Here is a 44,770-nt window from a genome sequence, read left to right as displayed (position 1 = left end):
CGGCCAACTCCCCACCCATCACACCCGGTCAACGGCACACCCGATCAAACGGACACGCCACCGGCGAGTGAACCTGACCAAGCCCTACTAGCCGCAGTGGTCCGTCCCACGAACGAGAGCGGTAGCCAGGCACAAGATCGGTGTGCGTGACGGCGCCTAAAGCGCGACGATGAAAGCAAAGACGTCCGTCTCCATCAGTTAACTATGCAACTTCCCTTCGCAGCGTGTCGGAGATGGTTAGTGTGCCTGCCGATACCCCGGTCTTGCTGCTCGCTCATTCAGACCCATGGGTGCGCCATCAACTCGCCAAAGACATAGAACGATCAGCCAGCAATTTGGAAGTCGTTCCTGTTGCGAGCAAGTACGACGCTTACGCCACAATAGGAGCTATAGCCGAACACGGTGGATATTTGGCTGCCGCTATTGCTGACGAAACACTAGTGGACGACACTGGCGAGAATCTTCTGCGCGGGCTGCACGAACGGTACCCTACGGCAGCAAGTGCGATCCTGGCGCCCCCGCATAGTGGCCATGACCCCAGCGTCTATGTTATGTCCGGCAAGCCCGAGCGCCTCCGTACCGATGTGAATAAGTTGCAATCCAAGTCTCGTCCGCCGCATCCTCGTGTCGCTGTGATCGGACCTGAAGGGTCACAGCTGGCGGACGAAATATTGGCCATCCTGCATCGGACTTTGACACCGTCTAAGCGGGTGATAAGAAACGAGGAGCACATCACCGTCAAAATCGACGGAACGAATGAAGAATTGATAGATCCCCACCCCGGAGAGATCTTCAAGGCCTTGAGGCTAGTGAGGGATCCGAAACGCCCACTTGACCACCCGTACGATCTCATCATCGTAGGCGCTGGACCTGCAGGACTCTCCGCTGCCCTTAATGCCAGTGTCAACGTTGGCCTTAGCACTCTGATAATAGAGAATCAAATACCAGGCGGTATCGCCACTACATCTATCAACCCGATAGATAACTATCTCGGGTTTCCCCAAGGCGTTTCAGGACCCGCACTCGCTCAACTCGCCCTTGAGCAGGTGGCGAACCTTGATTTGGTCGATTTCCTTCCCACCCTAGAAGCGCAAGGTATCAAGAAGGCCGCCCATGGTCGTTACCTTGTCGAAGCCTTGGATCAGATGAGGGGCGAAAAAATAGATCTTAATGCCGGGATGATACTTCTGGCATGCGGATCAAGGCCGCATGAATTGAAACTAGCAAAAGGAAAGGAACACTACCCCGACCGCGGCGTCTACTATTCTGCCCTCCCCTGCGACCAAGAGCGGGAAAAGGATAAGATCGTTGTGATCATAGGAGGTGGCGATTCGGCAGGGCAAGCGGCGCTACAGTTCGCAAAAAAGAGTCGCAAAGTTGTCATGGTCGCCCAAGACGGTTTCGATCGGATGTCTCAAGCCCTACAGAATTCAATAAGGGAGAATTCCAAGATAGACACCGAGGGGTATTTCGGTTACAAAGTGGTTGAATTTATGGGCGCCCGGCAATTGGAGGCTATTAAGGTAAGGAAAGCGAACGGCAGTAGGTCACTCAAGACCAGGGAGATCAGAGCCGCGTCTGCCTATGTTCTCATTGGTGGTGACCCTGACACCGCATGGGTAGGAAAGAAGGCGGCTCCGCACTGCGAGAGAGTGGCGCAAACTCAGAAAAAGTATATCAAAACTGACGTTTATTTGAAGCCGCATGGAACGAAACTTCCGTTTGAGACGAGCCTGGATGGCGTGTTTGCTGCTGGTGATGTGCGAGTGAACTCTCTTAGGCGCGTAGGCCAGGCCGTAGGACAAGGCGCAGCGGCTGTAGCATCTATGGAACGATACGCTTCGAATAATCCTAGGATATTGGTGGACCGAGACAGCCCGGCGTACACGCGGTTCAACGTTCTGGGGCTCACGAAACCTTAGATCCAGCCTCCGTCGTCCTGCTTCTCTAGTCTCTGCAGCCGCCTTGACGCTTCAACCTCTCTGAATCAAAGGGAAAATCGCTTTCCTCTACATTCCAGCCACGGCTCATTGGAGCCGGGCGGGACAAGAGCGCAGGCCCGGCTGGAGACCGGGCCTGCGCGCGGTGAGCGGAGCAAGCCGCCTTGATGAACAGAGCAAGTTGTAACCCGGTTCAGCACCCGCTCGGCGACAGAGGGAGCGTGCCATCGTCAGAGGCGACACTCGGGCCGTCGGACACCGCCTAGGCACCCCCCGTTAAGGGGTCCTCCCATCCCATCGCCTTTTCGATCTTCTTGTTGTTCTCCGTCTCGCTGTCGTCGATCACGCCCGCGTATCGGCGGTGGATAACCTCCGGCGAGTTGCCGGCGCGTCTGGCCACTTCCGCTACTGGGAGGCCCGCCCGTAGCCAGTTCGTGATACACGTAGCTCGCAGGTGGTACGGCTTCCGAGCCAAGGGCGAGGCCACCTTCACCGGCGGGAGTGCCAGCGGTCTTGCTTCCTGCCACACCCGCCAGTAGCTGGACGTACCGAGCAACTCCCCCCGTTCGTTGGGGAAGAGCCGCCCGTCCTTGGCAGTGCCGAACTCCTTCACGTGCGCTCGGAGCATCGCCACCAGAACAGGCGGAATCGGCACCGGCCGGTCCGTGCCCGGCTCCCGTGACTTCAGTCCCCGCTTGTCGTGCCGCTCGCCCGAATCGGTCCACTTCTTGCCCGAGATGGGACGCGTCTCCCAGAGAGTGAGTGTCCCCCATCCTTTTGTAGGGAGATGGCAGTCAGACAACCGGAGTCCGACCACTTCGGCCGGACGCATCGCCGCGTACAGGATGCAACCGAAGAAGGCGACAAGGCGCCTCCCCCGGTTACGGTGCACAGAGCCGACATACGAGACGGCTGTAAGGAGCTGCCTTCCCTGCACCTCGTTGACCAGGACCCGCGGATCCACAGCATCGCTCCCACTGGAAGTGGGCCGCTTCACTCCTGCCAGCGGATTCTCTTCTAGGTATCCCTCCTGCCTCGCGTAGTCCATGGCTGTGTTGAATCCGCGGCGGCGACGCTTGTAGGTATCCGCTGCCGCCGGTTTGCCGTCCAGCTTGAACGACAGCCGATAGTGGACGTCCCGCACGACCTTGGCGTCCGTGAGAGCCGACAGGGGAAGCGAATGGCTCGCCAGCCACGCACAGACATTCTCCAGGTCCGACGGGGGCTCTTCATCCTTGTGGGCCGGTACGACGGCCCACCGTACGGCGCGCCGCACGTCTTCCAGGGCCGGCGCTCTTGAGCTTTCCCCCATCATGCCGAGAGCTGCGGTAGCGAGGCTGTCCGCCAGACCCTCGCGCGTCTTCGCCGCGGCAGTGCGCCAGCGCACTGCCATGTACTCGCGAGAGAAGTCCCACCATGACGGGTCCGGCTTGGCACTCGTCTTCTCTGCCGCTGCCCGGAGCTCCGATTCGGGCAGCCCTGTTTCTACGTCGAAGGCTTCGCCCTTGCGCATGGCCCGCCAGAGCTCCGAGCGGCGGCTCTCGGCGAGCGCCGACGTCGTGAAAGTCGCATGACGTACTTTCCCAGCAACCACCCAACGGAGTTGGTAGGGCGCTGTCTTGCTGGAAATCTTGCTGACTTTCCAGACTCGGACGTCGGTGGAGAGAGTGGGCTCCTCAGGCCCGGCCGGGCGCTCGCTGCCACGAGCGCCCGGCGTCGCGCTGGTCTTGCGATTGGTCACGCGGCTTCCTCCAGGGCTGCAATCCAGCGCTCCAGTTCCGAACGGCGGATGCGTACGGCGCCGTTCGGGAGCTTGATTGCTTTCGGACCTTTCCTCTGCTGTCGCCAGCGGTAGAAGGTCGACAGCGGTACGCCGATTTCCTCGATGACCTGAGAGATTGTGAGCATCTCGTCACGCGCCACGGTCAGTTCCCTCCGAGTTCTCGCCGGCGGAACGGGAGTCGGACAGCTGGGACAGTCCCGATTCCGGCTGTCCCAGCTGTTCGTACAGGTCAGATGGGGTACTGGGACAGTCGGACAGCTGGGACACCCCCGGCGTGCCCTGTGTCCGGGTCTCGGTGTCCGGGTAGTACCGACCCCCGGCGTCCTTGGTCAGCTGTCCGTCCGCGGCCATGCGCGAGCAGGTGCGGCGGACGTTCTCGGCATCGAGCTGCGGCAGCGCGGCGACGATGTCCCGCGGTCGCGCGCCGGGGTGCTCCCGGACGTGGCGGAGGATGGCCGCGCGGGTATCGCCGATGGTGTGGTCCGTGACCGGGCCGTCGAGCATCTGCCAGGCGCCGGAGGCGGCTTGGAAGCTGAGCGCGTACTCGGCTTCATCGACGTCGCGTCCGGTCACGTGCAGGATGCCGTCCGCCTGCCCGCGGGCCCGCTTCAGCACGAGCGTGGCGTCCGCGGCTCCGGCGATGCCGTTGGTGCCGGACACCTCGGTCAGGAAGTCGTCCGAGCCTGCCTTGCGGACGTGGTGGACGAGCACCACGGCGATGCCGTAGTGGTCGGCGATCCGCTTGGCGTAGCCGACGGCGACGTAGTCCGCGTCGTACTGCGAGACACCCTGTGGCGCGGGGCCGCGCATCTTGGCGAACACGTCGATGACGACCATGCGGGCGTCCGGGTTGCGGTCCAGCCACCCGGCGATGGCGTCGCTGCCGCCCTGGGGGAAGGGCGGGCATTCGGTGACCAGGGTCAGCCCGGCCGGGGCGGCCTGCCCGCCCAGGATCTTGCCCATGCGGGTCTGGAGACGGCGCGGGGTGTCCTCCAGGGCGAGGTACAGCACGGGGCCGCCCTGGACAGGTACGGAGTCGAAGGCGTGGCCGCCGGCCGCGACCGCGAGGGCCAGACCGAGGGACAGCCACGACTTGCCCACCTTCGGGGGCCCGGCGAGCAGGTTCACGCCCTCGGCGAGGATGCCAGGCACGGCCCACCTCGGCTCCGGGAAGTCCGCGGCCATGAGCTGATCCGCGGTCCACGCCGTGCGCGGGCGCTCCCGCTTCGGCGGTGTCTGGGGGGCCGTCTGCGGGTCGGTGGGCACGGAGTACAGGTGCAGCGGGGGGATGGCGTTACTGGTCATGCCGCGACCTGCCGGGGGCGGTTGGCTCCGGCGCGCAGGCCGGAGGCGATGGTGCGGCGTGCCTCGCGCTCGCCCTGGCCGACGCTGAGCGCCGCTTCGGTGAGCTTCTCGGTCACCTCGTGCGCGTCCAGTTCTCCCCCGGCGACCAGTTGTCCGAGGGCCACGGAGGCGTAGTAGAGCGCGTTGTTGTGCTCGTGCGGGCCGGAGCCGGTGACGCGGGCCAACTCGCCGTTGAGCGCGGCAGTCAGGAACTTGCCGCGCCGATTGCGGGTGGTCAGCGGGACCGTGACCGGACGCTGCGGCGGCAGCGGCGCCGGACGCAGCAGCGTGGCGAGCCAGCCGGGCAGGGGCACGACGGGGGCGTCGTGAACGGTGGTGTACGGGTGTCCGGCCGCCGTGCTGCCCGCAGCAACGACGTAACCGCCCGCCGCGCGGGTGTCGACCTTCCAGCCGAGCCCGTTGCCTTTGTCGCCTGCGGTGTTGCGCAGCGGTTCGCCGTCGGTGGGGGCGGTGAAGTACAGGTGCAGGCCGCCGCGTCCGGTGCGCACGGTGTGGGTGCGACCGGGGAAAGGCTGGCCGTGGCGCTCGCACAATACTGCGAGCACGTCCGCGCCGTCGGTCACGCCGGGCAGGGCCCAGGCTGCCGGCGGGGTGTCGTCGGGGGTCTTGGGGGTGTCCAGGTCGATGACGACCAGCCGCGAGGGGCCGGTGGCGATTCCGATGTTGTAGGCGCCGTGCGCCCAGCAGCGGGTGATGCGGTCTGGGTCGGTGGTGGCGCGGTTCTCCCAGTCGCGGACGGCGGGCCGCTTGTCGCCGGGGATGAGGGGGAAGACGTGCCAGCCACGCGAGGCAGCGTCGAGCGCAGAGGTGAGCTGGTCGTGGGGGCGCGGTTGCGTCATGCTGGGGGTTCTCCTGTTCTGTCGAAGGGCAAGAGAGCCGGGGCGGGCGCGGTCTTGTGGTGAGAGGCGCCCGCCCCGGGCGCCTCTAGAACGGCGGTTCGTCGCCGGTGGGCGGCGTGCCCCATCCGCTCGTGGCCGACGTGGTCCGGGCGGGCGCGGGGGTGTTCCACGCGTCGGCGGCCGGGCTGGGCGCGGAGCCGTTGCGCTGGATGCCGTTGACCTTGGCCGTGGCGAAGCGCAGCGAGGGGCCGATGTCGTCGACCTCCAGGGCGAGCATCGAGCGGTTCTCGCCCTGGTCCGTCTGCCAGTTGTGCTGGCGCAGGCGGCCGGTGACGACCACGCGGGCGCCCTTGGTCAGGCTGTCGGCGATGTGCTGAGCAAGGTCGCGCCAGGCGGTACAGCGCAGGAACATCGCGGTGCCGTCCTGCCACTGGCCGGAGGTCTTGTCGTAGCTGCGCGGGGTAGAGGCGACGAAGAACTTCGCCATGGCCACGCCGCTGGGGGTGAAGCGGAGTTCGGGGTCGTCGGTGAGGTTGCCGACGATGGTCAGCGGGGTCTCTCCCACGGACATGTGGATCACTCGCTTTCGGTGTGGGTGGGGTTGGTACTGGAGTCGCGGTGGTCGGCGGTGACGTACAGGCGCAGCCGCTTGCCGTCGCGGGTGGGGTATCGGCGCACGGCGCCGGTCTCGAACGCAGCGGCCAGGGCAGTGCCGACGCGGTCGGCGTCGTCCGGGGTGCAGATGACGCGGATCTCGAACGTCACCGGTCGTCCCCTGCGGCAGGGAGTTCGGGCAGCCCGGCGGATTCCAGAGCGGTGAGGTCAAAGCCGGGCAGCGTGGCGCGGGTGACGAGCGCCTGGGCGAGCTGTTCGGCGTAGACAGCGCTGGCGCGGGCCACCTCGATCTGAGCGGTGGCGCGCAGGGTCTCGACGCGCTCGACGTGGGCGTGTTCCTCGCGCCGCTCGCTCATGTGCCGCTCGTGGTCGAGGGCGTCGCGTCGGTCCTGGCGCCAGTGGCGGGCGGCGAAGCAGTAGGCGAGCACGGTGGACAGCGCCCACAGCAGCACCGGCAGGGACAGGCCGTCGGAGTATCCGGCGACGCCCGCGAGGGCGAGGCTGCCGGAGACGGCGTATCCAGTGGCGGCGAGCACGGGCTCTCCCGCGCGAGCCAGGGAGGCGCCGCCGGACGCGGCTCCGGCCGCGAGGACCGCCATGAGGGCGGCGTTGCCGACGGAGTGTTCGGCACCGTTGGCGTTCCATATCCGGGCGAGCGCGAGCACGGTCGTGGTGGCGACGCCGGGCGCGGCCTTGGGTGCGGCGGCGGTGAACCAGTGCCGCACGACGATGGGTTCGTTCACGGGATGCCTCCGGTCAGTGGCCGAGCTGGGACAGGAACCGGGCGAAGGACGCCACCAGGTCGTGAATCGGGCCGTAGGCGCCGGTCCCGGCGGTGAAGAACCCGAACAGGAACAGCAGCACCGCGGCGCCCCCGCCGGTGGCCCTGGTCTTGAGGGCGAAGAACGAGGCGATGCCGAACAGCAGCACGGCCGAGATGGTGAGGGTCATGAAGGAATCTCGCTTTCAGGCGAGGGAGACGGATCGGTAGGCTCTGCGGGCCCCGAGTGCTGGCAAGTTCGGGGCGCTGACCGGCGACCGCGCTGGCCTAGCTCCAGCTAGGAGCGGGGTCCGTCTCATGGCGGGCGGTCGCCGGTCGTCTGTTCAGTCGGTGCCCGCGCGGTAGATGCGGGCCCAGCGGTTGTAGAGCCAGCGGCCGGCACGGATGCGCTTGCCGGTGGCGTGGCAGCGGCGGCAGTCCTTGCCGCGCTTGAGCCGTCCCTTGCGGTCCGTCTTCAGCCGGTGGCCCATGCCGCGGCACTTGTGGCAGTTGCCGAACGGCGAGACCGCACACAGCCCGCCGTAACCGACAGTGATGGCGAGCAGGCAGGCGATAGCAAGCAGGAGAGGGGTCACGTGGGGCCCTTCCAGGCGGCTTTCAGGGGTTTCCGCAGGTGGGCCGCTACACACTAGCGGCCTGATCAGTCCGGGTTTGGGCCGCTAAGGGGGCCGCTAACGATAGCGGGGCGCACTGCTATCGATAGCGGCCCCGGGCGTCAGCTCGCGTCCCGCTTTCCGTCACGCTCCGCAATCGCGGTGACGATGTGGGAGCGGTCCACGCCGCGCCGGTTGACGACCTTGCCGTCGATGCGGCGCCCCACCTGGATCGTGGAGATCCCCAGCGGCTTGAGGGCGGCGGCGAGGGTCTCCGGCTCCCAGCCCGTGTAGACCTCCGGGCGCAGTTCGGCGAGCCGGGCAACGACCGTCTCGGACCATTCCTTGGCCTGCGCTGCGGGCACGACGGCGAGGATGTCGGCGAGCAGGTCGTAGGCCGGCCCCGTGACCTCCTCGGGGGCCTCCCCGAGCGCGTAGCCGGACAGCAAACCGGCCTTCTCACGGGCCTTGCGGGCGCGGGCGCCGATGGCGTCGGCACCGGGTGCGTCCACGTAGACGGAGGAGACGATCCGGGCGTCGGCGCCCTCGCCGACGAAGTAGTGAATGCCCTTGTCTCCCCAGGCGAACATGGTGGCGCGCACGCCGCGCTTGTACGCGGACGTGCCCAGCACCATGTCGTTCTCGGTCTGGCCCATGACCTTCAGGCACCAGCGGGCGGACGCGTTCGCGGAGATGCCGGTCGGCAGCGATTTGGCGTCCGGGCGCTGGGTGGCCAGCAGCACCACGATGCCGGTGGCCGGACCCCGCTTGACCAGGTCCGTGATGATCTCCTCGAACTCCTTGCCGTGGTCGGGGTGCTCGAACAGCACCTGGCACTCATCGACCCCGACCACGATCGGGTGCAGCCCGAGCGACCGTTTGTCGGCGAGGTGGCTGGTCACCTTGTTCTCGGGGCAGATGTCCCGGGGCAGGGAGCGGATCACCTTCACGCGGCGACGCAGTTCCTCGCGCAGGGCGCGGAAGTCGGCGAGCGCGTACAGGATCGCCTCGTCGTCGTCGCCGGCGGCGTGCCGGTGGGAGACGTTGTTGCCGACCGGGTCCAGGTCGCCGGTGCCCTTCATGTCGTAGCTGTGCACCTCCGCGCGCGGGTCGAGGGCGGCGATGAGCAGCAGCAAACGCAGCAGGAACGTCTTGCCCATGCGAGGGATGGCGCCGATGACGCCCGCGATGTACATGAGGGTGATCTCGACCCAGCGTCCGCGCTGGTCGGTGCCGAACGCGACCGGCTTGAACAGGTCGACCGTGCCGGACTTGGCCAGCGGCCACGCGGGCTTCTTGGCCTTGTTCATGTCCTGGTCGCCCACCCACAGCACCAGGTGCCCGGTGTGCTCGTCGGGCACGGCTTCGGGCCACACGCAGCCCAGCGGGCGGCGCAGGCCGGAGGCGAGCCGGTCGCGGCGCTCGATGACGTCGGTCACGGTGACGCCGTATGGGAGGTTGCCCTCCGCCCGCCAGCCGGGGCCGTCGCGGGTGATGGGGGCGGTGAACTCGAACCCGTCCCGGCCCTTGGCCTGCGCCTGGTTGATCGCCGGGATACCCAGCGCCCCGAGCGCGCGCAGCACGATGTCGCTGGTGAGCTTGGTCGCCTTGGGCACCTCCACAGCCCTGTGGATGACCGGGGCGTCCGGGCGGCGGCCGGCGAACCCGAGCGCCATCACGACCGCGCTCACCGACACCGCCTGAAGCCAGCCCGGCGCGAGCACGTACATAGCGAGCGCGGCACCGGTGCCGACGAACAGAGCGAGCACGGTGACGAGGGTGCGCAGCCGGACCCGGCCGTCACGCTGCCGCGACAGCTTCAGGTACTCGGCTGCGTCCTCGCGGCGTACGGCGGCGAGGCGGACCGGCTCGCCCTCGCGGTCGGCCACCCACCGCATGGTGCCGCCGATGAACCGGGCCGCGCCGGTCGGGGCCTGGAAGGTGAGGCGGGCGGCGTAGACCGGGGCCCGCAGCGCGTGGTACCCGGCGGCGTGCGCGTAGTGCCGGGCCACCCACGTCGCGGCGGTCTTGAGTTCCGCCACCGACCGCAGCCACTCCGGGACGACCGCCCGGCGCCGGGCTCCGGCGAGCCGACCGAGGTAGCCCGGACCGGTCGCGGTCGGCGTCGGCTGGTCGACCATCACGGTCGTGGTCGGGTCGGCCGACTCAGAACCCGACCGACCGCGCCCCGAGTCGGGCGACCGGTCGGCGGCGGGTCGGGCGTTCGGGTCGGCCGACTCGGCGCGGGCCGACCGGGCCTTGTCGAGGTCGACCACCTCTCCGCCGGAGTCGGCGGCCATCTCGACTTCGAGTCGGTTGAAGAGTTCGTTGTCGTCGGGGTGGTTCACTGAGGTTCCTTCCACTTTCGGGTGTGAGGGAGAGCGGGCCCGGCCGACGCTGTAGGAGGTGGGCGGCCGGGCCCGTCCGGTTACATGCCGGGCGGCAGCGCGCTGCCGACGGGGAACTCGAAGACCGTGACCAGCGCCTCAAGGCCGGGGTCGTCGGCGTAGGCAACGCGGGTGTAGATGACCGTGAACGGGGTGCCGTCGCGGCCGGTGGTCGGATAAGCGCGGACGTCGTGTCCCCACGCCCGACGTCGGCTGACCGTGAAGCGGGCCCGGGACGCCGGGATCACGCCGTGGACGCCGAAGTTACTGCCGGACAGGCAGACGAACCGGGCCGAGTCGGCGGGGAGCGGCTGACCAAGCGAGCCGTCCGAGCCGCGGAACAGACGGCTGATCCATTTCAGGCTCACGCCCAAACTCCCTTCAGAGGGGCACGGGTTACAGATCGAACAGGCCCGGCTCGTCGTCCACCGGCGCGCTGACACGCACATGCCGGACGGCGGCGGTGTGGCACTCGGGACACCAGGCCCGCAGCTCGCTGGGCGGCAGCGTGACCGCCTTCACCGGCGGGACGCACGGGTCGGCGGGTGCGGCCATCAGGCGGATGCGGTGGCCGTGCTTGCTGGTGTAGCCGTCGTGCTCGCGCGGGCAGCGGCTCTCGGTCTTGGCGTGCGGGTTGCCGCACTCCCCCGCGCACTGGCAGCGGTAGCCGGCCGACTCCATCACGGGCAGCCAGACGTCAACCGCAGCGAGCGGTGCCGACTTCATGCCGCCACCCCCACCACGGGCGCGTCCGTACGGGCACCGGTACGGCCGGCGCGGCGTCCGGCGAGGGTGGCGAACAGCCGTCCCAGCCCGGCGCGGCGCGTTCCCGCGCGGGCCTGTTTGGCGGCGTACATCGCTTCGTCCGCCCGTCGCAGCAGGGCGGACAGGTCCTCGCCGGGGAAGTCCGCCGTGCGCACCCAGCCCAAAGAGACCGTGGTGCGCACGTGCGGGTTCTGCCCGTTGATCGGATGGGCGAGCACGCCGTGCAGCGCGGCGAGCCGGTCGCCGGCGGTGCCGTGGGCGTCGATGAGGACGGCGGCGAACTCATCGCCCCCGAGCCGCCCCGCCACCCCGGCGGGGCCGACGTGGTGGGCGAGCCGGGCGGCGGTGGCCTTCAGCAGGGCGTCTCCGGCCGCGTGCCCGTAGGTGTCGTTGATCTGCTTGAACTTGTCGACGTCGGCGAGCACGACGATCGCGCGCGGGTCCTTCAGCAGGGCCGTGGCGCGGCGGGTGAAGCCGTCCCGGGTGTGCAGGCCGGTCAGCGGGTCACGGCGGGCCGTGTCCAGGCTGGAGCGCAGCCGCCACGCGTGGACGGCCCACCCGCAGACGAGGGGCAGCGTGGACGATAAGACCGTGGTCAGGGTGTTCACGCGGCTACCTCCTCGCAGGCGGCACCGTTCACGCCGGGGTCCTCGGTGTCGACGGGGTGCAGGGCCCGGCGGTCGGCCCGCTCGGCGAGCAGGGCGTCACGCACCTGCCGGGCGGGGGCGGAGCCGCAGTGCAGCGCCTTGCGCAGCGCTTCGGCGTTGATCCCGGCATCCGGCCAGTCGGCCGTGACCTCGCGGGCCTCGGCGAGCAGATCCGGCAGAGCGCGCGGCGCCGGCTTGGCCTTGCTGCGGGCTGGTCGCCTGCGCGGCGTCCTGGGTGCTTCGGGCTTGGGCTCCGCGGGGGCCTGTTCCGGCTCAGGGTCCGGCGTCGGGTCGGGCTTGGTGTCGATCGCGACCGGGGCCAGTTCCCCCAGCCGCAGCAGGACGCGTTCGCGGCGCGGGGTGTGGCGGCGCCAGGAACGGCCGTAGCGTTCGCGCAGATCGGCGCGGGCCAGCAGCCGTTCCTTCTCCAGGGCGAGCGCGTCGGTGTATGAGGTGACCTCCCACAGCGTCATGCGCCGCCACAGCAGGAAGGTGGACGCCGGAGCGAGCAGCCAGCGGGAGACGCGGATCTTCTCCATGCGGCGGCCGGTGACGGCTCCGATGCGGACGGCGTAGACGTGCGCACCGATCTCGGAGAAGACCACCCACAGCAACGGCATCGTGCCGTGCGCCACCTTCGCCGACAGCTGGTGGCCGGCCGCGATGTTCAGCCAGCACGTGACCAGCGTGAGCACCCAGGGCACGAACCTGACCCACGCCAGCGCCATGTCCAGCCGGACCAGCAGCAGGTTGGCCAGGGTGAACACCGGGATAGCGATGTCGATCGCGATCGGAAGCGTGTGCGGGTTGCTGAACCCCCACCGGGCGGCGGCCAGGGACACCGCGTCGAAAGAGGCGTACAGGCCCAATGCCCCGACCGCGGCGGCGGCCAGCGCCCCCACCCCGGCCAGACCCACTTCCGGGCGGGTGAGGGGCGGCACCGAATACGGGCGCAGGGCGGGCGTGCTGTCGTCCTGCGGCAGCGTCTCGGCGGTGTGAGTCATGCTCACCACCACCCCGAGGACTTCTTGCCCGCCTTGTCCTTGGCGGCGTCGGCGATGATGCGGTCGCGCTCCTTCTCCAGCGCGCTGACCTCCGCGCTGAGCCGCCTCTCGGCCCCTTCCCACGCCCTTTCGAAGTTCCGCTCAGCGCGCGTCGGGTTCTTGCCCCGGACAATCTTGATCGCGCCACCGGCAGCGGCGGAGAGGACAGCCCGCTTCTCGGAGCCGGCCAGGGGCCACAGCTCACGCTTGCGGGCCGCTTCGAGCTTGCGGGTCGCATCCTGGATCGCGCGGTCGAGACGGCGGGTGTTCGGCTTGCTCATCGTCCACCACCGCCCCGGCCCTGCTCGGAGCGCTTGTTGGCGTCCTTGTCCTTCTGCGACAAGGTCTTGTGCTCGTCCTCGGTCAACTGCGTGATCATGCCGCTGCTCCCTTCCGGGTCGGCCGATGGCGCCCGGCCGCGCGGGTGAGCGGGACGACGTTGAACAGCTCCGGGGCGTGGGCCTCGATCACCTCGGCGACGACGCGGGACACGTCGTCCGGGAGGTCAGGGTTCTCGGCGAGGATGTCGCGGGCCGCGTCCAGCCGGGCCGCGCGCTCCTCGTCGGTCTCGCCATCCACCCCGAGCCACAGCTCAGCCGGTGTGCCCAGGGCCAGTTCGATGAAGTCGTTCACGGAGACGGCCTGGTGACCGCCGATGTAGGCACGCATGACAGCGCTCCTGGTGTCGAAGGGACAGAGAGATGCCGGGCGGTCGTGGCCTGGTGGTGAGAGGCGACCGCTCGGGATGCGCGTCCCCAAGCCGCTTCTGCGGCGGGGACAGTGCCCCGGGCCGAATTCGATCCGGCGCCCTCACGGCGGGATGCCGGGGCCGTAGTGCTACTGCTTGTTGACCTCACGGATCTTGACGTTCTTGCCGAACCCGTCACGGAGCCGGACCAGCGTGAAGTAGCTGCCGCCGACATCCGTGATCCGGTGCAACTCGCCCTCGTACTCGACGTCCGTACCGACCTGGTTCACACTCGGGTGCTTGGGGTTGGTGATCCTGCGCATGAAGGCGTCCTCTCGCATCGAGGGATGTTCCGGCTCCCCTCGGCGCTGCTCGTTCGAGACGAGCAACGGAGGCAACCGGCCGCAGCGCATACGCCGGACGCTGCGGAGGGGTTGGAGTCGCGCGGTCTTGCATCCGCGCGGCCGTCACTTCGGGGGAGACGGCTCCGAGACCCACTTATGTGCGCCTGTGACCAGGCGTTTCTCAAAGGTCAGCCGCTTCCTTCGGGACCCGTTTCACGGGGCCCTCCGGGCGTGAGTTCAGATTGACTTATGTCAATCTGCCTGACTTAGTCCGGCTACTCTCGAACCCATGGAGCACAGCTCAGAAGCGCCCAGGTCGGCGCCCACGGCCAAGGACATCGCTGCGGACTTCCGAGCGAAGATCACAGGCCCGAAGCGTGAGTACGAACCGGGAGATCGACTCCCAGCGGCTCGCACGCTTGCCAAGCAACTTGGCGTGCAGCTCCTGACCGTTCAGAGCGCGTACGGCCAGCTCCGCGACGAAGGGTTGGTTCTCACCCAGCAAGGCCGCGGGACGTTCGTCCGTGACCCCTCGATGCCGCTCGGCACCGAGCCGGGCAGTAGCCCTGCCTTCACCGCACTGGCCGCAGAGCTCAGCTCGATTCATGACGCTCTTCGTCTGCTCGGTGAGCGACTGGATCGCCTTGAACAGCTTGTCGGCGACGGGACTCCACCTGCGTAGTGAGTTCGTCTGCACGCCGCAGCAGTCGTTCAACCGTAGCGCGCGCCTCACTCAAACTCGCTTCGATCAAGGCAAGTTCCGTAGGAGTCAGACCTTCCAACTCGCTGCTTCGCTCATTGATCCTTGACATGGCAATGAGCATGAGGCCGGAAACGGAAGAGGACCCGGACAGACTGTCCGGGTCCTCTTTCCTTGCAGGTCATGCAGCTTGACGACTCGTCACCGGGTAGCTTCCTCGACGGTGTCCAGCACTGCGGCCCACGGAAGTTCGCGCCCCGCCGGCGTGTCCCTCGGCTCGTACAGCGGCCAGACGTCGGGGCCGTAGACGACGTGCACTCCCCCAGCCCGAAGGGCGTCGATGTGCCCTTGCCACGCGGGGTGACGAGCGTGCGCCGCGTTCACCCGCGGGAAGACGACGACTGGCAGACCGATGGTGCCGATAGCCTCGCCAACCTGAGTCAACGCCTGGTTGTCCATCAGGCCAGTCGCGAGCTTGGCGACCATGTTGGCGGACGCGGGAGCGACCACGTAGCAATCAACCGGCGGATGCGGCCGAGCCTCACCAGGCAGCCGCGGTTCGTCGCGTACGGGTAGGCCGGTGAGCTTCTGCAGCCGCTCAACCTCCCCGCTCATCCGCAGCCACTGACCTGCGGTCGGCGTCAGCGTGACGGCCACCTGCCATCCACGGGCCATCGCGGGTTCGACGAGACCAGTACGCAATGCCTCTACGCCACCGGCCGCCGACCCGACGACGCCGAGCACCCCGCGCTTACCTGAACTCACTGCACCGCCCTGCACCGTTGCGCCATCACGAACACCTCGGACGAACGCGAGCCACCCGTCACGGGGGACTGTTTGATCAGGTCCCGGAGCGTCTCGCGCACCCTCGGATTGTTGCGTACGAGCTGCGGCGACGTGCGCTCGGCCGTACGCAGCTCCGCGAATGCCTCGTCTCCCTGGCCGGCGAGCGACAGAGCCCGTGCGTAGTCGATGCGGTGGGAGACGCTGCGTTCCTGCGGCATGTGGTCGACGTTGATCCGGCCGTGTTCCACCACGTAGGAGACATTGTCGAGGTCCAGCTCAACAGACAGACGGTGGAGCAGGACGTTCGTCGGCCCGAATCCGGTCTGCCAGTAGTTCTCATCCGACCCGAGGTCGTCCGCGAGCTCTTCGGCACGATCCAACAGCCCCGTGGCGGTGGGCCGGTCCTGATGCCGCGCTGCCGCCACTGCGGCACGCAGGTGGATCATCCCGAGCAAGCTGAGCGCGGCCGGGTCGTTCTCTGTCACCTGGGACGACAGCCACCTTGCCGCCGTGTTGCCCAGTTCGAGAGCGTCGTCGTAGCGCCCGTTGGCAAGCAGGGCATGCGTGCCGGACCGGGCCGCGGAGGCCAACACGAGCGGGTCGTCCGACTCGTCAGCGGCTCGCATCGCGCGCTCCGCAGCGAGCCATGAGATGTCGGACTCACCGATCTTCGCAAGCGTCGTAGCGGCGAGATGGTGCGTACGGGCCGACACTGCCCAGCAATCGCTACGGTCGTCGCCGCGACGCGCCGCGCGATCCTCCAACTCCTGCGCGGTCTGAAGCAGCGCGGGGAGAGCGGCAATGACGCTGCCGAGCCGTCCGCCCTGGTAGTCGTTCCATGCCTGTTCCACCCGTACGGCCACCGGTGCGGGTGTCGGCAACTGGGTCTCAGCCTCGGGACCGAAGAGCAGACGCGAGAGGCGACGCGGGGTCATCAGGGCGTCGCGTACGGCGGGGACGTCGTCCTGTTGACGCTCGTCTTCCATGAGGACCGTCTGTCCGAGCAGGTCCCCGAGGGGCACGCGCAGGATGCGCGACAGCTCCGCGAGCATGTCGATACGGGGCGGCTTCCGCCGCCCGGTCTCGATCTTCGCGAGCCAGTCAGTGCTACGACCGACCAGACCGGCCAACACCTCTTGCGTGTAGCCACGGCGCTTCCGGTAGAACGCGATGCGCTCGCCGATGCTGAGGTGATCTCCAAGACCACGCATTGCGTGTTGCCTCCTGGTTGTAGGGGCCCGCTTCACGGTACCGAGCCGGTCGTCACGCTGGACAGATGGTCTTTCCTGTCCTCCCGAACGAGCGTGAGGCACCCAACGGCAAAGGACCCGGACGAAGTGTCCGGGCCCTGTTCGTACGATCGAGAATCGCGGTGGTGGACAGGACGTGTCTCACCTGTCCGACTGTCCCAACAGTAGGGGTGACCTGCGAAAACAGGTGGGACAGCGAGAAACCGAGCTGCCCCACCTGTCCGATCTATCAAGTGCGTGGCATCACGACTCAGCAGAACCATCTCGGGATGGTGGCAACGCGCTTCGGACGACGTCCATATCAGCCCTTTCAAGAGCCTCATCCAGCGTCATGGTTGACGGGTCGGGACCAAAGGCGCTCACATCCATCGTGGCTTGGCGACCGCTAGGCATATGTAGAATCCCTCGGACAAAGACAGGGCGTCGCTCAGCCATATAGCGCGAAGCGAGCGCGAAGCTCTGCCAATCCAGGTCGAAGCGCACTGTCCTAGCCCGTCCCCCGATCGCTGCCTGAATCGTGACCCTACCGTTTCCTTCATGCAAGGGCGCGGCACAGTTTGTGATGATCCCATAGATAACTTGCTCTTCGACTCGCTCGGAGGACTTCAGCGTATCCGCGATTTCAGCGACAACGCGTGCCGATTCCTTCGGAAAGTCGACCTTTCCTGTAAGCAGCCTCGGAGGAGTCGCGGCAGGAGCCCACTGGAAGTCGATGTCATAGCTATCCACCTGCCCCGTGGAAAGCACCTGGAAAACCGCATCGCAAAGTTCCCGCGACACGCCTTCCGCCACAGCATCGTGCACTTCGGCAGGGCTCGGGGCACTATCGCGAGTAACCGCGATTTCTTCCAGTACCTCAAGGGCATGAGCCATGGTCGTCGTGACCCTTCGATCAAAGCGGGCCTCTTCGACCTGTAGGTCAAGACTCGGCTGCCGATCCAAGCCCTCATCAAGGGTGTAGACGTCCGGTACCCGAACTTCATTGATGATTGGAATGATGTACGAACCCTGAAGGGTATGCCCCAGGCGTACGTGCTTGGCGTGGTTAATTGCCCTCTTCGGCATGTTTCGCCCAAAGTTCCCCTGCCTCAGCAGAGTTGAGGCCGCCGACGCAGTGACAAGGCGCTTAGCCGATTCAAACAAGGCGATACCCGCACTCAGGGGAATTGAGTCATCAATCAGTTCTGCACTCGCGGCGCGAAGCTTGGTGATATCTAGGAACTGGCGAGCAATATCTTCCCTCACTTGCTCCGGGCTCCGACCCTCGAACTTGGCGAGCTCCTGAGTCAGATTCTGCACCATATTCTGATAGTCGGGAGCTGACTCTTGCTTGGGTACCATTAACCGGAGGGAGTCGCTAGACTCCGCTTCCCAAATTTCAGCCAACGGACCTTGCATTACCGGACGCCACGACGCCCGAGTCAGATAGCTGGCAGTGTCCTCGAACCCCACACGCATTCGAATCATGCCGCTGTCACCGCCTGTGCGCCGTACATCAACCTATGCAGCGCGTGTGAGAACATTTCCTCAAAACCAGGCAGATCGATTCTCTGGCTCATCGGAAGATGTATTGCCTTGGTGCTGGTGTTGTCCACTGGCGGCGCATCTTGCAGTTTCGCCCAATACCCCGAGCATCGCATCGTCAACTCATGCTCATCATGCACCATCCACTCTTCGAGGTCGCGCGGCACAACTACGAGCCCAAGGAATCCAACTGAAGTCCTGGTGGACGCCCTAAGTTTATCGTAGGTCGGAATGTCGAGATCGTAAGAGTAGGCCGTTCCTTGCGCCACCGTCGTAGGGCTGTAAGTGCACTTCATCTGCAACTCAAAAGTCAGCCCGTCGGAACGCTTCACGGAAAGGTCAACACCATCCTTGTCGACTTCCCACTTTCCCAACGTGTAGCCACCCCGGGTGGCTAACGCAGCAACGTAGGCCAGGCTGACCTGCTCTTGCTGCCAACTGTCAGCGACTCCCACAGTCCCCCCTCGCACACGGGAAACGTAAAGCTACTACCGCGGTTTGACTCCCGGTAGACCGCGTGTGGCGCTCAGTGCGGACCAGCGCGAGACGGAATTCGAACTGACTGACGAAATCTGGCCGGAGTAACTGGTGGCCCACGATGCGCGCCTTGCACGCCCCACGTGTCCGACTGTCCGGTTAGAGCCCTGACCTGCACAGACAGGTGGGACAGCAAGATGCGCCAGCGTCCCACCTGTCTGACCGAGTACAGGGCTGCAACACCCCGGGGTGTTGCAGCCCTACTGCCACCCCACCCGTCTCGGATTCAGCGCCGGCGGTTGGTGGCGTCCCTACCGCCCAGGAAGACCAGGGTTGCTGGGGTCGACGGAGTTGGGGCCTAGGTGCGCAGCCGCATAGGACAGGAAAGCACGACGGGACTGGTCGACCTCACTTACCGCGATGGCGGCTCGCTCTGTTGCCATATCGGCCTGGGAATTTGCCTGAGCTGCAAACACCCGGGCGACGTTAAGGAGGTCGTTACCGGAATCGTTCTCCTCGATACGCGAAAGGAAGTCGCGTAAAGTTCCCCCGGTGTCGACGAGCGACTCAACATGCTGGCACACCTCTCTGGTGATACTTTCGTGCGCTCGGTCAAGGAGGGCGCTGCGGAGTGCGAGAGCAATGCGATCGAGCAGGCTGTGCCACCCATCAGGAAGAAAGAACGTGTCGGCTCGGGGTTCGATATTCCCGAGTTCACGCTCGAACTGTTCCGTGGCGGCATAGTCGTACTCGTACAGCCAATCCAGTACCTCTAGACCATTTTCGTCCAGACTGCGCCAAAAGCTGTCAGGATTCGGCCACGCTGCGACTCCAAGAAGAAGACCAAACCCGTTAGAGGCGTATCTGTCTGCCGCTGTTAATGTGCGCGGGTGCCTACCGTCGACCAGTTCAATGGTTTGCATCCTGATCTTTTCGGCATAGGCGGCACCGACGGGATACAAGGGATTTTGGTTTCCTATATGTTGCGAGTACGGACAGAGGGGCTGCAAATGATCGAATAGACCCTCCGCATCAGGGGATATGATTGCCGCGCGCAGCACCCCGATCATATCGGTCACTGCAGTTGCGAACGCTTCGTTCATGTCGGATAGCCCAGTCCGACGCTCGTTGTGGGCCTCTTCCAGTCGTTCAGCTAGTTCACCAGCGAGGATGCCCAGTGGAGCAGCCGCAGGATCGGCCGCTATGGCTTCACACAGAGCGCGGGCAGCGTGGTGGCTCCATTGATGGGCAAGGACGGTCGCGCGGGCGCGGACAAGGGATTTCACGGCGTAGGCGACCGCGATGGGGGCTTCATCAGGGTCGATCGCGGAAGCAGCTTGGCGACGGCCGCGAGCTGCGGCAAAGCTGTCGGGCTCTCCTGGATAGGGATCGGGGGGCGGAGTGTTGGCAAGCTCGGCCACCTGCGCTTGGGTCATGCGGGTGTCGCTTACTGAAATGGTTGCCGAGTTGTGAGTTGCTAACAGAATCGGCGCGGTGACCGCTCGCGCCACCTCTGTAGAGAGCTGTTCCGCGACACTATAGAGTTCATGAGGGTCAGGGGGGCCACCAGCACTACGTATAGCCTCAAATGCCGTCCGCACGGCATCCATAGGACCGTTCAACTCGATCGGGTTGCCATGCAGACGAACCCAAGCCTCACTAACAGCGGTTACGATCGCACGACGCAGGGCATTACAGGTCGCGGCTGCGGCATATTTGACGGCAGCTTCGGCGTCGTCCAAGGCTTCGCCTGATTCCGTGGCGGCCGCAATGGCGGCACGGCTGGTGTTTCGAACAGCAGAAACAGCAACCGTAGCGGAACGCAGCAGACCTCTGGTTACGGCGTCCTCATCGATGAGGCCTAGAGCGTATGCAGCGTCGATGCGCTCATGCGTCTCGCCAAGGCGGCCGAGAGTGAGTTCGGCAAGCTCCGTAAGCTCAGCACGGTGATCGGCGTAGTCAGAAACAGCGGCAATTACTCGGTGCAGAGCCTCCGCCGCCTGGGCATGCGCACGGCTAGCGTCCTGTCGGAGCAAAGCGGTGAAGCCTTGTGTTGCCCGCGTGTACACATCGCGCGCAGCGCGAGCAACATCGGCCGGCCCTGGCACAGCGACGGCGGTTGCATGCCGTTCCAACGCGTCGAGTGCTTCGGCCACAGGGGCATAGACATCGCGGGAAGCCGTGCCGTCGGCGGCGACAGCCTGCTTGGCGGCTCGGGCAGCGGACAGAAACGTATGCGCCGCTTCCGCGAGGGCGCGGGAGGCAGCGAGGCGCTGTTCGCGCTCCCATTGAGCATGTTGCGCACCGCTCGTGATATGGGCAACATCACGGGATCCGTCGGCTTGGTCGCGTGCAGCACGCCGCGTGGCATAGGCCGCAAGGTAGCCGACCAGCCCGCCCACTGGGGTACTGATGAGCGCGGCAACCACTCCCGAGTCCATGAAGCATGATCCTGCCTCACGCGCTTCGCCACGTCTGCCTTTCCCAGATACTGAGGCAGGAATCTGCCCCCAGCTCTAAGGGGCTAGTACACGGCTGCAACGCTCCGCACTGGTGCCGTCGGCCCGTGTGACGGGCGTGTGAACGGAACAAGATCGGTTCGGCTTGGACGGCTTTAGCGCAGGTCAGGGCCGCAGCAGCAGCCGATCGGCGTACGCTCTCCGGAGCCATGTGCGCAGGTTCGAATCCTGCCGGGGGGCACTCGCCGGTCAGCCGGCGAGGATCAGGCTCTGGCCCAGGGCGAATGCCGACAGCGGAGGGCGGGAGTCGGTCTGGCGCTCAGCCGGGTCCGCATCCCTTGCCCCGCGTGTCCGCATGCCACATCAACGCCCGGCGTGCATAGGTGACACCGAGCCGGACCACCTGTTCGACCGTCAGGTCCGGCGCCGGGATGCTCCGGTAGACGAAGTCGGGCGCGAACCCGTTGAAGGCCAACGGAGCGTTCGGGGCGGTTACAGGTCGCTCGGGACCGATGTCGCCCAGCAGGGTGCGCGCCTGGTCGAAGCAGAAGTAGTCGCCGTAGGCGCGGGCCTCCTGTTCGCGGGCAGCCCGCCGTGTCTGGCCGGGGCCGTGTCCAGCTCCCGGGCCGGTCAGGTAGACCAGACGGAACTGACCTTCCTGTATTTGCCAGCCGAAGCACGGGGTCGTCTCCGCGGTGAACATCTCCACGATGCCCTGGCCCCGGCTCATCGCCGTCCGCACGATAACCCCGTCCTGTGCGATCTCCCGCACCAGCTCTGCCCGGACGAGGCTCGAGACATGCAGGCAACGCATCTTCTGCACGGTCGCGTCCAGTCGAGCGCTCTTGAGGATCGCGACCGCTTCCTCCGGCAGCAGCAACGGTTCCGCCCCCGCCGGACTGCCGACTTCCGCGACCAGCCGCACAAGCTTGTCGATCAAGTCGAGCCAGCGCTCGAACACGTCAGCGCCGAACCCATCCGTTCGCCGGAGATCGGGCAGACAGGGCCGCAGCCCAGCACACAGCTCCTCGTAGCTGCGGTAGCGCCATGTCAGACCGTTCGGGGCCGTCCATGAGCCGTCCGGCCAGCCGGGAGCGACCAGGCTGAGCAGTACGAGGACGGGATGGTCCAGGCCGTGGAGCTTGCCCGCTGCGTACGCGTTCAACTGGACGGTGTCCGGAAGCGAGAACACTTTGTTCTCGATCACCAGCGGGCTACGCCCAGGATGCTCCACGACCAGATCGAGGTTGCGCCACTCCCGGCGCACCCGCGCCTCGCGTGCATGGCCGGTGCGGGGCACCTGCCAGGCGTCCAGCAATGCCTCGCCGACGACTGGACATCGGTCGATGTACCAGGCGAGGGTGTCGCTGTGGAACAGCTCCTTGCTGCCTCGGGACATCGCGAACACCACATCGTCGGTCAGCGATTCCACCAACGTCGCGAGCCGGGCGAACGAGTCGTCCAGCACCTTGCCTCCTCAGCGCCTCGCGAACTCGTTCGATATGTAATGGATTGATCAGTATCGAATCTCGACGAGGCGCCCTTCCGTGTCCGGCTCGGGCACCTGAGGAACCCGGTCCGCCGTCCCGAGCGCGATCCGGTGCGCCGACCAGGCAGCGACAGCGGCGTCCAGCACGTCGTCCACAGGGATGCGATCCGCCTCGCCGAGCTCGTCCGGGAGCAGCAGCCCTGCCTCGGCCAGCAGGGAGCGGCGCAGGTTCTGGCCACGCCAGGTCTTCTTCGCGTAAGCCAGCGGCACTCCACCGGCCAAGGCGTAGAAGGACACCTCGGGGTGCACCTCGTGGACCCGCTCGTCGGCGAGCCAACACGCCCGCGCCTCGAGCAGCTTCGGTCTCAGCGCCCACGCCTGCTGGCTCAGCCGATTACCGGTGAGCTCCTTGCATCGGTCCGCGGCCGCCATGTAGTCCGGCTCCTGCCACGCCGACCTCGGCGCTATGGGGAAAACGCTGCTGCGCCGCACGCCGAGCAGCGCCCTGGCCGCGAGATCTGCGGCGCGCCAGCCCTTCTCGACAAGGCCCAACGGCATGTCCACCGCGATCGCATCCACCTCGGCGGCGCGCTCGATCAGCCTCTCGAGCCGGAGATCCACCAGGCTGCCCGCGTAGGCGCCGTCCGTGAGCCTGATCCCCACCCACCCCTGCTTACCGCAGGCATCGACCCCCAGGACGTCCATCCCACCCCACCCCTCGCGCACAAGCCCGAGCCGCAAAATAGCAGCACCCACGATCCCAGAGACCGCTCCCCGCGCCTTCCCATCCGTCTATGCCCTGCCGGGGGTATGCCCTGCCGGGTGGATCGCACCTGCGGCCGCTGCCAACGCTCCACCGGCTCAGCCGGACGACCGTCTGAATCACCAGCAGCCACCCGACCGGCGATTTTCCCTGTTCCCATGCCCCGCGTCCCCCGCCGGGGGCTCTCGCCGAGGATCAGCCGGGATGAAGCGCTGACCAGGGCGGATGCCGACACGAAAGAGCGGGAGACAGAAAGAGCGGGAGACAGTCTCACGGTCTCCCGCTCTTTCTCGCTGTTGTGCACTGACCAGGCGTGAGGCACGGAAAGCTTCCCATCCGTAGCTCTATGTGGATCGGTCATTGAAGGTCATACAGGCTGCCGTGAAGCCCATGAGGGCCGGCGTGGGACGCGGCCAGTTGCTGGCAGTTGCTGTACCCCGCCGCTGCACCCGTACCGAGTTCCATCGAGACCTGTTCACGGCCGGCCGTCCCCTGCTTCCAGCGAGTTCCTTGCCGTCATCACTCAACGCAGCGATCAAACACACCCCTCATGAAGACATCACGGCAGATTACGCGAATATGGTTGAAGAGGTCGTTATGCACGTCCCAAGGAGTCACGGATGGACGCCTCGGACGAACTCCTTCGAAGGGATGCCCCTTCGGCTCTCTTGACCCTGGACGGTTCTGTTCGCAGCCTCAATGCGGCGATGGCCAGGGCACTGGGCAGGTCAGCGGAGCAGTGCGTGGGTCGCAGCTTGGTTGATGTGGTGCCCGCAAACCAGCGGACTGCGGTCGAGAGCCTCGTGGCCCACGCCGCCACGACGAAGACGATCGTGATGCGGGTGCTGGAGTTCCCCGGGGCGGGTGCAACCCCCGTGGTCTGCCTTGTCGAGGCGCGACCCGTGAATGATCCTGCAGGTGGCGAACCGCTGGTGCGCGTGCACTCGTTGGACGCGGGAAACGACCTGGGCGGTCTGGTGATCCCGTTCCGGTTGGCGGCCGAGGCCGCCAACCTCGGTCTGTGCATGTATGCACCCCAGGAGCACCAGTTGGAGTGGCTGGGCGGCGCACCCGCCTTGGCGACGTTGTTCCCGGAGGGCTCCCTGTCGTTGTCCAGGGTGGTTCGGCGAGTCCACCCTGACGACCGCGGGGCTCTGCGACGGCTCATGCGTTCGACCGCCGCCCAGTCCCCCTGGATCACGTTGCGGTTCCTCACCGAGCGCGACGGCTGGCACCTTCTGGCCTGCCGGGCCCGCCGCGTCCAGCTGGGGTACGGCGGCCCTGAGCGGGTCTTCGGAGTGATCCGCGACGACACCAAGGGGGAAGCGCGCCGGCGCAGAGCGTTGGTCGCGCTGAGTGCTGAGCGGCAGCGAGCCGCCGAGATCGCGACCTTCTCCTCCGCCGTGATGACCGCAGTCACGGAGCAAGAAGTACAGCAGGTCGTCCTGACCCGGCTCGCCGCGACCTTCGATGGTACCGGCGCCGCGCTGGCGTTCGTCACGGAAGGCCGCCTGCGCGTCTCCTCCGATGCCGGGATCCCGATGCCGGTGGCCGCCCTGCACGGCCTGCCGCTGGACGCCCCCAGCGCGCTGCCCTATGTGATCCGCACTGGCGAGCCGCAGTTCATTCCCAACCGGGACGAGTACATCCGCCGCTGGCCGCACGGCGCCATGATGCCGTACTTCGACCAGCTCGACTCCGGCTACGCCGTCTCGATCACCTCCCTCAACCCGGTCGGCGATCAGCCGCTCGCGGCCTGGTTGGTGACCTACGACAGCGAACACCACTCGTCCCCGGATGAGCGGGCCCTCATGGGCACTCTTGCCGACCTCGCAGGCCAGGCGCTGAAACGGGTCAGGTTGCAAGAGGCACGAGTCGAGCTGGCCACGGCGCTCCAGCAGACCATGCTCCCCACGCTGCCCGAGCAACTCCCAGGTCTGGACGTCGCCGCCCGGTACCGACCGAGCCGCGACGGGTTGGATATCGGCGGAGACTGGTACGACGCCTTCGTCATGGCTGACGGTGCGGTCGCCCTGGAGATCGGCGACACCCAAGGGCACGACGTGGACGCCGCCGCAGCCATGGGACAGGTGCGCGCCTCCATGCGCGCAATCGCTGCCCGAGAACCGGATCCCGCAACCGTGCTGACCCGCACCAACGAGCTGCTCGTCACCATGGACGCGGCACGATTCGCCAGCTGCACCATGCTGCACATCGACCCGGACGACGGACAGGTCACCGGCGCCAGCGCCGGCCATGTGCCGTTGCTGTACGCACGCGACGACGGCTACCACAGCATCCGTGAGCTGCCGGGCGGCCCGGTGCTGGGAGTCCTGCCCGACACCGATTACCACGAAGGCATCTTCACGCTGGACAAGGATGCCGCGCTGGTCATGGTGACCGACGGCGTGGTCGAAGGACCGGGCCTCACATTGGAAGCCGGACTGGAGCGAGCCGGAACACTGCTCGGCGCGGCCCTCCACGACGGACTGAACGTCGAGGAGACCGCCGACCGCATCCTCGACGCCGCGGTCGAGGTAGACCACCTCGACGACGTGGCCGTACTGGTCATCCGGCGTACGTGACTGCGTCAAGCCTGCGGGCCGCCATCAATCGGTCGATGCCGACGCCCACGCCGGCACACGCGCTGGTACAGGTTTTGAGATCTAGCCTCATCCTTGTCAGGTCGATCCCAGGGACCGTCGACGCTGGCCAACCGGGCCTGCGCCTCGGCCGATCGTCCACTGAGGTCCGGCGCTGATCGCTGATCCACGAGGAGGGGAGGACCGCCCACTCCCCCGAGGCCTCACGGCCGAATGCGGATGATCGTCTTCCCTTTGCGTCGCTCGGTCGGATTGAGGGCGGCGACGGCATCGTCGAGGGTCGAGACGTTGTCGATGTTCGTCCGCAGCCGTCCGTCCTGCACCCGCCGGACGATCTCACCCAGTTGGGCACGATCGGACTCGACGACGAAGTCGATCGCCAGGCCGTCGGCGGGCCTTGCCTCCGGCGGCCCGACGATGGACACCAGCGTTCCTCCGGACCGAATCAGCCCTGCGGACCGCTTCCCGATGTCGCCGCCGATGCCATCGAACACCAGATCGACGCCGCCGACCTCTTCCAGGGCGTCGTTCTCAAGGTCGACGAACTCCTTCGCTCCGAAGTCGAGCACCGTCTGACGGTCGGCAGCGCGCCCGGTGCCGATGACATACGCACCGAACTCACGTGCGAGCTGCGCCACCATCGACCCGACTGCACCGGCCGCACCGTGCACGAGCACGCTCTGCCCCGCCCGGAGGCTGCCATGCTCGAACAATCCCTGCCACGCAGTCAGGCCCGAGATCGGCAGGCTCGCGCCCACCGTGAAGTCGACATCGCCCGGCAGCGGCGCGAGGTTGCGTGCCTCGACGGCCGCGTACTCGGCCAGAGTGCCGTCGCGATACCAGTCCGTGATGCCGAACACCCGCTGCCCCACCGACAGTCCCGACGTGCCGTAGCCGAGGGTGGTGACCACTCCAGCCAGCTCGTGCCCAGGGATCGACGGTGTCCGGTCACAGTCGAGGCGGTCGGTCCAGGTCGAGGGCCACGCCATCTCAGTCGGGACGAATCCCGACGCATGAATCTGAACGACGACATCGTTTATCGCCGCCTGCGGCTCGGGCCGCTCCACCAGCGTCATACCGGCCGTTCCCGCAGCCTGGTCCGTCACCACGATCGCTTTCATGGGAATGCCTCCTCGGCCATTCGCCTGTTTGGTGGAAATGTTTCAGGGATGGAAAGTCGTTCGACATCACCTCGGCGGGGCCGATAGGACGCGGCCGACGATCTGGACAGCGCCGGCCGGACTGCTATTCGCTCGTCGTCATGTCTCCGACCTTAGGAGCGGAGCAGCCCAAGAGTATGGTCCATTTTCATGCAGAAACCTTGGGCCACTCTGGGGTTCGGGTTCGACCTGCATGTCGAGCCTACCGGGCCGGGCCTGCGCAAAGGGCTGACGAAGGCGCTGCGGGAAGCGTCCGCTCCGGGCGGCCGGCGCCCGGCACCCGGCTGCCCTCCTCCCGTACGCTCGCCGCCGACCTGGGTGAGGGCCTTCTTCAGCCGCTCACCAACCTGCCGGGCTTCTCAGCGGCTATGACACAGGCGGCGGAGGCCGCATCGGGAGCGATGTCGCCCAGCGCCGTCTTGGCGGAGGCCTCGTCATTGACGCGGCGGCAGACGCGCCCGGTGAGCTGAGCGCGGAGCATGGTCGCGCCCTTTCCCAGCTCGGCGCCGAAACGCTGCCCGCACACCTCCAGGTAGATGCCGGCCGCGCGGCCGAGTTGTGCGAGCCGGATGAGCTGGGTGACCATCTCGTCCCGTCGCTCTTCCTCCTCCCGCGTGGCGACGAGGAAGAGCTCGGCCACCTCATCGATGAACAGGGCGATGGGTGCCGGGCGTTCGCCCTCCGGCAGATCCCAGATGTCCGACGTGATCAGCTCATCCGGTGCGCCGGGCGCGACGCCCTGTCGGGCCTTGATCAGGTCGTATCGGTCCTCCATCTCCATCACGAGCACGAGCACGGGCACGGGCACGGGCACGGGCACGGGCACGGGCACGGGCAGCAGTTCGACCGCCTGGTCCGGGGCGGTCGCCTTCGTCGAAAGCCGGGCGGCAAAGGGCGTCAGTTCGACACCCCGCTTGCAGTCGATGCCGACCATGGCGACGGATTGTGGGGCGAGCCCGGTGATCAGGTGGCGCGGGAACATGGACTTGCCGGGCAGCGTGGCACCGAGGACGAGTTCGTGCGGCACGGTCCGGTAGTCGCGGATGAAGGCGGTCGCGTCCTCCCGAAGGGCCACCGGCACCTGGAGAAGCCGCCTTCGGTCCGGCGAGGCGTCCGCACCTTCCGCAGGACGTCAAAGCCGACGAGCCGGAGTTCGACAACGCCGGGCCGATGTCCCGCACGTACACGGCGTGGACGCCCCAAGCGTGCCGGAGTCGTTCAGCCGAGGCCGCCGCCAGGCCCCGGCGGGCGGGACGGGGCGGACCTCACGACGAGTGGTCGCCTTGATGGCAGGCGCCCGCCACCGGGACGGTGCGACGGTCAGGCCGCAGGTGTGCGGTCGTATGTCGGAGTCTGTGGACGGGGCGATGGCCGGATCTTGGAGCGTCGCCGCAGGTGACGTCCGGGATGGGTGAGGGCCGGTGCCAATGCCGGGCGAGCCCGCCCGGTGCGTATCGTCGCGCCGCGGGGTCGCCTCCGGGCGCTTGTGAGGGCAGCCGGCATCTGCTGAGGGGTACACCGGGCCTAGCCGCCTACCTTCCCGGAAGCTTCCTGTCCCGCCTGGCCGTCGGTGGGAGCGACGGGGCGCCTCCTACTTGTCGAGGGCGTCTAGTTGGCGATGGAGGAGATTCAGTGCCCCGCTGCGGTCGGGGGTCGCGGGGGTGAAGTAGTGGAGGTAGACGAACAGGTTCTTGTGGACGCTGATCAGTTTGACACCGGCGTTGCCGAGGTTGTCGAGGGTGCTGGTGACGGAGCCGGTGGCGTGGTCCGCGGGGTCCGCGAAGGTGTGCTGGTGCGGCGTGCCGCTGGTCTGCCAGGTATGTGCCATCGACTTGTACATGCTCTCGGCGCCGGTGGGTGCGGCGAACCGAACGAGGAAGATGTCGGTCTGGCTTCCGTCGTTACTGATCCAGCCCTGCCGCGCAGCCGCGACGAAGCGTCGGCGTACGAGCACGGCCTTCGCCCGCGAGACGGCGTCCGGCTTGAAGAGCCCATGGGCAAAGCCGTCCAGGTCCAGCGCGCCGTTGCGGTCGGTCCAGGCATGCGCGCCTGCCGGTACCGGCAGGATGGTGACGAGGAGCTGTGCTCCCGCGCCAGACGCAGGTGAGCCTCCGGTGGAGGAGGGGGTCGCGGGGACCGGCGGAGATGAAGTCGCCGAGCCCGTGGCCGCCGGCGAGGGCTGGATGCGTGGCGTTGAGCAGCCGGCCAGCACTGCTGTCAGAAAGGTTGCGGCGAGGACCTCGGCGTATCGTCTCGGTATGTGCACGGCGGGATCATGGCCGATCCCACGATCTTGCGTCCACTGTCTTTTCGGGTGCGGGCGGGCTCCTGGACGAGGGCTGCTTGAACCGGGTGACGAGGGACGGTTCGGCGTGGGGGTGCTTCAGTTCAATGATCTTGGTCCGTGGTCCGTGCGGAGCAGGCGTGTCCGTCGCTGGCCAGGCCCATGACGTTCAGTACGGGGTCCTCGTCCTCGGGGATCTCGAAGGTGAAGTTCGCTCCTGTCGGGATCGCCACCAGCGAGCACTGGGCGCCGAAGGTCAGCGGAGGATACGGCGCCCAGGAACAGCCGGCCTTGTCCGAGGCGGAGACGACGTCCGGGTGCTTGATCCCTGCCGGGGAGGTGCCCCTCCCCCGACAACCGACGCACGGAGTTCGACGACGTCACGCCAGGTCTGGATGCAGATACGGCTCGGGCGGACCGTATTCAGGGTCTGTTGCGGGGTTCGCCGACGAAGCTGCTCCCTCAAGCGGTCCGCTTGCGCGACGCGGTCTTCTTCGCTGCCGTCTCCTTCGCTGCTGTCTTCTTCGCCCCCTGAGCCGTCTTGGCCGTCGTGCTCTTCTTCGCCCCCTGAGCCGTCCTGGCAGTCGCCTTTGACGTCGTCTTGGACGTCGCCTTCGACGTCGACTTGCGGGCCGGTTCGGGCTTCTTCGCGGTGGCTGCCTTCTTCGCCGTGGACGTGGACTTCTTGCCGCCCGCCGCCTTGGGTGCGGCTCTCCTCGGCAGGGGTCTGACCTCGGCCTCGCCCGCGGCGGGTGCCTCGCCGCGCGACTCACGGGCCGCGCGCACGCTGTTCTCCAGCGCGGCCATCAGGTCCAGCACCTTGCCCCCGGCGGCCGGTGCCGGGGCTTCCGGTGGCGCCTCGCCGGCGGCCTTCGCGGCGATGACCTCCTCCAGGGCCGCCCGGTACTCGTCGTGGAGGTCTTCCAGGTCGACCTCGCCGAGGGTGTCCATCAGGGCGTCGGCGAGGTCGAGTTCCTTGTCGCGGATGGTGACATCGGTGTCGGGGGCGACGCCCTCGGGGGCGCGGACCTCGTCCGGCCAGAGCAGGCCGTGCATCGCGATGGCGTCGCCGACCACCCGGAGCATGCCGAGGCGTTCGCGGCCGCGCAGGGCGTACTTGGCGATGGCCACCTTGTTGCTGCGTTTCAGGGCCTCGCGGAGCAGGGTGTACGGCTTGGCCGCGGGGGCGCCGCCGGCTGCCAGGTAGTACGCCGCGCCCATCTGGAGCGGGTCGATCCGGTCGGCCGGTACGAAGGCCACGATGTCGATCGTGCGGGCGGTCGGGATGGGCAGGTGGGAGAGGTCGTCGTCGGTGATCGGGATGATCGTGCCGTCCGCGTCCTCGTACCCCTTGCCGATCTCGGCCTGGCTGACCTCGCGGTCCTCCAGTTCGCACACCTTGCGGTAGCGGATGCGGCCGTTGTCCTCGGTGTGGATCTGACGGAAGGAGATCGAGTGGCTCTCCGTGGCGTTCACCAGCTTGATCGGGATGCTGACGAGCCCGAAGGAGATGGCCCCGTTCCATATGGATCGCACGTGCCGCACCCTTCCTCTGCCGGATCCATCTGATCTTCCGGATCCATCGGATTCGCCGGATCCATCGGATCTGCAGGATCCGCAGGACCGCAGGACCGCAGGACCGCAGGACCGCAGGATCCACCGACTACGACGAATACGCCGGTTACACCGCTTACCCCTGTATGTCTGGGATTGTCATCGTATGACGCCTATCACAGAGGTGGAGGGGCGGCGGGTCGCGCTCAGCAACCTGGAGAAGGTGCTGTATCCGGAGACCGGCTTCACCAAGGCGGAGCTGGTGCACTACTACGCGACCAGCGCCGAGGTGCTGCTGCCGCACCTGCGCGACCGGGCCGTGTCCTTTCTGCGCTATCCGGACGGACCGGAGGGGCAGCTGTTCTTCACGAAGAACGTTCCGCCGGGTACGCCCGAGTGGGTCACCACCGCCGAGGTGCCGCGGTCCTCGGCGGACAGCCCGGCTCGGATGGTGGTGCTGCAGGATCTGGCGAGCCTCGTCTGGGCGGCGAACCTCGTCACCGAGTTCCACACCCATCAGTGGCTGGTGCAGACCCCGGACGAGGCCGACCGGCTGGTCTTCGACCTGGACCCGGGCGCGCCCGCGACGGTCGTCCACTGCTGCCAGGTGGCCCTGTGGCTGCGCGAGCGGCTCGCGGCGGACGGCATCGAGGCGTACCCGAAGACGGCCGGGTCGAAGGGGCTGCACCTGCTGGCCTCCGTCCGGGGCTCGTCCTCCGAGCGGACGAGCGAGTACGCGAAGGCGCTCGCCGTCGAGGCCGAGCGGGCGATGCCGCGGCTGGTGGTGCACCGGATGACGAAGAGCCTCAGGCCGGGGAAGGTGTTCGTCGACTGGAGCCAGAACGCGGCCCGCAAGACCACGGCCACCCCGTACACGCTGCGCGCCCGCCGGGCCCCGCTGGTGTCCGCGCCGGTGACCTGGGAGGAGGTCGCCGACTGCCGCGACCCGGCTCAGCTGGAGTTCCAGGCGGAGGACATCGCGCCGCGGCTGCAGGACCTCGGTGACCTGATGGCACCCATGCTGGACCCGGAAAGGGCGGCCCCACTCCCCTGATCCACGCCCCGGGATCCACACCCCTCCCCCGATCCACCCCCGGCCTACACCCTCCCCCACGTATTCCGGTCCCGCGCCATCCCGTGCAGCGCCTCCACGTCCGCCGGCTTCAGCACGCCGCCGAACCGGGCCAGGCCCGCCAGCTCGGTGTCCTGGAGGATCCGTACCGCGCGCGGTGGGGCGGTCACCGTCAGCTCGGCCGGGCCCGCCAGGGCCAGAACCGGGCGGACCTCGGCGGTCAGGGCGTAGGAGGCCCGGTCGGCGACGGACCGCAGCCGGCGCAGCAGCGGCTCGGTGTCGCGGCGGCCGACGGTGACCATCGGGTCGGCGATCAGGACGCGGGCCTTGCGGGCGTACAGGGCGTGTACGGCGTACAGGCCGCCGGGGCCGAGGAGCAGATGGTGGATGCGGTCGCCGCCGGGCAGGGCGATGGAGTGCAGGGTGTGCCAGCCGGCCCCCTCCAGGCCGTCCAGGGCCGTGCCGACGGTCTCCTCGGCGGCCAGGGCGCGCCGGCGCGGGTCGGGGCGCAGCCGGTGGGTGGGGCCGGGGTCGCGGTCGAGGGCGACGAGCAGGGCCTCGCCGGGGCGGTTGGGCGCCAGGTCGTCGTCGGGGTGCAGGGTCAGCCGGGCCAGTTCCGCGGGGGTCGGCACCGGCGGTGGGCCGACGGTCACCGGGCCGGTCAGGAATGGTTTCAGGGCTTGGAGTACGTCGTCCCGGCTGTCCTCGCCGAGCAGGTTGACCCGGCCCGTCTCACGGTCGTACCAGGCGACATTGCTTCCGTCCGGGCGGCAGACGTACAGCCGTTCCCGGCCGTGCCGATAGGCCGGCACCACGCGCAGTGCGCTCATGCGCCATCACCCCTCGACCATGGGAACAGGCGGGGTGCTCCTGGGGCAAGACCGGTTACCGTGGAGGGCGGCCCCGGTTGGGGGAGTTGGGGAGGCGCCGTTGCGGATCCGCGGGAAGCAGCCCGACGTACCGGCTCCGAAGAGCCCGTGGAACGAGATCGTGCCCGGCCTGTGGATGGGCGGACACGAGTTCCTGGGCCGCTCGGGACGGCCGGAGCTCGCCGTCGTACGTGATGAGTTCGATGTGGTGCAGACGCTGCTGCGGCTGCCGGGGTACGGCCCCGATCCGGGGGTCGAGCACCATGTGTGGCCGATACCGGACGGCCCGCTGGACGGGACGCAGCTCGCCGGGGTGATCCGGCTGGCCCGGGCGGCGAACGAGGCACTGGACGCCGGTCGCCGGGTGCTCGTGCGCTGTTATCACGGGTACAACCGCTCGGGTCTGGTCGTCGCGCACGCGCTGGTCCAGCGGGGGCATGCCGCGCCGGACGAGGTGATCCGGCTGATCCGGGCCCGGCGCTCGGCGTGGGCGCTGCACAACGAGTTGTTCGTGGAGTACCTGCGCGCGGGCCTGTCGACGGTGCGGCTGCTGGAGGAGCTGGCCGAGTAGCCTCTCTCCCAGCAGCACCTACCCCCCACGGGTGCAAAAAGGACTTACGTACGACTTACATAAGAATTTTTCGCGTCTACGAATAAGGTGTACGGGGTCCCGACCGACCCCGACACCCCAGGAGCACCGTGCCAGCCCGCCGTCCCGCGCGCACCGCCCTCACCGCGGCCGCCGTCGCCCTGCTGTCGGTGACGGCGGTGGGCTGCGGGGACACCGGCGAGCTGCGGGGCGCGGGCACCACCCCGGCCGCCGTCAGCCCCGCCAAGCTCTGGCCGGACCTGCGTCCGGCGTCCAGCCCGGCGTACCCCTACGACGTGGCGACCAGGAGCGTCGTCAAGGGCATCACGGTCCCCGGCGACGACATCCGCAAGGTGGACCCGGTGAAGGTGGTCGAGGCCGAGATCAAGGCGCATCCGGACGACTACGGGTCGAAGGGGGCGTACCACGCGACCGTGGACCGGCTGAAGGGCTGCCGGCCGGGCGGCGACCAGGCCCGCTGCCCGCTGCTGAAGCCGTACTACCGGGACCTCACCGGCGACGGCCGTGACGACATGACGCTGGGCTTCCGGCTCTACCCGACCAACCAGACGGGCGTGCGGGTCTACACCGTGGAGAAGCACAGGCTGGTGCAGGTGCTGTCCGACAACGACGCGATCCTCGGCGTGGAGCTGGCCGGCCGGTCACTGATCGAGCGCTCGCCGGCCGACATCTCCGGCTACGAGTACCGCACGACCTGGGTGTGGGACCCGGGGCAGCGCGCGATGGCGTTCTCCCGCGACGAGTACCTGCACACGGGTAAGGGCCGGCACGCCAAGAAGCCCTCGGCCTCGCCCTCACCGTCCGTCTCGCCGCCCGTCTCACCCCCCGCCTCCCCCTCCGCTTCCTCCTCCGCGAGCGCGCGATGAGGCTCGCACTGCCCCGCTGGGCCGGGCCGCTCGCCGTGAAGGCGGCCGCGTTCATCACGGTGATGTGCTGTGCGCTGGCCGCGCTGCTCGGCGTCCTGGTGCATGTGTCGGTGACCAACCAGACCGTCGGGCAGGCCCGCAGCAAGGCCCTGTCCCGCCTCGCGGACGCCACCGAGGCGTACGAGGCCGGGGACACGCTGCTGCCGAACGCCGGGGTGGACCCCGAGGGGCTGCCCGCGCCGCTGCGGGCCCTGGCGGCGGCCGGCGAGCGCGGCACCATGGTCTCCCAGCACGACGGACGCCCGACCATGTGGGCGGCGGGCCCGGTGGCCGGGCACCGGGCGCTCGCCGTGGCGGTCGACTATTCGCAGCAGTCCCGCACCATCAGCGGGCTCGACACCTCGATCCTGTGGTCGTCGGCGCTCGCGATCGGGGCGACGGTGCTGGTCGGTGTGTTCGCGGTGACCCGGGTGACCCGGCGGCTGCACGGCACGGCCCGGGTGGCCCGGCGGATCAGCGCGGGTGACCTGGACGCGCGGGTCGACGACCCCCGTACGAAGGATCCGTCCCGGCCGCAGGACGAGGTGGCCGCGGTGGCGGCGGCGCTGGACTCCATGGCGTCGAGCCTGCAGAGCAAACTGCTGAGCGAGCAGCGGTTCACCGCGGACGTGGCGCACGAGCTGCGCACCCCGCTGACCGGGCTGCACGCGGCGGCGGAGCTGTTGCCTCCGGGCCGGCCGACGGAGCTGGTGCGGGACCGGGTGGCGGCGCTGCGCACCCTCACCGAGGACCTGCTGGAGATCTCCCGGCTGGACACCGGGCGGGAGAAGCCGGCGGTGGACACCGAGGAGCTGGGGGCGCTGGCCCGGCGGGTGGTACGGGCCTCGGGCACCGACACGGAGGTGCGTGTCCTCGCCGACGCCCGGGTGGAGACCGACCGGCGGCGGCTGGAGCGGGTGCTGGGGAACCTGGTGGCGAACGCGCACAAGCACGGGGCGCCGCCGGTGGTTCTGACGGTGAACGGGGCCGTGGTGACCGTACGCGATCACGGGGCCGGCTATCCGGACTATCTGGTGGCTCATGGGCCGCAGCGGTTCCGTACGGAGGGTGGGGCGACCGGCCACGGGCTGGGGCTGACGATTGCCGCGGGGCAGGCGGAGGTCCTGGGGGCGCGGTTGTTCTTCGGCAACGCGGTGGACGGTGGAGCAGTCGCCACGTTGGTCCTGCCGGTGGTCGAGGGGCGGTAAAGCGCCCCACGCCACGCTGGCGCCGGCCGGCACAACACACAAGACGTCCTGTTTGGGTAGGTTCCGGGCATGACCAAGGCCGGAACCACCGTGGCGGCCAAGCAGGCTCCCGCACCCGCCGTACGCCTCCCCCGGCGTCGTGGCGTCGAACTCGCCCTGATCGTGCTGGCCGTGCTGCTGTCCGTCTACGGCTACTGCGCGGTGGGTCTGGCCCGGACCGGCACCGTCCCGCCCGGCGCCGCCGGTTACGGCGCCGGGCTCGCCGGGCTCGCGCTGTGCGCGCATCTCGCGGTGCGCATCCGGGCGCCGTACGCCGACCCGTTGTTCCTGCCGATCGGTGTGCTGCTCAACGGGCTGGGGCTGGTCCTGATCTACCGGCTGGACCGGGAGACGCCGAGCGGCCAGGCGGCCCCGGCCCAGCTGGTGTGGTCCACGCTCGGCATCGCGCTGTTCATCGGGGTCGTGCTGGTGCTGCGCGACCACCGGGTGCTCGATCGGTACGCCTACCTGTGCGTGGCCGCCGCGCTCGCACTGCTCGCGCTGCCGATCCTGTTCCCGCCGATCAACGGCGCCCGGATCTGGATCCGGATCGCCGGATTCTCCATCCAGCCCGGCGAGTTCGCGAAGGTGCTGCTCGCGGTGTTCTTCGCCGCCTATCTGGCCGCCAACCGCAACGCGCTCGCGTACACGGGCCGCCGGCTGTGGCGGCTGCAGTTCCCGACCGGGCGGGTGCTCGGGCCGATCCTGACGATCTGGCTGGTCAGCGTCGGCGTGCTGGTCCTGGAGCGGGACCTGGGTACCTCGCTGCTGTTCTTCGCGCTGTTCGTGGTGCTGCTGTACGTCGCCACCGGGCGGACCGGCTGGATCGCGGTCGGCCTGCTGCTCGCCGTCCTCGGTGCGGTGGCCGTCGGGCGGATGGAGCCGCATGTGAACCAGCGGATCGAGGACTGGCTGCATCCGTTCGCCACCATCGAGGCCGGGCAGGGACCGAACCAGCTCTCCCAGTCGCTGTTCGCCTTCGCCGCCGGCGGAATGCTCGGCACCGGGCTCGGACTCGGGCACTCCGTCCTCATCGGCTTCGCCGTCAAGTCGGACTTCATCCTGGCCACGGCGGGCGAGGAGCTGGGGCTCGCGGGGCTCGCCGCGATCTTCGTGCTGTACGCGCTGCTGGTGGAGCGCGGCTACCGGGCGGGCCTCGCCCTGCGCGAGCCCTTCGGCCGGCTGCTCGCGGTCGGGCTGGCCTCGATCCTGGCGCTCCAGGTGTTCGTGATCGCGGGCGGGGTCACCGGGCTGATTCCGCTGACCGGCATGGCGATGCCGTTCCTCGCACAGGGCGGCTCCTCGGTGGTCACCAACTGGGCGATCGTGGCGCTGCTGATCCGGGTGAGCGACTCGGCGCGCAGCCAGTACGACGGGCAGGAGGCGGCGTGAGCGACTACGGCGGCGGGCGGCCGATGGGGCGCTACATCCGGCACGCCTGCGGGTTCTGCGCGCTGCTGCTGGCGGCCCTGCTGGTGAACGCGGCCCGGGTGCAGGTGGTGCAGTCCGGGGTCTACGACGGCAACCCGGCCAACCGGCGCGCCGAGATCGCCCGTTACGGCCATCCGCGCGGCGACATCCTGGTCGGCGACCAGCCGGTCACCGGCTCCGTGGACACCGGAGAGCAGCTGCGCTACGAACGCAGCTACAAGGACGGCCCGTTGTACGCGCCGGTCACCGGCTTCTCCTCGCAGTCGTACGGCACCACGTTCCTGGAGCACGCCGGGGACGGGGTGCTCTCCGGCACGGATCCGGTGCTGGCGCCGCTGCCGCTGTGGAACGACATGACGCGCGGGCTCGCTCCGGCCGGGAACGTCGTCACCACGCTGAACCGGGCCGCGCAGCAGGCGGCGTACCGGGGGCTGGCCGGGCGCAAGGGCGCGGTGGCCGCGATCGAGCCGGCCACCGGCCGGGTCCTGGCGCTGGTGTCGAGTCCGTCGTACGACCCCGGGGTGCTGTCCGGCAACGGCAAGGCGGTGGCCTCGCAGTGGCAGCGGCTCAACCACGACCCGCAGAAGCCGATGCTCAACCGGGCGGTACGGCAGACCTATCCGCCGGGGTCGACGTTCAAGGTGGTCACCGCGGCGGCGGCGCTGGACGCGGGCCTGGTCACCGACCTGGACGCGCGCACCGACTCCCCCGACCCGTACCGGCTGCCCGGCAGCACGACCCGGCTGACCAACGAGGCCGACGGCTGCCAGGACGCCTCGCTGCGGTCGGCCTTCGAGTGGTCCTGCAACACGGTGTTCGCCAAGCTGGGCGTGGACGTCGGGGTGCAGAACATGGTGGCCACGGCGCGGGCGTTCGGGTTCGACGACCCCGGGCTGCGCATCCCCTTCTCCGTCGCGCCCAGCACCTTCGACCCGCACGTGGACCAGGCGCAGTTGGCGCTGTCCTCGATCGGGCAGTACAACACGCGGGCCACGCCCCTGCAGATGGCGATGGTCGCGGCGGCCGTCGCGGACCGCGGGCAGCTGCGGACGCCGTACCTCGTGGAGCGGACGACCCGGCACAGCGGTGAGACGGTGGCCGGGAGCGGGGCTCATCCGGTACGGCAGGTGATCAACCCTGCCACGGCCGAACAGCTCAAGGGGCTGATGGCCGACGTGGTCCAGGAGGGCACCGGCACCCGGGCGGCCATCCCCGGCGCCCTGGTCGGCGGCAAGACCGGCACCGCGCAGCACGGGGTCGGCAACTCCGGTGCTCCGTACGCCTGGTTCGTCTCCTGGGCGCAGGCCGACAACTCCATGGACCCGCAGGTGGCGGTCGCGGTGGTGGTGGAGGACGCCTCGGCGAACCGGGGCGAGATCAGCGGCGCCGGCGACGCGGCACCGATCGCGCGGGATGTGATGCGGGCGGTCCTCGGCCGGTGAGCACCGGCCGAGGGGGCCGACGGTCAGATCGGCGCGACCGCCTCGGAGCGGATCTGGACGGTCTGCCTGGCGAGCGCCGCCAGATCGACGTCCGACGGGTTCTGCGAGGCGAGCGGCCTGTCCACGAAGGCCACGGTGGCGCTGGTGTTGCCGTCGGCCCAGACGCACGCGGGGATGGTGATCTTCGTGTCCGTCTGCTCCTGGGTCACGACTTCGCAGCTGATCGTCATCTGCAGGTGGAACTCCTTGGGGGCGACCGCCAGTTCAGGGTTGCTACCGCCCTGGGCGAAGCCCTTCATCGCCTCCCGGCGGACCAGGTCGGCGTTCTTGAACCGGCCGTACATGCCCGACACCACCACGTTGCCCTTGGTGGCGTCACCGCCCAGGGCGTAGGTGCCGACGACTCCGTGGGTGTCCTTGGCGTCCCAGGCGCCGTCGGCCTCGTCCTCGATCTTCTTGCCCTCGGTGGCGGAGAGGTTCTTGGCGAGCCGGTACTTGCCGTCGAGCAGGGTCTGGGGCAGCGTGAGCTTGTTCTTCGCCTGGGGGAAGCCGCTCTCCACCGCCATCCCGATCAGGGCGAGCGCCACGACGACCGCCACGACGCCGCCGCCCACGATCCCGAGGATCAGCCCGACCCGCCGCTTCTTCGGCAGCGGGGCCATGGGCGGCGCACCCCAGCCCGGGTACGGCTGCTGGGCGTAGGGCTGCTGGGGCGGGTACGGCTGCTGCTGCGGATACGGGGAGCCGTACGGGCCGGGGGCGGCCTGCGGGGGCTGCGGGCCGTAGGGACCCGTGGCGGCCTGCGGAGACTGCTGGCCGTACGGACCCGGGTTGGCCTGCGGAGGCGGGCCGTACGGGTTCGGCGGCTGCTGGGGGCCGTTGGGGTACGGCTGGCCGTTCGGGTACGGCTGCTGCGGCGGAGGCATGGACACGTCCGCACGCTACTGCACCGGGGTGAACGGCCCGCCAGTCACCTCAGCCCCAGCCGAAAGGCGCGGGGCGCCCGAGTGTCGGGCGGAACGGTCCGCGCCGGCCCTCAGCCCCCACCACCACAGCCGCCCACCCGCCGCAGCCCTCCACCGCCTCGGCCCTGCACCCAGCGAACGAGGCGAAGCGTGCGGGGCTGGGATCGGCGGCGGGGTGCGGGACGGCTGAGGGCCGGCCGAAAGGCGCGGGGCGCCCGGGTGTCGGGCGGAACGGTCCGGGCTGGACCTCAGCCTCCACCGCCACAGCCGCCACCCGTCGCAGCCCTCCACCGCCTCAGCCCTCCGCCCGCCTCGGCCCTCCACCCAGCGAACGAGGCGGAGCATGCGGGGCTGGGATCGGCGGCGGGGTGCGGGACGGCTGAGGGCCGGCCGAAAGGCGCGGGGCGCCCGGGTGTGCCGCAGCCGCCCACCCGCCTCAACCCTCCGCCCGCCTCGGCCCTGCGCCCAGGGAACCAGGCGGAGCGTGCGGGGCCGGGGATCGGCGGCGGGGTGCGGGACGGCTGAGGGCCGGCCGAAAGGCGCGGGGCGCCCGGGTGTCGGGCGGAACGGTCCGGGCTGGACCTCAGCCTCCACCGCCACAGCCGCCACCCGCCGCAGCCCTCCACCGCCTCAGCCCTCCACCGCCTCAGCCCTCCGCCCGCCTCGGCTCTCCGCCCGCCTCGGCTCTTCGCCGCCAAGGTCCGCACTCGCCTCAGCTCTCCCCCGCGCCGGACTCGATCGCCTCCCGGACCTCCGCGATCCGCTCCCGCTCCTCGGCGGCGAAGCGCTGGGCGTCCAACTGCTCGGCGAGTTCCTCGTCCTGGGCCATCAGCAGATCCAGGTTGGCGTCGCCCATCTCGAAGACACCCATGTCCACATAGGCCTGCTGGAGCCGCTTGCCCCACAGCCCGATGTCCTTGACGCAGGGCACGATCCGGCTGAACAGCAGCTTGCGGAACAGCTGGAGGAACTCCGAGCGCTCGCTCAGCTCCTCCGCCTCGGCCTTGGGGATGCCGAAGTTCTCCAGGACCTCCACGCCCCGCAGCCGGTCACGCATCAGATAGCAGCCCTCGATGACGAACTCCTCGCGCTCGCGCAGTTCGGCGTCGGTGAGCTGCTTGTAGTAGTCCCTCAGGGCCAGCCGGCCGAAGGCCACGTGCCGGGCCTCGTCCTGCATGACGTAGGTCAGGATCTGCTTGGGCAGCGGCTTGTTGGTGGTGTCCCGGATCATCCCGAACGCGGCCAGCGCCAGCCCCTCGATGAGGACCTGCATGCCCAGATAGGGCATGTCCCAGCGGCTGTCGCGCAGGGTGTCGCCGAGCAGGGACTGGAGGTTGTCGTTGATCGGGTAGACGAGCCCGATCTTCTCGTGCAGGAACCGGCCGTAGATCTCGGCGTGCCGGGCCTCGTCCATGGTCTGGGTCGCGGAGTAGAACTTGGCGTCCAGGTCGGGCACCGACTCCACGATCCGCGCCGCGCAGATCATCGCGCCCTGCTCGCCGTGCAGGAACTGGCTGAACTGCCAGGAGGCGTAGTGCCGCCGCAGCTCCCCCTTGTCCTGCTCCGTCATCTTGTCCCAGTACTTGGTGCCGTACAGGGACATGGCCTCCTCGGGCGTGCCCAGCGCGTCGTACGGATCGACCTCCAGGTCCCAGTCGATGCGCTGCTGCCCGTCCCACTGCTTGTCCTTGCCCTTCTGGTACAGGGCGAGCAGGCGTTCGCGGCCGTCGTCGTACTCCCAGCTGAACCGGGCGGCACCGCTCGCGGGCACCTGCCAGAGGGGGTCACCGGGGTCGTTGGCGTACAGGTCATGGGTCGGCATACCCCGCAGGCTCACACGTAGACGCGAAGTCAACAAGTCATGTGCAGGGGATTGACGGGCTTGCTGACAGGCAGTCTCATAAGAGGCAGGACGACGTACCCCCCGGTAACGAGGTGAGGGAGCCATGACGACCCTGACGGAAGCGGACGCGCTGGACGGTCTGCGCGATGCGCTCGGCCTGCTCAAGGACCGGGAGCAGGTGGCCGAACGGCTGCTCGCCTCCTCCGCCAAGCACTCCTTCGACCCGGACAAGGAGCTGGACTGGGACGCGCCCTTCGAGGAGGGCAAGTGGTTCTGGCCCCCGGAGTTGGTCTCGCTGTACGACACGCCGATGTGGAAGCGGATGAGCGAGGAGCAGCGCATCCTGCTCTCCCAGCACGAGGCGGCGGCGCTGGCCTCGCTCGGCATCTGGTTCGAGATCATCCTGATGCAGCTGCTGGTCCGGCACATCTACGACAAGGCGGCGACGAGCGCGCACGTCCGCTACGCCCTCACCGAGATCGAGGACGAGTGCCGGCACTCCAAGATGTTCGCGCGCCTGATCTCGCACGGCGGCACACCCTGGTACCCGGTGAGCCGCGTCCACCAGAACCTCGGCCGCGTCTTCAAGACCATCTCCACCACGCCCGGCTCCTTCACCGCCACCCTCCTCGGCGAGGAGGTCCTGGACTGGATGCAGCGGCTGACGTTCCCGGACGAGCGGATCCAGCCCCTCATCCGCGGCGTCACCCGCATCCACGTGGTCGAGGAGGCCCGGCACGTCCGGTACGCCCGTGAGGAACTGCGGCGCCAGATGATGACGGCGCCGAAGTGGTCCCAGGAGTTCACCCGGGTCACGTCCGGCGAGTTCGCCCGGGTGTTCTCGGTCGCCTTCGTGAACCCCGACGTCTACACGAACGTGGGCCTGGACAAGCGGGAGGCCATGGCCCAGGTGAAGGCGAGCGGGCACCGGCGCGAGGTCATGCAGACGGGGGCGAAGCGGCTGACGGACTTCTTGGACGACATCGGGGTGCTGCGGGGGGTCGGGCGGCGGCTGTGGAGGTCGTCGGGGCTGCTGGCGTAGGTCCGGGCCGGGCAGGGGGTTGGCGCTGCTCGCTGTGGGGTGCCGCGCCTCGAAGCCGACGGCGCTGCGGTTCCCAAGGGGCGCGGGGCCGAATCGATGTGCGGCTCCGCCGCGTGGACGCGACCAGCCACAACGGACCGGCGGACAAAAGACGGCCCCCCGAGCGGAGCGATTAGGCTGACGGCCATGACCCCGTCCGCCGCCACCCCCGCCTACCGCCGCCTGAGCGTCGAGGAGCGGCGAAGCCAGCTCCTCGCCGCCGCCCTGAACCTCTTCGCCCACCGGGCCCCCGAGGACGTGTCGCTGGACGACGTGGCGGAGGCCGCCGGAGTCTCGCGGCCGCTGGTGTACCGGTACTTCCCGGGCGGCAAGCAGCAGCTGTACGAGGCCGCGCTGCGCTCGGCCGCCGACGAGCTCCAGCTGTGCTTCGACGAGCCCCGCGAGGGCCCCCTGCTGCCCCGCCTGTCCCGCGCCCTGGACCGCTATCTGAGCTTCGTCGACGAACACGACACCGGCTTCAGCGCGCTGCTCCAGGGCGGCAGCGTGGTGGAGACCTCGCGGACCACGGCCATCGTGGACGGGGTGCGGCGGGCCGCCGCCGAGCACATCTACAGCCACCTCGGCGTCGCCGAGCCCGGCCCCCGGCTGCGGATGACCGTCCGGACCTGGATCACGGCCGTGGAGGCGGCCTCCCTGATCTGGCTGGACGAGGACAAGCAGCCCCCGGTCGAGGAGCTGCGCGCCTGGCTGGTGGAGCAGTTCGTGGCCGTACTCACGGTCACCGCGGCCCGGGACCCGCAGACGGCCGCCCTCGTCAGCGCACTCGGCGCGGAAGGCCGACACTGAAGCCGTGAAGAGTCAGGACACCCCCTTCGAGGGCGGCCCCATGGACGGGCGGGTGCTGCCGGTCATGGTCGGGCCCACCGGGCACCCCCCGAAGACGTACCGCATCCCCGTCCCGGACCCGGACGGCGGCCCGCCCACGGTGCTCGTCTACCACCGTGTGCCGAGGGGGCACAGCAGGCGGCTGGGCCTGATCCAGGGGTGGAAGTACCAGTACGACCCCGATGACACCTCCGGCGGAAAGCTCCGGTGGCCCTGGTCGAAGCCCGCCGCCACGCCACCCGGCGAGCCGGACGACACGAAGGAGTGACAGGCCTGCGCCGAACCGCGCACGCCAGGAGCGCGTCCCCCACGGATACATCTGATTATCGCGGTGCGATAGGAGGCGACCAGCCCGCCCGCCGGGATTCCCTCCCCGCACCCGAGGTGATGACGTGTCAGGGATGCTTCTGCGCCTGGCCTGTACGACCGTGCTGGCGGCCCAGGCCGTCCTCGTGCCCGCCCCCACCGCGGCCGCCCCGGACCCGCATCGGCCCGGACCGGGCCCTCAGCGGTCGACACCCGGCCCTCAGCGGCCCGTACCGGGCCAACAGCAGTCCGTACCTGCCCAACAGCGGTCCGTGCCCCAACTGCTGACGTCCCTTCAGCAGCTGTACCGCCAGGCCGAAAAGGCCACCGAGACCTACAACGCCACCGCCGAGAAGCTGAAGCGCCAGCGCGCCGCGGTGGCCCGCCTCGACGGTGAACTCGCCCGCACCCGCCTCGCGCTGCAGGACAGCCGGACCGATGCCGGCCGGCTGGCCCGCCGGCAGTACCAGAGCACCGACGGCCTCGGCCCGTACGTCCGCGTGCTCCTCGCGCCCGATCCGCAGCACGCGCTGGACGAGGGCCATGTCATCGGTGAGCTGGTCCGCGTGCAGGCCCGTACCGTGCACCGGCTGACCGCCACGGAGAAGCAGCGGGGCATCCTGGCCCGGTTGTCCCGCACGGCCCTGGACACCCAGCTCACCCTCGCCGACCGGCAGCAGAAGCAGCGCGACGACGTGCAGAGAAGACTGGCCGATGTGGAACGCCTGCTGGCCTCCCTCACCCCGGCCCAGCTGGCCGCGGTCGCCGCGCTGGAACAGCGGGGCGTCACCGAGGCCCAGCACAAGCTCGCCACCGCGGGCTCCCTCCCCGCCAACCGCCTCCCCTCCCCCGAGGGCGCCCTCGCGGTGCGCTATGCCCTGTACCAGCTCGGCGAGCCGTACAGGTGGGGTGTGCAGGGCCCCGACGGCTACGACAGCTCGGGCCTCGCCGCCGAGGCCTGGCAATACGCGGGCAGATCCATCCCCCGCACCAGCCAGGAGCAGTGGCAGCGCCTGAAGCGGATCCCGCTCGGCGACCTCCGCCCCGGTGACCTGGTGGTGTACTTCCCGGACGCGACCCACGAGGCGATGTACGTGGGCGACGGCAAGGTCGTAGAGGCACCGAGACCCGGAGCGAACGTCCAGCTGTCACCGCTGGCGTCCCATCCGGTACTCGGCGCCGTACGACCGGACGACCAGGCCCCCGCCACCGCAACCGACTAGAAGGCTCATGAAGATCTTGGGGTTCTGGCCCCGCCGCGTGAGCGGCGGGGCCAGACTCGTTTCGTGGTGATGGGGGAATGGGCCGGGGAGA

44 protein-coding genes and 2 pseudogenes are annotated in these 44,770 nt (G+C 68.6%); 14 read left to right on the top strand and 32 right to left on the bottom strand.

What is annotated here, in order from left to right:
- Positions 1 to 233 precede the first annotated feature (233 nt).
- Positions 234 to 1,922, top strand: coding sequence for an NAD(P)/FAD-dependent oxidoreductase (locus tag ACWCQS_RS44170; protein ID WP_451009762.1), 1,689 nt, complete (start codon positions 234 to 236; stop codon positions 1,920 to 1,922).
- 280 nt (positions 1,923 to 2,202) lie between these two features.
- On the opposite strand, the gene ACWCQS_RS44165 is transcribed toward ACWCQS_RS44170, so the two are convergent.
- From ACWCQS_RS44165 to ACWCQS_RS44085, 17 genes are all read right to left on the bottom strand, one after another.
- Entirely contained in the window at positions 2,203 to 3,681 is a 1,479-nt protein-coding gene (locus ACWCQS_RS44165) for a tyrosine-type recombinase/integrase (RefSeq protein ID WP_451009759.1), read from the bottom strand.
- Positions 3,678 to 3,869, bottom strand: coding sequence for a helix-turn-helix transcriptional regulator (locus ACWCQS_RS44160; protein ID WP_107406877.1), 192 nt, complete (start codon positions 3,867 to 3,869; stop codon positions 3,678 to 3,680). Before ACWCQS_RS44160 ends, ACWCQS_RS44165 begins: the two co-directional genes overlap by 4 nt.
- Complete coding sequence (locus ACWCQS_RS44155) at positions 3,853 to 5,028, bottom strand: AAA family ATPase (protein WP_451009758.1); 1,176 nt, start codon at positions 5,026 to 5,028, stop codon at positions 3,853 to 3,855. Before ACWCQS_RS44155 ends, ACWCQS_RS44160 begins: the two co-directional genes overlap by 17 nt.
- Entirely contained in the window at positions 5,025 to 5,927 is a 903-nt protein-coding gene (locus ACWCQS_RS44150; protein WP_451009757.1) for a bifunctional DNA primase/polymerase, read from the bottom strand. The genes ACWCQS_RS44155 and ACWCQS_RS44150 overlap by 4 nt, the downstream gene beginning before the upstream one ends.
- Positions 5,928 to 6,012: 85 nt before the next feature.
- The gene (locus ACWCQS_RS44145; RefSeq protein ID WP_451009756.1) at positions 6,013 to 6,498 is read right to left on the bottom strand and encodes a single-stranded DNA-binding protein; all 486 of its coding nucleotides are present in this window, start codon (positions 6,496 to 6,498) and stop codon (positions 6,013 to 6,015) included.
- Between the two features lie 5 nt (positions 6,499 to 6,503).
- Complete coding sequence (locus ACWCQS_RS44140) at positions 6,504 to 6,692, bottom strand: hypothetical protein (protein ID WP_451009755.1); 189 nt, start codon at positions 6,690 to 6,692, stop codon at positions 6,504 to 6,506.
- A complete protein-coding gene (locus ACWCQS_RS44135; protein WP_451009754.1) occupies positions 6,689 to 7,285 on the bottom strand; it encodes a hypothetical protein in 597 nt (198 codons plus the stop codon). The genes ACWCQS_RS44140 and ACWCQS_RS44135 overlap by 4 nt, the downstream gene beginning before the upstream one ends.
- 13 nt (positions 7,286 to 7,298) lie before the next feature.
- On the bottom strand, positions 7,299 to 7,493 hold the full coding sequence (locus ACWCQS_RS44130; RefSeq protein ID WP_451009753.1) for a hypothetical protein: 195 nt from the start codon (positions 7,491 to 7,493) through the stop codon (positions 7,299 to 7,301).
- Between the two features lie 153 nt (positions 7,494 to 7,646).
- On the bottom strand, positions 7,647 to 7,898 hold the full coding sequence (locus tag ACWCQS_RS44125; RefSeq protein WP_451009752.1) for a hypothetical protein: 252 nt from the start codon (positions 7,896 to 7,898) through the stop codon (positions 7,647 to 7,649).
- Between the two features lie 140 nt (positions 7,899 to 8,038).
- The gene (locus ACWCQS_RS44120) at positions 8,039 to 10,264 is read right to left on the bottom strand and encodes a cell division protein FtsK (protein ID WP_451009751.1); all 2,226 of its coding nucleotides are present in this window, start codon (positions 10,262 to 10,264) and stop codon (positions 8,039 to 8,041) included.
- Positions 10,265 to 10,344: 80 nt separating this feature from the next.
- The gene (locus ACWCQS_RS44115; RefSeq protein WP_451009750.1) at positions 10,345 to 10,671 is read right to left on the bottom strand and encodes a hypothetical protein; all 327 of its coding nucleotides are present in this window, start codon (positions 10,669 to 10,671) and stop codon (positions 10,345 to 10,347) included.
- A gap of 28 nt (positions 10,672 to 10,699) precedes the next feature.
- Positions 10,700 to 11,029: a hypothetical protein gene (locus ACWCQS_RS44110; RefSeq protein ID WP_451009749.1), complete on the bottom strand. Its 330-nt coding sequence runs from the start codon at positions 11,027 to 11,029 to the stop codon at positions 10,700 to 10,702.
- Complete coding sequence (locus ACWCQS_RS44105) at positions 11,026 to 11,676, bottom strand: GGDEF domain-containing protein (protein WP_451009748.1); 651 nt, start codon at positions 11,674 to 11,676, stop codon at positions 11,026 to 11,028. Before ACWCQS_RS44105 ends, ACWCQS_RS44110 begins: the two co-directional genes overlap by 4 nt.
- On the bottom strand, positions 11,673 to 12,719 hold the full coding sequence (locus ACWCQS_RS44100; protein ID WP_451009747.1) for a DUF2637 domain-containing protein: 1,047 nt from the start codon (positions 12,717 to 12,719) through the stop codon (positions 11,673 to 11,675). The genes ACWCQS_RS44105 and ACWCQS_RS44100 overlap by 4 nt, the downstream gene beginning before the upstream one ends.
- 2 nt (positions 12,720 to 12,721) lie before the next feature.
- On the bottom strand, positions 12,722 to 13,039 hold the full coding sequence (locus ACWCQS_RS44095) for a hypothetical protein (RefSeq protein WP_451009746.1): 318 nt from the start codon (positions 13,037 to 13,039) through the stop codon (positions 12,722 to 12,724).
- Between the two features lie 94 nt (positions 13,040 to 13,133).
- The gene (locus ACWCQS_RS44090; RefSeq protein WP_451009745.1) at positions 13,134 to 13,427 is read right to left on the bottom strand and encodes a hypothetical protein; all 294 of its coding nucleotides are present in this window, start codon (positions 13,425 to 13,427) and stop codon (positions 13,134 to 13,136) included.
- Positions 13,428 to 13,595: 168 nt separating this feature from the next.
- The gene (locus ACWCQS_RS44085; RefSeq protein WP_451009744.1) at positions 13,596 to 13,787 is read right to left on the bottom strand and encodes a hypothetical protein; all 192 of its coding nucleotides are present in this window, start codon (positions 13,785 to 13,787) and stop codon (positions 13,596 to 13,598) included.
- Positions 13,788 to 14,079: 292 nt separating this feature from the next.
- Between ACWCQS_RS44085 and ACWCQS_RS44080 the strand changes: the two genes are divergently transcribed.
- A complete protein-coding gene (locus ACWCQS_RS44080; protein WP_451009743.1) occupies positions 14,080 to 14,472 on the top strand; it encodes a GntR family transcriptional regulator in 393 nt (130 codons plus the stop codon).
- A gap of 219 nt (positions 14,473 to 14,691) precedes the next feature.
- Here ACWCQS_RS44080 and ACWCQS_RS44075 read toward each other — a convergent pair whose 3' ends face one another.
- The 7 genes from ACWCQS_RS44075 to ACWCQS_RS44045 form a co-directional block, all read right to left on the bottom strand.
- Positions 14,692 to 15,234, bottom strand: a complete 543-nt coding sequence (locus ACWCQS_RS44075; protein WP_451009742.1) for a flavoprotein — start codon at positions 15,232 to 15,234, stop codon at positions 14,692 to 14,694.
- A 17-nt stretch (positions 15,235 to 15,251) separates the two neighbouring features.
- Complete coding sequence (locus tag ACWCQS_RS44070; RefSeq protein ID WP_451009741.1) at positions 15,252 to 16,487, bottom strand: helix-turn-helix domain-containing protein; 1,236 nt, start codon at positions 16,485 to 16,487, stop codon at positions 15,252 to 15,254.
- Between the two features lie 282 nt (positions 16,488 to 16,769).
- Positions 16,770 to 17,828: a hypothetical protein gene (locus ACWCQS_RS44065; protein ID WP_451009740.1), complete on the bottom strand. Its 1,059-nt coding sequence runs from the start codon at positions 17,826 to 17,828 to the stop codon at positions 16,770 to 16,772.
- A 161-nt stretch (positions 17,829 to 17,989) separates the two neighbouring features.
- On the bottom strand, positions 17,990 to 18,505 hold the full coding sequence (locus ACWCQS_RS44060; protein ID WP_451009739.1) for a DUF4365 domain-containing protein: 516 nt from the start codon (positions 18,503 to 18,505) through the stop codon (positions 17,990 to 17,992).
- A gap of 333 nt (positions 18,506 to 18,838) precedes the next feature.
- Complete coding sequence (locus tag ACWCQS_RS44055; RefSeq protein ID WP_451009738.1) at positions 18,839 to 20,968, bottom strand: hypothetical protein; 2,130 nt, start codon at positions 20,966 to 20,968, stop codon at positions 18,839 to 18,841.
- A 337-nt stretch (positions 20,969 to 21,305) separates the two neighbouring features.
- Positions 21,306 to 22,454, bottom strand: a complete 1,149-nt coding sequence (locus ACWCQS_RS44050) for a PD-(D/E)XK nuclease family protein (RefSeq protein ID WP_451009737.1) — start codon at positions 22,452 to 22,454, stop codon at positions 21,306 to 21,308.
- A 48-nt stretch (positions 22,455 to 22,502) separates the two neighbouring features.
- A complete protein-coding gene (locus ACWCQS_RS44045; protein ID WP_451009736.1) occupies positions 22,503 to 23,180 on the bottom strand; it encodes a DUF429 domain-containing protein in 678 nt (225 codons plus the stop codon).
- 678 nt (positions 23,181 to 23,858) lie between these two features.
- Between ACWCQS_RS44045 and ACWCQS_RS44040 the strand changes: the two genes are divergently transcribed.
- Positions 23,859 to 25,823 carry a SpoIIE family protein phosphatase gene (locus ACWCQS_RS44040; protein ID WP_451009735.1) on the top strand — a complete coding sequence of 655 codons (1,965 nt, stop codon included), beginning with the start codon at positions 23,859 to 23,861 and terminating at the stop codon, positions 25,821 to 25,823.
- A gap of 221 nt (positions 25,824 to 26,044) precedes the next feature.
- On the opposite strand, the gene ACWCQS_RS44035 is transcribed toward ACWCQS_RS44040, so the two are convergent.
- Positions 26,045 to 26,962 carry an NADP-dependent oxidoreductase gene (locus ACWCQS_RS44035; protein ID WP_451009734.1) on the bottom strand — a complete coding sequence of 306 codons (918 nt, stop codon included), beginning with the start codon at positions 26,960 to 26,962 and terminating at the stop codon, positions 26,045 to 26,047.
- 189 nt (positions 26,963 to 27,151) lie between these two features.
- Here ACWCQS_RS44035 and ACWCQS_RS44030 point away from each other — a divergent pair.
- Positions 27,152 to 27,321 (top strand): annotated as a pseudogene (locus ACWCQS_RS44030) (PLP-dependent aminotransferase family protein); the annotation flags it as partial.
- Positions 27,322 to 27,335: 14 nt separating this feature from the next.
- On the opposite strand, the pseudogene ACWCQS_RS44025 reads toward ACWCQS_RS44030, so the two are convergent.
- The 4 genes and pseudogenes from ACWCQS_RS44025 to ku form a co-directional block, all read right to left on the bottom strand.
- Positions 27,336 to 28,370 (bottom strand): annotated as a pseudogene (locus ACWCQS_RS44025) (FtsK/SpoIIIE domain-containing protein); the annotation flags it as partial.
- A gap of 222 nt (positions 28,371 to 28,592) precedes the next feature.
- The gene (locus ACWCQS_RS44020) at positions 28,593 to 29,267 is read right to left on the bottom strand and encodes a hypothetical protein (protein WP_451009733.1); all 675 of its coding nucleotides are present in this window, start codon (positions 29,265 to 29,267) and stop codon (positions 28,593 to 28,595) included.
- Between the two features lie 122 nt (positions 29,268 to 29,389).
- Complete coding sequence (locus ACWCQS_RS44015; protein ID WP_451009732.1) at positions 29,390 to 29,518, bottom strand: hypothetical protein; 129 nt, start codon at positions 29,516 to 29,518, stop codon at positions 29,390 to 29,392.
- Between the two features lie 229 nt (positions 29,519 to 29,747).
- A complete protein-coding gene (gene ku, locus ACWCQS_RS44010) occupies positions 29,748 to 30,821 on the bottom strand; it encodes a non-homologous end joining protein Ku (RefSeq protein ID WP_451009731.1) in 1,074 nt (357 codons plus the stop codon).
- 184 nt (positions 30,822 to 31,005) lie between these two features.
- Between ku and ligD the strand changes: the two genes are divergently transcribed.
- A complete protein-coding gene (gene ligD, locus ACWCQS_RS44005) occupies positions 31,006 to 31,893 on the top strand; it encodes a non-homologous end-joining DNA ligase (RefSeq protein ID WP_451009730.1) in 888 nt (295 codons plus the stop codon).
- 44 nt (positions 31,894 to 31,937) lie between these two features.
- Here the strand turns inward: ligD and ACWCQS_RS44000 are convergent, their stop codons facing one another.
- On the bottom strand, positions 31,938 to 32,741 hold the full coding sequence (locus ACWCQS_RS44000; RefSeq protein WP_451009729.1) for an NERD domain-containing protein: 804 nt from the start codon (positions 32,739 to 32,741) through the stop codon (positions 31,938 to 31,940).
- Between the two features lie 100 nt (positions 32,742 to 32,841).
- Between ACWCQS_RS44000 and ACWCQS_RS43995 the strand changes: the two genes are divergently transcribed.
- The 5 genes from ACWCQS_RS43995 to ACWCQS_RS43975 all read left to right on the top strand — a co-directional run bounded on the left by ACWCQS_RS43995 (position 32,842) and on the right by ACWCQS_RS43975 (position 38,415).
- Positions 32,842 to 33,351 carry a protein-tyrosine phosphatase family protein gene (locus ACWCQS_RS43995; RefSeq protein WP_451009728.1) on the top strand — a complete coding sequence of 170 codons (510 nt, stop codon included), beginning with the start codon at positions 32,842 to 32,844 and terminating at the stop codon, positions 33,349 to 33,351.
- Between the two features lie 128 nt (positions 33,352 to 33,479).
- Positions 33,480 to 34,256, top strand: coding sequence for a hypothetical protein (locus ACWCQS_RS43990; protein WP_451009727.1), 777 nt, complete (start codon positions 33,480 to 33,482; stop codon positions 34,254 to 34,256).
- Positions 34,253 to 35,503: an ATP-binding protein gene (locus ACWCQS_RS43985; protein WP_451009726.1), complete on the top strand. Its 1,251-nt coding sequence runs from the start codon at positions 34,253 to 34,255 to the stop codon at positions 35,501 to 35,503. Before ACWCQS_RS43990 ends, ACWCQS_RS43985 begins: the two co-directional genes overlap by 4 nt.
- A 69-nt stretch (positions 35,504 to 35,572) precedes the next feature.
- Positions 35,573 to 36,934 (top strand): FtsW/RodA/SpoVE family cell cycle protein, encoded by a 1,362-nt coding sequence (locus tag ACWCQS_RS43980; RefSeq protein WP_451009725.1) that lies wholly within the window; start codon positions 35,573 to 35,575, stop codon positions 36,932 to 36,934.
- Positions 36,935 to 36,957: 23 nt separating this feature from the next.
- Positions 36,958 to 38,415: a penicillin-binding transpeptidase domain-containing protein gene (locus tag ACWCQS_RS43975; protein WP_451009761.1), complete on the top strand. Its 1,458-nt coding sequence runs from the start codon at positions 36,958 to 36,960 to the stop codon at positions 38,413 to 38,415.
- A 23-nt stretch (positions 38,416 to 38,438) separates the two neighbouring features.
- Here ACWCQS_RS43975 and ACWCQS_RS43970 read toward each other — a convergent pair whose 3' ends face one another.
- Both ACWCQS_RS43970 and ACWCQS_RS43965 read right to left on the bottom strand, forming a co-directional pair.
- Positions 38,439 to 39,341 carry a hypothetical protein gene (locus tag ACWCQS_RS43970; RefSeq protein ID WP_451009760.1) on the bottom strand — a complete coding sequence of 301 codons (903 nt, stop codon included), beginning with the start codon at positions 39,339 to 39,341 and terminating at the stop codon, positions 38,439 to 38,441.
- A gap of 751 nt (positions 39,342 to 40,092) precedes the next feature.
- Positions 40,093 to 41,202 (bottom strand): ferritin-like domain-containing protein, encoded by a 1,110-nt coding sequence (locus ACWCQS_RS43965; RefSeq protein WP_451009724.1) that lies wholly within the window; start codon positions 41,200 to 41,202, stop codon positions 40,093 to 40,095.
- Positions 41,203 to 41,326: 124 nt separating this feature from the next.
- Between ACWCQS_RS43965 and ACWCQS_RS43960 the strand changes: the two genes are divergently transcribed.
- From ACWCQS_RS43960 to ACWCQS_RS43945, 4 genes are all read left to right on the top strand, one after another.
- A complete protein-coding gene (locus ACWCQS_RS43960) occupies positions 41,327 to 42,265 on the top strand; it encodes an AurF N-oxygenase family protein (RefSeq protein ID WP_451009723.1) in 939 nt (312 codons plus the stop codon).
- Positions 42,266 to 42,451: 186 nt separating this feature from the next.
- Positions 42,452 to 43,111 carry a TetR/AcrR family transcriptional regulator gene (locus tag ACWCQS_RS43955; protein ID WP_451009722.1) on the top strand — a complete coding sequence of 220 codons (660 nt, stop codon included), beginning with the start codon at positions 42,452 to 42,454 and terminating at the stop codon, positions 43,109 to 43,111.
- A gap of 4 nt (positions 43,112 to 43,115) precedes the next feature.
- On the top strand, positions 43,116 to 43,418 hold the full coding sequence (locus ACWCQS_RS43950) for a hypothetical protein (protein ID WP_451009721.1): 303 nt from the start codon (positions 43,116 to 43,118) through the stop codon (positions 43,416 to 43,418).
- Positions 43,419 to 43,542: 124 nt separating this feature from the next.
- Positions 43,543 to 44,679 carry an NlpC/P60 family protein gene (locus ACWCQS_RS43945; protein ID WP_451009720.1) on the top strand — a complete coding sequence of 379 codons (1,137 nt, stop codon included), beginning with the start codon at positions 43,543 to 43,545 and terminating at the stop codon, positions 44,677 to 44,679.
- The last annotated feature ends 91 nt before the right edge of the window (positions 44,680 to 44,770 follow it).

The sequence above is a fragment of the Streptomyces sp. NPDC002076 genome (assembly GCF_053593835.1).
The sequence above is the reverse complement of the archived record's forward strand: the minus strand, read 5'-3'. Positions and strand labels throughout refer to the sequence as shown.

Coding starts and splice junctions, on each gene's coding strand:
- ACWCQS_RS44065 (WP_451009740.1), bottom strand. CDS start 17,828: ATGGTGCAGAATCTGACTCAGGAGCTCGCCAAGTTCGAGGGTCGGAGC.
- ACWCQS_RS43955 (WP_451009722.1), top strand. CDS start 42,452: ATGACCCCGTCCGCCGCCACCCCCGCCTACCGCCGCCTGAGCGTCGAG.
- ACWCQS_RS44000 (WP_451009729.1), bottom strand. CDS start 32,741: ATGAGCGCACTGCGCGTGGTGCCGGCCTATCGGCACGGCCGGGAACGG.
- ACWCQS_RS44155 (WP_451009758.1), bottom strand. CDS start 5,028: ATGACCAGTAACGCCATCCCCCCGCTGCACCTGTACTCCGTGCCCACC.
- ACWCQS_RS43965 (WP_451009724.1), bottom strand. CDS start 41,202: ATGCCGACCCATGACCTGTACGCCAACGACCCCGGTGACCCCCTCTGG.
- ligD (WP_451009730.1), top strand. CDS start 31,006: ATGACGCCTATCACAGAGGTGGAGGGGCGGCGGGTCGCGCTCAGCAAC.
- ACWCQS_RS44055 (WP_451009738.1), bottom strand. CDS start 20,968: ATGGACTCGGGAGTGGTTGCCGCGCTCATCAGTACCCCAGTGGGCGGG.
- ACWCQS_RS44110 (WP_451009749.1), bottom strand. CDS start 11,029: ATGAAGTCGGCACCGCTCGCTGCGGTTGACGTCTGGCTGCCCGTGATG.
- ACWCQS_RS44170 (WP_451009762.1), top strand. CDS start 234: ATGGTTAGTGTGCCTGCCGATACCCCGGTCTTGCTGCTCGCTCATTCA.
- ACWCQS_RS43960 (WP_451009723.1), top strand. CDS start 41,327: ATGACGACCCTGACGGAAGCGGACGCGCTGGACGGTCTGCGCGATGCG.
- ACWCQS_RS44040 (WP_451009735.1), top strand. CDS start 23,859: ATGGACGCCTCGGACGAACTCCTTCGAAGGGATGCCCCTTCGGCTCTC.
- ACWCQS_RS43985 (WP_451009726.1), top strand. CDS start 34,253: ATGAGGCTCGCACTGCCCCGCTGGGCCGGGCCGCTCGCCGTGAAGGCG.
- ACWCQS_RS44150 (WP_451009757.1), bottom strand. CDS start 5,927: ATGACGCAACCGCGCCCCCACGACCAGCTCACCTCTGCGCTCGACGCT.
- ACWCQS_RS44130 (WP_451009753.1), bottom strand. CDS start 7,493: ATGACCCTCACCATCTCGGCCGTGCTGCTGTTCGGCATCGCCTCGTTC.
- ACWCQS_RS44085 (WP_451009744.1), bottom strand. CDS start 13,787: ATGCGAGAGGACGCCTTCATGCGCAGGATCACCAACCCCAAGCACCCG.
- ACWCQS_RS44070 (WP_451009741.1), bottom strand. CDS start 16,487: ATGCGTGGTCTTGGAGATCACCTCAGCATCGGCGAGCGCATCGCGTTC.
- ACWCQS_RS44145 (WP_451009756.1), bottom strand. CDS start 6,498: ATGTCCGTGGGAGAGACCCCGCTGACCATCGTCGGCAACCTCACCGAC.
- ACWCQS_RS44095 (WP_451009746.1), bottom strand. CDS start 13,039: ATGAGCAAGCCGAACACCCGCCGTCTCGACCGCGCGATCCAGGATGCG.
- ACWCQS_RS44035 (WP_451009734.1), bottom strand. CDS start 26,962: ATGAAAGCGATCGTGGTGACGGACCAGGCTGCGGGAACGGCCGGTATG.
- ACWCQS_RS43975 (WP_451009761.1), top strand. CDS start 36,958: ATGGGGCGCTACATCCGGCACGCCTGCGGGTTCTGCGCGCTGCTGCTG.
- ACWCQS_RS44045 (WP_451009736.1), bottom strand. CDS start 23,180: ATGGACGTCCTGGGGGTCGATGCCTGCGGTAAGCAGGGGTGGGTGGGG.
- ACWCQS_RS43970 (WP_451009760.1), bottom strand. CDS start 39,341: ATGCCTCCGCCGCAGCAGCCGTACCCGAACGGCCAGCCGTACCCCAAC.
- ACWCQS_RS44100 (WP_451009747.1), bottom strand. CDS start 12,719: ATGACTCACACCGCCGAGACGCTGCCGCAGGACGACAGCACGCCCGCC.
- ACWCQS_RS43980 (WP_451009725.1), top strand. CDS start 35,573: ATGACCAAGGCCGGAACCACCGTGGCGGCCAAGCAGGCTCCCGCACCC.
- ACWCQS_RS44090 (WP_451009745.1), bottom strand. CDS start 13,427: ATGCGTGCCTACATCGGCGGTCACCAGGCCGTCTCCGTGAACGACTTC.
- ACWCQS_RS44080 (WP_451009743.1), top strand. CDS start 14,080: ATGGAGCACAGCTCAGAAGCGCCCAGGTCGGCGCCCACGGCCAAGGAC.